Annotated in this window: 50 protein-coding genes (1 of these 50 running past the window's edge); 31 read left to right on the top strand and 19 right to left on the bottom strand. The window is 73.4% G+C overall.

Features of this window, described 5'->3' with window-relative positions; translation table 11 throughout:
* The 3 genes in view from JWP64_RS26530 to JWP64_RS26520 are tightly spaced (at most 16 nt apart) and all read right to left on the bottom strand, a layout consistent with a single transcriptional unit that may run on beyond the window.
* A protein-coding gene (locus JWP64_RS26530; protein ID WP_297502500.1) for a CaiB/BaiF CoA-transferase family protein crosses the window boundary here: on the bottom strand, positions 1-740 show its 5' portion. It extends 412 nt beyond the left edge of the window; only the first 740 of its 1,152 coding nucleotides appear in the window; the start codon lies at positions 738-740; the stop codon falls past the left edge of the window.
* A complete protein-coding gene (locus JWP64_RS26525; RefSeq protein WP_297502498.1) occupies positions 737-1,810 on the bottom strand; it encodes an acyl-CoA dehydrogenase family protein in 1,074 nt (357 codons plus the stop codon). The genes JWP64_RS26530 and JWP64_RS26525 overlap by 4 nt, the downstream gene beginning before the upstream one ends.
* 16 nt (positions 1,811-1,826) lie before the next feature.
* Entirely contained in the window at positions 1,827-2,945 is a 1,119-nt protein-coding gene (locus tag JWP64_RS26520) for an acyl-CoA dehydrogenase family protein (RefSeq protein WP_297502496.1), read from the bottom strand.
* Between the two features lie 320 nt (positions 2,946-3,265).
* On the opposite strand from JWP64_RS26520, the gene JWP64_RS26515 reads away from it, so the two are divergent.
* Positions 3,266-5,074 carry a helix-turn-helix domain-containing protein gene (locus JWP64_RS26515; RefSeq protein ID WP_297502495.1) on the top strand — a complete coding sequence of 603 codons (1,809 nt, stop codon included), beginning with the start codon at positions 3,266-3,268 and terminating at the stop codon, positions 5,072-5,074.
* 28 nt (positions 5,075-5,102) lie between these two features.
* Here the strand turns inward: JWP64_RS26515 and JWP64_RS26510 are convergent, their stop codons facing one another.
* Complete coding sequence (locus JWP64_RS26510; RefSeq protein ID WP_297502493.1) at positions 5,103-5,846, bottom strand: FCD domain-containing protein; 744 nt, start codon at positions 5,844-5,846, stop codon at positions 5,103-5,105.
* A gap of 430 nt (positions 5,847-6,276) precedes the next feature.
* Here JWP64_RS26510 and JWP64_RS26505 point away from each other — a divergent pair, with 430 nt between their 5' ends.
* From JWP64_RS26505 to JWP64_RS26490, 4 genes are all read left to right on the top strand, one after another.
* Positions 6,277-7,485, top strand: a complete 1,209-nt coding sequence (locus JWP64_RS26505; protein WP_297502491.1) for an LLM class flavin-dependent oxidoreductase — start codon at positions 6,277-6,279, stop codon at positions 7,483-7,485.
* 121 nt (positions 7,486-7,606) lie between these two features.
* Positions 7,607-7,888 carry a YciI family protein gene (locus tag JWP64_RS26500; protein ID WP_297502490.1) on the top strand — a complete coding sequence of 94 codons (282 nt, stop codon included), beginning with the start codon at positions 7,607-7,609 and terminating at the stop codon, positions 7,886-7,888.
* A 38-nt stretch (positions 7,889-7,926) separates the two neighbouring features.
* On the top strand, positions 7,927-8,781 hold the full coding sequence (locus JWP64_RS26495) for an MBL fold metallo-hydrolase (RefSeq protein ID WP_297502488.1): 855 nt from the start codon (positions 7,927-7,929) through the stop codon (positions 8,779-8,781).
* 35 nt (positions 8,782-8,816) lie between these two features.
* Positions 8,817-9,359 carry a cupin domain-containing protein gene (locus JWP64_RS26490; RefSeq protein ID WP_297502486.1) on the top strand — a complete coding sequence of 181 codons (543 nt, stop codon included), beginning with the start codon at positions 8,817-8,819 and terminating at the stop codon, positions 9,357-9,359.
* A gap of 167 nt (positions 9,360-9,526) precedes the next feature.
* Here JWP64_RS26490 and JWP64_RS26485 read toward each other — a convergent pair whose 3' ends face one another.
* A complete protein-coding gene (locus tag JWP64_RS26485; RefSeq protein WP_297502484.1) occupies positions 9,527-10,324 on the bottom strand; it encodes a hypothetical protein in 798 nt (265 codons plus the stop codon).
* Positions 10,325-10,532: 208 nt separating this feature from the next.
* Between JWP64_RS26485 and JWP64_RS26480 the strand changes: the two genes are divergently transcribed.
* The 3 genes from JWP64_RS26480 to JWP64_RS26470 all read left to right on the top strand — a co-directional run bounded on the left by JWP64_RS26480 (position 10,533) and on the right by JWP64_RS26470 (position 13,145).
* Positions 10,533-11,324: a DUF3097 domain-containing protein gene (locus JWP64_RS26480; RefSeq protein WP_297502531.1), complete on the top strand. Its 792-nt coding sequence runs from the start codon at positions 10,533-10,535 to the stop codon at positions 11,322-11,324.
* A gap of 94 nt (positions 11,325-11,418) precedes the next feature.
* Positions 11,419-11,850, top strand: coding sequence for an NfeD family protein (locus tag JWP64_RS26475; protein WP_297502482.1), 432 nt, complete (start codon positions 11,419-11,421; stop codon positions 11,848-11,850).
* A 56-nt stretch (positions 11,851-11,906) separates the two neighbouring features.
* Entirely contained in the window at positions 11,907-13,145 is a 1,239-nt protein-coding gene (locus JWP64_RS26470; RefSeq protein WP_297502480.1) for an SPFH domain-containing protein, read from the top strand.
* A gap of 33 nt (positions 13,146-13,178) precedes the next feature.
* Here the strand turns inward: JWP64_RS26470 and JWP64_RS26465 are convergent, their stop codons facing one another.
* From JWP64_RS26465 to JWP64_RS26445, 5 genes are all read right to left on the bottom strand, one after another.
* Complete coding sequence (locus tag JWP64_RS26465) at positions 13,179-13,955, bottom strand: ABC transporter ATP-binding protein (RefSeq protein ID WP_297502478.1); 777 nt, start codon at positions 13,953-13,955, stop codon at positions 13,179-13,181.
* Positions 13,952-14,719, bottom strand: a complete 768-nt coding sequence (gene cbiQ / locus JWP64_RS26460; RefSeq protein ID WP_297502476.1) for a cobalt ECF transporter T component CbiQ — start codon at positions 14,717-14,719, stop codon at positions 13,952-13,954. Before cbiQ ends, JWP64_RS26465 begins: the two co-directional genes overlap by 4 nt.
* A 16-nt stretch (positions 14,720-14,735) precedes the next feature.
* Positions 14,736-15,098 (bottom strand): PDGLE domain-containing protein, encoded by a 363-nt coding sequence (locus tag JWP64_RS26455; RefSeq protein WP_297502474.1) that lies wholly within the window; start codon positions 15,096-15,098, stop codon positions 14,736-14,738.
* Complete coding sequence (locus JWP64_RS26450) at positions 15,095-15,781, bottom strand: energy-coupling factor ABC transporter permease (protein WP_297502522.1); 687 nt, start codon at positions 15,779-15,781, stop codon at positions 15,095-15,097. Before JWP64_RS26450 ends, JWP64_RS26455 begins: the two co-directional genes overlap by 4 nt.
* 172 nt (positions 15,782-15,953) lie before the next feature.
* Positions 15,954-16,826, bottom strand: coding sequence for a glycosyltransferase family A protein (locus tag JWP64_RS26445; protein ID WP_297502472.1), 873 nt, complete (start codon positions 16,824-16,826; stop codon positions 15,954-15,956).
* A gap of 509 nt (positions 16,827-17,335) precedes the next feature.
* Between JWP64_RS26445 and JWP64_RS26440 the strand changes: the two genes are divergently transcribed.
* The 5 genes from JWP64_RS26440 (at position 17,336) to JWP64_RS26420 (ending at position 22,883) form a co-directional block, all read left to right on the top strand.
* Positions 17,336-18,379 carry a glycosyltransferase family 2 protein gene (locus tag JWP64_RS26440; protein ID WP_297502470.1) on the top strand — a complete coding sequence of 348 codons (1,044 nt, stop codon included), beginning with the start codon at positions 17,336-17,338 and terminating at the stop codon, positions 18,377-18,379.
* Positions 18,380-18,523: 144 nt separating this feature from the next.
* The gene (locus JWP64_RS26435) at positions 18,524-18,901 is read left to right on the top strand and encodes a hypothetical protein (protein ID WP_297502468.1); all 378 of its coding nucleotides are present in this window, start codon (positions 18,524-18,526) and stop codon (positions 18,899-18,901) included.
* Complete coding sequence (locus JWP64_RS26430) at positions 18,898-20,472, top strand: hypothetical protein (RefSeq protein ID WP_297502466.1); 1,575 nt, start codon at positions 18,898-18,900, stop codon at positions 20,470-20,472. Before JWP64_RS26435 ends, JWP64_RS26430 begins: the two co-directional genes overlap by 4 nt.
* Complete coding sequence (locus JWP64_RS26425) at positions 20,469-22,553, top strand: hypothetical protein (RefSeq protein WP_297502464.1); 2,085 nt, start codon at positions 20,469-20,471, stop codon at positions 22,551-22,553. Before JWP64_RS26430 ends, JWP64_RS26425 begins: the two co-directional genes overlap by 4 nt.
* Before the next feature lie 30 nt (positions 22,554-22,583).
* Complete coding sequence (locus JWP64_RS26420; protein WP_297502462.1) at positions 22,584-22,883, top strand: hypothetical protein; 300 nt, start codon at positions 22,584-22,586, stop codon at positions 22,881-22,883.
* A 66-nt stretch (positions 22,884-22,949) separates the two neighbouring features.
* Here JWP64_RS26420 and JWP64_RS26415 read toward each other — a convergent pair whose 3' ends face one another.
* A complete protein-coding gene (locus JWP64_RS26415; protein ID WP_297502460.1) occupies positions 22,950-24,440 on the bottom strand; it encodes an NAD-dependent succinate-semialdehyde dehydrogenase in 1,491 nt (496 codons plus the stop codon).
* An 82-nt stretch (positions 24,441-24,522) separates the two neighbouring features.
* On the opposite strand from JWP64_RS26415, the gene JWP64_RS26410 reads away from it, so the two are divergent.
* Complete coding sequence (locus JWP64_RS26410) at positions 24,523-25,689, top strand: acyl-CoA dehydrogenase family protein (protein ID WP_297502458.1); 1,167 nt, start codon at positions 24,523-24,525, stop codon at positions 25,687-25,689.
* On the top strand, positions 25,686-26,717 hold the full coding sequence (locus tag JWP64_RS26405; RefSeq protein ID WP_297502457.1) for an acyl-CoA dehydrogenase family protein: 1,032 nt from the start codon (positions 25,686-25,688) through the stop codon (positions 26,715-26,717). Before JWP64_RS26410 ends, JWP64_RS26405 begins: the two co-directional genes overlap by 4 nt.
* A gap of 67 nt (positions 26,718-26,784) precedes the next feature.
* Here JWP64_RS26405 and JWP64_RS26400 read toward each other — a convergent pair whose 3' ends face one another.
* Complete coding sequence (locus tag JWP64_RS26400; RefSeq protein ID WP_297502455.1) at positions 26,785-27,252, bottom strand: pyridoxamine 5'-phosphate oxidase family protein; 468 nt, start codon at positions 27,250-27,252, stop codon at positions 26,785-26,787.
* A 136-nt stretch (positions 27,253-27,388) separates the two neighbouring features.
* Positions 27,389-28,555: a cobalamin-independent methionine synthase II family protein gene (locus JWP64_RS26395; RefSeq protein WP_297502453.1), complete on the bottom strand. Its 1,167-nt coding sequence runs from the start codon at positions 28,553-28,555 to the stop codon at positions 27,389-27,391.
* 95 nt (positions 28,556-28,650) lie between these two features.
* Here JWP64_RS26395 and JWP64_RS26390 point away from each other — a divergent pair, with 95 nt between their 5' ends.
* From JWP64_RS26390 to JWP64_RS26370, 4 genes are all read left to right on the top strand, one after another.
* Positions 28,651-29,778 carry a type III PLP-dependent enzyme gene (locus tag JWP64_RS26390; RefSeq protein WP_297502451.1) on the top strand — a complete coding sequence of 376 codons (1,128 nt, stop codon included), beginning with the start codon at positions 28,651-28,653 and terminating at the stop codon, positions 29,776-29,778.
* A gap of 10 nt (positions 29,779-29,788) precedes the next feature.
* Positions 29,789-31,075 (top strand): adenosylmethionine decarboxylase, encoded by a 1,287-nt coding sequence (gene speD / locus JWP64_RS26380; RefSeq protein WP_366890633.1) that lies wholly within the window; start codon positions 29,789-29,791, stop codon positions 31,073-31,075.
* Positions 31,076-31,235: 160 nt separating this feature from the next.
* A complete protein-coding gene (locus JWP64_RS26375) occupies positions 31,236-33,533 on the top strand; it encodes a phosphotransferase (RefSeq protein WP_297502450.1) in 2,298 nt (765 codons plus the stop codon).
* 48 nt (positions 33,534-33,581) lie between these two features.
* The gene (locus JWP64_RS26370) at positions 33,582-34,508 is read left to right on the top strand and encodes an SGNH/GDSL hydrolase family protein (protein ID WP_297502448.1); all 927 of its coding nucleotides are present in this window, start codon (positions 33,582-33,584) and stop codon (positions 34,506-34,508) included.
* Between the two features lie 25 nt (positions 34,509-34,533).
* On the opposite strand, the gene JWP64_RS26365 is transcribed toward JWP64_RS26370, so the two are convergent.
* Positions 34,534-36,198, bottom strand: coding sequence for a bifunctional 3'-5' exonuclease/DNA polymerase (locus tag JWP64_RS26365; RefSeq protein WP_297502447.1), 1,665 nt, complete (start codon positions 36,196-36,198; stop codon positions 34,534-34,536).
* Positions 36,199-36,265: 67 nt separating this feature from the next.
* Positions 36,266-37,810, bottom strand: coding sequence for an FAD-dependent oxidoreductase (locus tag JWP64_RS26360; RefSeq protein ID WP_297502446.1), 1,545 nt, complete (start codon positions 37,808-37,810; stop codon positions 36,266-36,268).
* Positions 37,811-37,908: 98 nt separating this feature from the next.
* On the opposite strand from JWP64_RS26360, the gene JWP64_RS26355 reads away from it, so the two are divergent.
* Both JWP64_RS26355 and JWP64_RS26350 read left to right on the top strand, forming a co-directional pair.
* The gene (locus JWP64_RS26355) at positions 37,909-38,748 is read left to right on the top strand and encodes an LLM class F420-dependent oxidoreductase (RefSeq protein ID WP_297502444.1); all 840 of its coding nucleotides are present in this window, start codon (positions 37,909-37,911) and stop codon (positions 38,746-38,748) included.
* A 39-nt stretch (positions 38,749-38,787) separates the two neighbouring features.
* Positions 38,788-41,034, top strand: a complete 2,247-nt coding sequence (locus JWP64_RS26350) for an FUSC family protein (protein WP_297502443.1) — start codon at positions 38,788-38,790, stop codon at positions 41,032-41,034.
* On the opposite strand, the gene JWP64_RS26345 is transcribed toward JWP64_RS26350, so the two are convergent.
* Positions 41,003-42,493, bottom strand: a complete 1,491-nt coding sequence (locus tag JWP64_RS26345) for an MFS transporter (RefSeq protein WP_297502441.1) — start codon at positions 42,491-42,493, stop codon at positions 41,003-41,005. The two genes, JWP64_RS26350 and JWP64_RS26345, sit on opposite strands and share 32 nt — an antisense overlap.
* Before the next feature lie 142 nt (positions 42,494-42,635).
* On the opposite strand from JWP64_RS26345, the gene JWP64_RS26340 reads away from it, so the two are divergent.
* The 6 genes from JWP64_RS26340 (at position 42,636) to JWP64_RS26315 (ending at position 48,946) form a co-directional block, all read left to right on the top strand.
* Positions 42,636-43,370 (top strand): enoyl-CoA hydratase, encoded by a 735-nt coding sequence (locus tag JWP64_RS26340; protein WP_297502439.1) that lies wholly within the window; start codon positions 42,636-42,638, stop codon positions 43,368-43,370.
* A 203-nt stretch (positions 43,371-43,573) separates the two neighbouring features.
* Entirely contained in the window at positions 43,574-44,200 is a 627-nt protein-coding gene (locus JWP64_RS26335; RefSeq protein WP_297502438.1) for a L,D-transpeptidase, read from the top strand.
* Positions 44,201-44,253: 53 nt separating this feature from the next.
* The gene (locus tag JWP64_RS26330) at positions 44,254-44,595 is read left to right on the top strand and encodes a BlaI/MecI/CopY family transcriptional regulator (protein ID WP_297502436.1); all 342 of its coding nucleotides are present in this window, start codon (positions 44,254-44,256) and stop codon (positions 44,593-44,595) included.
* 29 nt (positions 44,596-44,624) lie between these two features.
* The gene (locus JWP64_RS26325; protein ID WP_297502435.1) at positions 44,625-45,530 is read left to right on the top strand and encodes a M56 family metallopeptidase; all 906 of its coding nucleotides are present in this window, start codon (positions 44,625-44,627) and stop codon (positions 45,528-45,530) included.
* Positions 45,531-45,582: 52 nt separating this feature from the next.
* On the top strand, positions 45,583-46,983 hold the full coding sequence (locus JWP64_RS26320) for an ATP-binding protein (RefSeq protein WP_297502434.1): 1,401 nt from the start codon (positions 45,583-45,585) through the stop codon (positions 46,981-46,983).
* A complete protein-coding gene (locus JWP64_RS26315; protein WP_297502432.1) occupies positions 46,976-48,946 on the top strand; it encodes a VWA domain-containing protein in 1,971 nt (656 codons plus the stop codon). The genes JWP64_RS26320 and JWP64_RS26315 overlap by 8 nt, the downstream gene beginning before the upstream one ends.
* Positions 48,947-49,029: 83 nt before the next feature.
* Here JWP64_RS26315 and JWP64_RS26310 read toward each other — a convergent pair whose 3' ends face one another.
* Positions 49,030-49,899, bottom strand: coding sequence for a LysR family transcriptional regulator (locus tag JWP64_RS26310; RefSeq protein ID WP_297502431.1), 870 nt, complete (start codon positions 49,897-49,899; stop codon positions 49,030-49,032).
* A 70-nt stretch (positions 49,900-49,969) separates the two neighbouring features.
* Between JWP64_RS26310 and JWP64_RS26305 the strand changes: the two genes are divergently transcribed.
* From JWP64_RS26305 to JWP64_RS26295, 3 genes are all read left to right on the top strand, one after another.
* Complete coding sequence (locus JWP64_RS26305; RefSeq protein ID WP_297502430.1) at positions 49,970-50,959, top strand: bile acid:sodium symporter family protein; 990 nt, start codon at positions 49,970-49,972, stop codon at positions 50,957-50,959.
* Positions 50,960-51,044: 85 nt separating this feature from the next.
* Positions 51,045-52,283, top strand: a complete 1,239-nt coding sequence (gene mshC, locus JWP64_RS26300) for a cysteine--1-D-myo-inosityl 2-amino-2-deoxy-alpha-D-glucopyranoside ligase (protein ID WP_297502428.1) — start codon at positions 51,045-51,047, stop codon at positions 52,281-52,283.
* A gap of 13 nt (positions 52,284-52,296) precedes the next feature.
* Complete coding sequence (locus JWP64_RS26295; RefSeq protein WP_297502427.1) at positions 52,297-52,659, top strand: DUF2237 domain-containing protein; 363 nt, start codon at positions 52,297-52,299, stop codon at positions 52,657-52,659.
* On the opposite strand, the gene JWP64_RS26290 is transcribed toward JWP64_RS26295, so the two are convergent.
* Positions 52,656-53,810 carry an MFS transporter gene (locus tag JWP64_RS26290; protein WP_297502425.1) on the bottom strand — a complete coding sequence of 385 codons (1,155 nt, stop codon included), beginning with the start codon at positions 53,808-53,810 and terminating at the stop codon, positions 52,656-52,658. The two genes, JWP64_RS26295 and JWP64_RS26290, sit on opposite strands and share 4 nt — an antisense overlap.
* The gene (locus tag JWP64_RS26285; protein WP_297502423.1) at positions 53,807-54,709 is read right to left on the bottom strand and encodes a PAC2 family protein; all 903 of its coding nucleotides are present in this window, start codon (positions 54,707-54,709) and stop codon (positions 53,807-53,809) included. Before JWP64_RS26285 ends, JWP64_RS26290 begins: the two co-directional genes overlap by 4 nt.
* A gap of 76 nt (positions 54,710-54,785) precedes the next feature.
* On the opposite strand from JWP64_RS26285, the gene metH reads away from it, so the two are divergent.
* Positions 54,786-57,140: methionine synthase (gene metH, locus JWP64_RS26280; RefSeq protein WP_297502519.1), on the top strand; the 2,355-nt coding region annotated here is incomplete at its 3' end.

The following is a 57,140-nucleotide window of genomic DNA, read 5'->3' as shown; positions in this document are numbered from 1 at the left end:
ACCGCGATCGTGGTGCCGTCCGCAGCCTCGAAGAGGTCGTTGGCCGGGTGCAGGTGCGGGTGGTCGCCGGTGCCCTCGTCGAGGCCCTCGGCGGCCCGGACGCTGGCGAAGGACAGGGCCGCGTCGGTGATCGCCAGGTCCAGGTGGGCGCCCTCGCCGGTGGCCCGCCGCCGGTAGAGGGCGGCGAGGATCGCGATGGACGCGTAGGTGGAGGCGGCCAGGTCGCTCACCGGGATCCCCGGACGCCGGACCTGCCGGTCTCCCCAGCTGCCGGGAAAGGACAGCACACCGCTCGCGGCGAGGTAGGTGACGTCGTGGCCGGGCACGTCCCGCAGGGGCCCGGTCTGCCCGAAACCGGAGACCGAGCAGTAGACGACGGACGGGTTGACCGCGTGCACCACGGCGTAGGACATGCCCAGCCGGTCGACGACGCCGGGCCGGAAGCCCTCGACGAGCACGTCCGCGCCCGCGGCCAGCCGGCGGCCGAGCGTCTGCCCTTCATCGGTCTTCAGGTCGAGGACGACGCTGCGCTTGTTGCGGTTCGCCGCCTCGTGCAGGGCACCGGGCAGTTGCCGTGCGGCGTCGCCGGCCGGGCTCTCGACCTTGATCACGACGGCGCCCAGGTCGGCGAGGATCTGCGTGCAGAAGGGGCCGGGCAGGTAGCTGCTCAGGTCGAGCACCCGCACCCCGGACAGGGGACCCGGGGGCGCCGGGACCGGGGCCGCCGGCGGGCCGCTCATCGGGTGGCGACCCGGGAGGGCCGGCCGGTCAGCAGGTCCCACAGCCCGCCGGGGCCGGACCCCGCGATCCGGGCACCCAGCTCGGCCGACCATTCGGACTCGGAGCCGTCCTCGTCGCGCCAGGACATCAGCCGGCGGGTGTGCAGGTGCAGCTCGTGCTCGGTGGTGAAGCCGATCGCACCGTGCACCTGGTGACCGACCGCGATCGCGACCGAGGCCGCGTGTCCGGCGCAGATCTTCGCCGCCATCACCACCTCGGCGGCGCGGTCGTCCTGCTGGAGAGTCTCCACGGCGAGATCGGTGATGGCTCGTGCCTGCTCGACGGCGCCGGCGAACGCGGCGATCTGCTGCTGCACGGCCTGGAAACGGCTGATCGGCCGGCCGAACTGCTCGCGTTCGCCCGCGTACCGGACGGTCAGGTCGAGCACCCGGCGCAGGGACCCGACCATGAGCAGCGCCCGGCCGAGGGCTCCCCGCAGGGCCATCCTCGACGGGGCCGGGCCGGAGCCGGCGGGCAGTGGCCGGCAGTCGACACCGCGGGACGGCAGCACCAGGGTGTCGCGGGGTTCGCCGGCGAGGTTCGTGCCCGGCTCGATCTCGCAGTCGCGCGGATCGATCACCGCGTGGACCGTCCGGCCCGGCTGCCCGGGGGCCGCGGCGAGGACCAGGATCCGCCGGGCGGCCCGGGCCCACGGAACGCCGCACACCCGGCCCACCAGGCGGTGGCCGGGTCCGTCCGGCACGAGCGTCGTGGACGCGGCGGCGGGGCGGGCGACGGTGAGCGGTCCGGACGGGACCGCGATCCCGGCCGACGCCAGCCCCCAGCCGGCCAGCAGGGCGGTCTCGACCAGCGGCACCGGCGCCGCACCGTAGCCGCAGGCCTGGACCACGGTGGCGAGGTCCCGCAGGTCGCCACCGGAGCCGCCCGCGGACTCGGGGACCGACACCAGGGTGAGCCCGGACTCCTCGAGCAGCCGCCACAGGCCCGCGCTCCAGCCCTGCCGGGCGGCCTCGTCACGAGCGGATCCGGCCTGCGCCTCCAGCATCGCGGACACAACGGAGCGGAGCATCTCGCGGTCGTCCATCTCAGGCCCCCAGCCCCCGCGCCACCACGCCGCGCAGGATCTCGTTGGTGCCGCCGCGCAGCGTGAACGACGGCGCTGCGAGCTGCGCCTCGCGCAGCAGCGTGGGCAGCGGGCCGCTGTCGGTGGGGGCGGGCCGACAGGCACGCCGGGCGATGTCGACGATCTCGCCCTCCAGCCGGGTGCCGAGGTCCTTCACGAGCGCGGCCGCGGTGTCGGTCGGGCTTCGGCGCTCGAGGAGGTCCTGCACCCGCAACGAGAGGGCGCGGAGCGCCCAGAGCCGCGCGGCGGCCGAGCCGATGTCGGCGAGCGCGGTGGCGCCGGGCGCGGTGGGCCCGGACACCAGCTCGGCGAACAGGGGGAAGGTGCTGAGATAGCGCTCCGGACCGCTGCGCTCGTGCGCCAGTTCGGACACCACCCCGCGCCACCCGTCCCCGACCGGCCCGACGACCATGTCCGCCGGCACGTCGACGTCGTCGAGGGTGACCTCGGTGAAGTGCGCCTCGCCGGTCATCACCTCGATCGGGCGCACGTGCACCCCCGGCGAGTCGAGCCCGATCAACATCTGGCTGAGCCCGGCATGCCGGTCGCCACCCCGCGGCGCGGTCCGGACGAGTGCGAGCAGGTAGTGGCTCTTGTGCGCGTGGCTGGTCCACACCTTGCGCCCGCTCACCCGCCAGCCCGTCGCGGTCCGCACGGCGCGGGTGCGGACCGACGCGAGATCGGAGCCGCTGTCGGGCTCGCTCATCCCGGCGGCGACGAACAGACGCCCACGCGCGACACCCGGCAGGAGGGTGCGCTTCTGCCGCTCGGTGCCCACGCGCAACAGCAGTGGGCCGGTCTGCCGGTCCGCGATCCAGTGCGCGGCGACCGGGGCGCCCGCGGCGAGCAGCTCCTCGATGACGGTGAACCGTTCGCGTGCGGAACGGGCGCCGCCTCCGTAGGCCCTCGGCCACGTCATGCCGAGCCAGCCGCGGTCGCCCAGCTTGCGGCTGAAGTCCGGCGAGTGGCCCCGGACCCAGCAGTCGCAGGACGGGCGGAACGAGCCGGCGGCCAGCTCCTCGGCCAGGAACCGGCGCACCTCCGCGCGAAGAGCGACGATCGTCGACTCCGCTGTCGTCATGTGACCGGACCTTCTGCTCGTCCGCCTCCGGTCGACCGCGTCGTCGATGACCGGGGCGCCGGATAACTGGTAATCATGCACATCATATGAGCAGCGTTCGGCCGGAAGTCAAGCGCTCCGACCGGGTGCGGACCACGACGCATCGCCCGGTCCGATTTGCGGAACGCCTGCTTGACAGGGTGCAGCACCTGCTGAACATTGCTGCACATCAATCGCAGACATACGACCATCCCGGCCTGAGGCAGCAGCGGGCCGCCACGCGCCGCGGAGAGGGCGCACGACGACGTCGGAGCAGGCCCGTCACAACGAGGTGACCGAACGTGACCCTGACGTTCCAGTCCGAAACCGACCCTGCCCTCGGTGGCAGCGTGCCGCCCCACCCCGACGGCGCCCCCGTCGACCGCAGGGGGCACCTGCGACCCGAGATCGGCCTGTCCTGGGAGCGGTCCGCCTGCAACGGCGTCAGTCGCGTTGCCGTGCACATCCCACGCCGCTGCGACGGCGAGCGCCCCGGTCGGCTCCTGCAGGCGGCGGAAGTGGTCACCGATCGGATGGCCGAGCGGCTGCGTGGGCTGCCCCTGGCGGTCCTGCTGGCCGACGCCGACGCACGGGTCGTGGCGCTCCGGGCGGGACGGGACGACGTGCGGGCCTGGCTCGACCGGCTCCTCATCCGTCCCGGCTCGCTGCTCGCGGAGGACGTCATCGGGACGAACGCCGTCGGGTGTGCGGTCGAGGAGGGGCGCCCCTTCGTGGTGGCCGGCGCGGAGCACTACCGGAGGAACCTGCGCCGGCTCAGCGCGGGCGCGGTGGCGATCCGGCACCCGGTCAGCCGGGTCGTCAAGGGAGCTCTCGCGCTCGTCTGCCCCGCCGAGGACGACAACGCGCTGATGCTGGCGCTGGTGGAGGAGGCCGGGGCGGGGATCGAGGCCCGGATGGCGGACGACATCGCCCGGCGGGAACGACTGCTGCTGGACCGCTTCCTGCAGGCCACCCGCCGGTCCTCCGGGGCGGTGGTGTGCCTGAACCGGGACCTGCTCATCAGCAACACCGTCGCCGGCCCGCTCGTGGGTCCCGCCGACCAGCCGCTGCTCTGGGACTGGGCCACGAAGGTCCTCACCTCCTGCGAGGAGTACTGCGGCGAGCTGCGTCTGGCCGAGGACGTCGTCGTGCAGGCCCGCTGCAGCACGGTGCGCGACGAGGAGGTCGAGGCCGGCATCTTCATCGAGATGCGGCCGCGTCCCGCCGCGGCGGTGCGCACCGATCCGGATGTCGCGCCCTCCCGTTCCGGACGGGGCGTGCACCCGGTGTCCGGGCGCAGCGCGGCGGCGGAGCGGCTCCGTCGCGAGCTCGCGACCCTGGCCGGTGACCGCCGACCGGTCCTGATCTCGGGCGAGCCCGGCACCGGGAAGAACTTCCTCGCCCGGCACCTGCACGAGCTCGACGGCACCGGCGGCGTCGTCACGCTCCTCGAGACCGGGACGTGCCCGGACGACCCGGTGGCCTGGTTCGACCGGCTGCGGATCGGACTGAGCACCCCCGGGACGCTGGTGCTGCGGCACATCGACGAGCTGCCCGCCGAGCTGGCCTCGCGCGCGGTGAGCCTCGTCGAGACGACCGAGGAGCATGTGGTGCGGGTGGTCGCCACCGCCCCCCGCCTGCTGGAGAAAGGCGACGCGGCCAGCCGGCTGCGGGACTGCTTCCCGGCGCGGTTGCAGCTTCCACCACTGCGGCAGCGCGTCGAGGACATCCCCGACCTCGCCCGGGTGTGCCTTCGCGATCTCGCCGGCCGGACGCCGACGCCGCGTCTCGAGCCGGCGACGTTGCAGAACCTGATGGCCCAGGTCTGGCCGGGCAACGTGCGCGAGCTGCGCACCGTGCTGAGCTGCGCGCTGATGCGCTCGGACGGGCGGGACCTCGCGATCAAACACCTGCCGCCGGAGTACCGCACGGCACCGATCAGGCACCGCCTGACGTCGATGCAGCGGGCCGAGCGGGAGGCGCTGCTGAACGCGCTGGACGACAGCGGGGGCAACAAGCAGGTCGCGGCCGAGATGCTCGGCATCGCGCGGTCCACGCTCTACCGCAAGATCAGATCCCTGGGTATCGACGGTCGCTGCCTGAGCGGGTGAGGCCGGGTGGCCCGGCGAGCCCGCAGGCTCAGCGCCGCCACACCACCGGACGGGTCACCAGGTCCTTGTGCTTCTTGTGCCAGTAGCTGACGGCCTCGTCGAGGTGCTCGCGCATGCTCTGCTCGGCACGGTCGCCGTCCCGGGCGCGGAGGGCCTCGATGATGCGCTCGTGTGCGCGGGCCGCGGCGACGTAGCGCCGCGCCGAGTACGTGACGCCGCCGGCGATGCCGTCCGCGACGCAGCCGAGGCTCTCGAGGAACACCTGCAGCACGACGCTGCGCGCGGCCCGGGCGAGTGTCGAGTGGAAGATCCGGTTCTGCTCCTGGAAGACCTCCGGGTTCGGGGCCTGGAGGGTCAGCCGGACGGTCTGGTCCATGAGATCCAGGTCCGCCTCGGTGATCCGACTGGTGGCCAACCGGGCGATCGTGGGCTCGAGGGCCCGGCGGGCCTCCATCACGTCGTCGAGGGACGCGGCCTCGAACTGCAGGATCAGCGTGAGGGCCTCGCCCAGGTCCTCGGGGCGGGGCCGCCGCACGACCGGGCCGCCGCCCGGCCCCGGGCGCAGGGTGATGACGTTGCGGGTCTCCAGCAGCCGCAGCGCCTCCCGGATGGTGGAACGGCCGACGTCGAAGCTCTCGATCATCTCCCGCTCGGTGGGCAGGACGCTCCCGGCCACGAGCCCGGCCTCCACGATGTGGTTCGCCAGTTCGCGCGCGATGACCTCCGAGATCTTCGGTCCCCGCCGGCCATTGCCCTGCATACCGGTTCTCATGGTGCTGCCCCTGCCGTGGAGAAAGGGAGGCCCGGTCCATGCGGGCCTCGCGGCGATGTGGAGACGCTGCGATGTGGAGCGCTGCGCCGGCCACCCGACCGGCTGTCGGTAAACCTGCGCATGATGATGATACGACCAGCACAGGGCGGATGACGCCGTCGAGGCCGTCCGGTGCGGCGTCCCTGCAGCGTGCATGCGGTTTCGGCGACGCGTTCGACCTGTTCTCCCTCGTCGTCCGGGGTGCCGGAGTTCGGTCGTGTCGCACTATCGGACACGTGCGTCCCTCGCCGCGGCGCTAGCGTTCCCGATCAGGAGATCTCCTGATCTTCCGGTCGAACCCGGTCATCCACGGCATTGGCACGAGCGGCCGGGAATTCCGTTGTCCGGACCCGTTCTGCAGTTCTGCATCTCTCCCCGTGAAGGAGTCCAGATGAAATTCGTCTACTTCATGCTCCCGGCCCTTCCGGCCACCGAACGCGAGCGGGAGGCGCTGCGCCCCATCGGCCACCGGACCGAGAAGTGGCAGCAGATGCTGACCGAGATCCGTGAACTGGCCAAGATGGCGGACGACTACGGCTTCGAGGCCATCTGCTTCCCGGAGCACCACCTGCACACCGAGGGCATGGAGATGGGCGGCCCGTCGTCGCTGTACCTGGACGTCGCCCACCACACCAAGAACATCAAGGTCGGCCCGGTCGGCTACGTCATGCCCAGCCACAACCCGGTCAAGCTGGCCATCGACACCGCCTGGCTCGATCAGATGACCCAGGGGCGGACGGTCGTCGGCATGGCCCGCGGGTACCAGGAGCGCTGGTTCAACGCCCTGACCCAGCTGCTCCCGGTGCAGACGGCGACCAGCGACGCGAGCGAGCGGGACAAGCTGAACCGCGAGCTCTTCGAGGAGTGTTACCAGATCCTCAAGCTGGCCTGGAAGGAAGAGGCGTTCAGCTACGACGGGAAGTTCTACCAGTTCCCGTATCCGCACCCCGCCTCCCCGTGGCCGGCAGGTGACTACACGCGCCGGTTCGGCGCCGACGGTGAAATGGGTGACGACGGCCTGCTGCACAAGATCTCCGTCGTTCCGAAGCCCTATCAGAAGCCGCATCCGAAGATGTTCCAGGCCTTCTCGATGAGCGAGAACACGATCCGCTGGACGGCCCGTGAGGGGATCACCCCCATCATCCTGACCTCGATTCCCGAGGATTACCACAAGATGGTCGAGGCCTACCAGGACGAGGCCCACCAGCACCTCGGCCACGAGCTGGCGCTCGGTGAGAACACCGGGGTGCTGAGGTCGGTCCACTTCGGTCGGAACAAGGACGAGGCGATGCGCCAGGCGGCGCGCGGGGTGTCGGGCGTGGGCTGGAAGCACTTCTGGGGCCACCACGGCTTCTACGAGGTCTTCCGCCGGGCCGGGGAGACCGGCGACGTACCCCGCACCATCGAGCGGATGGAGGAGTCGCACTACCTCTACGCCGGCGACCCGGGCGCGGTGGCCGAGAAGATGCACGAGCTGGCGGACAACGGCAACCCGGAGTACTTCGTCTGGTGGTCCGACCAGGGAATGCTTCCGTTCAACGAGGTCAGGCGGAACCTCCAGCTGTTCGGCGAGAAGATCATGCCCCAGTTCCCGGGCTGAACCCGGCACAGCCCGCGGTGGGGTGGCCCGGGCGGCCGGACCACCCCACCGCGGTCGTCACCGCGGGCCCGCCTCCGGGCCGCACGAGGTACGACGCAGTTCCCCGACCCGAGGAGATGAGATGGCGTTCTTCACCGTGGTGTGGAAGTACACCGACGATGCGGAGCTGATCGAGGCGGCACGCGGTCCGCACGGCGCGTACCTCAAGGAGCAGGTGGCCGACGGCGTGGTGCGCGTGGCGGGCCCCTTCGAGGACGGCACCGGCGGCATCCTCGTCGTCGAGGCCGGCGACCGGACCGAGTTGAAGTCGCTGCTCGACGGCGACCCCTACGTCGCGCAGGGCGTGGTCGTGGACAGCCAGATCTTCCCGTTCAAGCCGGTGCTCGGGGCCCTGGCCGGCTGACGGGTCTCCCGCCACATCTCTGATCAGAGAGGACGACCATGTCCGCACGACCCGCACCCCTCGAGTCGATCGACGTGGGTGACATCAAGGTGACCTACCTGCCCGACGGCGACGCGACCGTCGAGGCAGGCACCGTCTTCCCGGCCTCGAACGAGGCGCTCTGGGGAGCGCACCGCGAGCTGTTCGACGCCGACGGGAAGCTGTTGCTGACCCTCGGCGGGTTCCTGGTCGAGACCGGCGACCAGAAGATCGTCGTCGACCTGGGCTTCGGGGACATGACAGTCCCGTTCCCCCCGGTGGGCGGCGTGTTCCGCGGCGGCCAGCTGCTGTCGAGCCTGCGTAAGGCCGGCGTCGAACCGGCCGACGTCGACGTCGTGTTCTACACGCACCTGCACCTCGACCACGTCGGCTGGACCGCACAGAACGGCGAGCTGACCTTCCCCAACGCCCGGTACGTCGTCGGCGAGGGCGAGTTCGAGTTCTGGCAGGGCGTCACCGACGAGGGACTGGCCGTGGTCGGGCCGCACCCGGAAGCGGTCCAGGCGCCGCTGGTGAACCGGATCGAGTCCGTGGGTGACGGCGCGCTCATCGCCTCGGGGGTCAACGTGCTGGCGAGCCCGGGGCACACGCCCGGACACTGCTCCGCGGTGATCTCCTCGGGTGCGGACAGGGCGATCATCCTGGGCGACGTCGTGCACTGCCCGCTGCAGCTGGCCGACGGTGACCTGCGGATCATCTTCGACGTCGATCCGGAGACGGCCGCCCGCACCCGGGACAAGATCGCCGCGGAGCTCGAGGGCGACTCCGAGGTCCTCGCCGCCGACGGGCACTTCAGCGGCTCGGCCTTCGGCCGCATCGTCCGCGGAACCGGCAGGCAATGGGTGGGTCTGTAGGGCGCGCAGGTCACGACGTCAGGAGGAGGAACACGATGGCATTCGAGGTCAACAAGGTCGTGACGGACCGGGCCGCCGACGGAAAGTCGGTGTTCGCCGAGGAGAAGTCCGTCGAGCCGGGCCCCGTTCTCGGCCTGGACATCTTCAACATCTGGGGCACCGCCGACGGCGTCCCGTCCGTCGGCGCGGGGGACAACCCGGCGACGGTGCCGTTCCCGTTCTTCCCGGGGCCCGGTGGTTCGCGGTTCATCGTGGTGCGTTTCCCTCCCGACTCCGCCGCGGCGGAGCCGGGAGACGCGGACCCCGAGGAGGCCGCGGCGCAGGCAGAGCGGATCCAGCCCGGTCTGATCGGGGTGTTCGAGCCCGACACCCCCGGCATGCACACCACCGACAGCGTCGACTACGGAGTGTGCGTCGAGGGCGAGGTGTACCTCGAGCTCGACGACGGTGCCGAGGCGCACGTCACCCCGGGGACCTGCGTGGTGCAGCGGGGCACCCGGCACGCCTGGCGGAACCGTAGCGACTCACCCTGCACGATGGTGTTCGTCCTCGTCGGCGCGGAGCGTACGACCGGCTGACGGCGGCGGGCGCCCTCGCCCGGCTCCTACGCGGCCGCGACCGGGGCCCGCCTGCCGAGGCGGCGTCTCCGGTCGCGGCGTTCCGCCGCGGGAGTCCGCGGGCGTCTTCGGGTGCCCGCGAGCAGCTCGTGGGATTCCGGCGCGCGACCGGGGGGCCCGGGGCGCGGTCAGACCAGCGGGGCCGAGGCGAGGACGCGCACGGCCTCGGCGACCGCGGCGCGGCGGGCGATCCGGACCGCGGTCTCCAACGGCCGCAACGCCTCCCGACGGGCGGTGGCGGCCGAGGCCGAGAGGGCACCGCCCGGCTCGTCGACCGAGGCGGCGGCGAGGATCGCCTCCACCTCGTCCGCGTGCTGCAGCACCCGGAGGGCCTGCGGTGGCATGCCGGCCGGCCACAGCGACTGGGGGCGGGAGCGGAGCGCGGCCGCGATCTCCTCCCGCACCCCGGGCCGGTGCCGGGCCACGCCGAGGTCGGTGAGGATCGACGCGGACTGCCGCACCTGCTCGCGGAGGTCCCGTTCGGCCTGGTTCTGCGGGACGTGCTCGGCCGGCGCCCCGGGGTCCGGGACGGGGTAAACGGTCCAGCGCAGCACGCCGTCGGCGATCTGGCTCGGGACCAGACCCAGCCCGGCGTCCGGGAAGAACACCCCCTCGCCGGCGCGGATCACCGCGGTGCCGAACGAGCTTGGGCCGGGCAGGCCCCGGATGTCCCCGGGGGCGGTGAGCACGAGCCGCGCCGCACCCCGGGGGGCGAGTCGGCGCAGGGCGGCGAGCAGGAAGGTCAGCGAGGAGACCGGGGCGCCGGGGGCGGGGAGGCGGGTGGCGTCGGCGGTCGCGTCGTCGACGCACTGCACGTCGTGCGCATCGGCCCACGGGGCGAGGGCGTCGAGCACGTCGTCGGGTGCGGCGGAGCCGGCCAGCCAGGCCGAGGACCACACCGCGAAGGTGGCGGAGGGGCGGGGCACGGAAGCCAGGCTAGCTATCCGCGGCAGGCGGGTGGCGTCTGCCGTGCGGGTGACGCAGTGTGACGTTCGGTGAGCGGTTCGGAGGCACCGGCCCGATGCGGCGGCTGTCCGGGCGACGGGCGGCCGATCCTGGCGTGTCGCCGGGGCCCGAACCGTCACGATCGGCTAGAACCGTGCGATGGTCGCTCGCTCCCACGACTACCGGGGCATGTTCTCCTCCGACGGCACCCGCGTCACGACGAAGAAGACGATCCCCGAGATCGCCGCCGAGCCCGGCGTCGTCGTCGAGGACCCCGCGAGCGGATTCTGCGGCGCCGTCGTCCGGATCGACTCCCGCGAGGTGACGATCGAGGACCGGCACGGCCGGCACCGGGTCTTCCCGCTCCGCCCGGCCGCCTTCCTCTACGAGGGCGCCCCGGCCACGCTCGTGAAGCCGGCCCCGGTCGCCACCGGCCCGGCGGTCTCCGCGTCCGGCTCCGTCCGGGTCGCGAACCTCAAGGCGCGCACCGCCCGCGCGGCGCGGATCTGGGTGGAGGGCATCCACGACGCGGCCCTGTTGGAGACGGTCTGGGGGCACGACCTGCGGGTCGAGGGCGTCGTGGTGGAGCCGTTGCACGGCGTCGACGACCTCGCCGCCGCCGTCGCCGAGTTCGGCCCGGCGCCGCACCGGCGGCTCGGGATCCTCGTCGACCACCTCGTCGCCGGCAGCAAGGAGACGCGGCAGGCGCAGTCGGTCGCGGGACCGAACGTGCTGGTCACCGGCCACCCGTACGTCGACGTGTGGGAGGCGGTGAAGCCGACGTGCGTCGGCATCCGCGCCTGGCCGCAGATCCCACGAGGGACGGACTGGAAGACCGGGGTGTGCGCGGCGCTCCGCTGGGGCGAGCCCGCGGATGGCGCCCGGCGGGTCCTCGGGGCCGTCCGGTCCTACCGGGACCTGGAGACGCCGCTGATCGGCGCCGTCGAGCAGCTGATCGACTTCGTGACGCAGGAGGGCTGAGGCGGACCCGCCGCGGGACCTGACCAGGAACGGAACGGCAACGATCTTCACGAACCCGGCACGCCGGAGGTCGATCGGTGGCACCATCGGGGTCATGGTTCCCGTGATCTGGCTCATCGCCGGGATCGTGGTGATCGTCGGTGAGGTCCTGTCCGGCGAGTTCGTGCTGCTGATGCTGGGCGGCGGGGCGCTCGTCGCCGCGGGCGGGTCCGCACTGTTCGGGCTGGGCTGGATCCTCAGCACCGTCCTGTTCGCCGTGGCGTCGACGCTGCTGATCGCGGGGGTCCGGCCGGTGCTGCGCCGCCGGCTGGAGCGCGGGATCACGCCGTACCTGGGGCATACGGAGCGGATCGTGGGCGGCCCGGCGACCGTCGTCGAACGGGTCGACGGGCAGGGCGGCCGCGTGAAGATCGCCGGCAGCCTGTGGTCGGCCAAGGCCTACGACAACACACAGGTCATGGAGCCCGGCGACGAAGTGATGGTCATCGAGATCTCCGGCGCCACGGCGCTGGTGCTCGCGGAGTAGAGGTCCCGGCGGCCGCGGGGGGAACTGCGGCCCGCGGCGACGACAGGGGAGGAAACATGGACATTTCGGTACTGGTCACCGTCGTGGTGATCGTGCTGCTGGTCCTGGTGGTGATGGCGCGGGCGATCCAGATCGTCCCGCAGGCCACCGCCGCCGTGGTCGAGCGGCTCGGGCGGTACAAGACGACGCAGACGCCCGGGCTGGCGTTCCTGGTCCCGTTCGTGGACCGGATCCGGGAGCGGATCGACCTGCGCGAGCAGGTCGTGTCCTTCCCGCCGCAGCCCGTGATCACCAAGGACAACCTGACCGTCCGGATCGACACGGTCGTCTACTTCCGGGTCACGGACCCGAAGGCCGCGGTCTACGAGATCTCGGACTACATCACCGGCGTCGAGCAGATCACCACGACGACCCTGCGCAACGTGGTCGGCGGCATGACCCTGGAGGAGACGCTGACCTCCCGGGACCAGATCAACACCACCCTGCGCGGCGAGCTCGACGAGGCCACCGGGCGCTGGGGCATCAAGGTCGAGCGGGTGGAGATCAAGGCGATCGACCCGCCGCCGTCGATCCAGGAGTCCATGGAACGGCAGATGAAGGCGGACCGCGAGAAGCGGGCCACCATCCTCACCGCCGAGGGCCAGCGGGAGTCCGCGATCCGCAGCGCGGAGGGCAACAAGCAGGCGCAGATCCTCACCGCGGAGGGCGCGAAGCAGGCGGCGATCCTCAACGCCGAGGCGGAGCGGCAGAGCCGGATCCTGCGGGCGCAGGGTGAGCGCGCCGCGCAGTACCTCTACGCGCAGGGCGAGGCGAAGGCGATCGAGAAGCGCTTCGCGGCGATCAAGGCCGGCCGCCCGACACCCGAGCTGCTGGCCTACCAGTACCTGCAGACCCTGCCCGAGATGGCGAAGGGCGAGGCCAACAAGGTCTGGATGGTGCCGTCGGACTTCGGCAAGGCCCTCGAGGGCTTCACGAAGATGCTCGGCGCGCCGGGCGAGGACGGCGTCTTCAGGTACACCCCCTCGCCGGACGACGGCCAGCGCGTCCGGCCCGAGGACGACGAGGAGTCGGTGAAGGGCTGGTTCGACACCTCGGGGGACCCGGAGATCGCGGCCCAGGTCGCGGCGGCCACGGCCGCGGCCCGGCAGGAGGTCCCGGCGCTGGGCGAGGTCGCCCCGAAGGCGGTCGGCGCCGCGCCGGGAGGGGGCCCGCAGGGCCTGCCCGCGGGCGTCCCCGTCCCGGGCACGGACGACCTGACGCCGCCGAACGGGGTCGCGCGCACCGACGGGACCTGACGCCCGCACCATGGCTCCACAACGCGGCTGGCGTCAGGTGAGGGAGAAGCCGTAGGGGAGCTCCAGGCGGTGGGCCGCGAGGAGGTCGCGGTCCGCCAGGAGCTCCCTGGTCGGTCCGTCCGCGACCACGATCCCGTCGTCCAGGACGACGCTGCGCGGGCAGAGCTGCAGCGCGTACGGCAGGTCGTGGGTGACCATCAGCATCGTGCGGCCCAGCCCCAGCAGGACCTCGGCGAGCTCGCGGCGGGCCACCGGGTCCAGGTTCGACGACGGCTCGTCGAGCACGAGGATCTCCGGGTCGCAGGCGAGCACCGTGGCCAGCGCGACCCTCCGCCGCTGGCCGCCGGAGAGGTGCAGCGGCGAGCGGTCCGCGTGTTCCGCCATCCCGACGGCCTCGAGCGCCCGGTCCACCCGCCCGCCCAGCTCCTCGACGGGCACGCCGAAGTTCGCCGGGCCGAAGGCCACGTCCTCGCGGACGGTCGGCATGAACAGCTGGTCGTCGGGGTCCTGGAACACGATCCCGACCCGGCGGCGGATCTCCCTGAGGTGTGCCCGCTCCACCGGCAGGCCGCCGACCCGGACCGCGCCTTCGCCGGCGTCGAGGATGCCGTTCAGGTGCAGCACCAGCGTCGTCTTGCCCGCGCCGTTCGGGCCGAGCAGCGCGACCCGCTCGCCCCGTTCGATCCGCAGGTCCACCCCGAACAGCGCCTGGTGCCCGTCGGGGTAGGCGAAGGCCAGATCCCTGACCTCCAGCGACGGGGCGGTGACCGCGTCCGGGCCGGTGCCCGCCCGTGTCGAAGGCGCGCTCACACGATCACCCATCCCGAGAAGGCCAGCAGCGCCGCGGCGCCCACCGGCGCCAGCCCCACCGTCCAGTCCCGCCGCGTCGCGAGCCCGGCCGTCGACAGCACCGGCATCGCGCCCGACCAGCCCCGGGACAGCATCGCCAGGTGCACCCGCTCCCCGCGCTCGTAGGACCGGACGAACAACGCCCCGACGCCGCGGGCGGTGGCCCCGGCCTGCCAGAGGAAGCGCGGGTCGTGCCCCCGGGAGACGCGGGCGAGCCGCATCCGGCCGGCCTCGGCGACGATCACGTCCACGTAGCGCAGCATCAGCGTCGCGATCGTGGTCACCAGGGCCGGGACGTGCAGCCGCTGCAACCCGACGAGCAGATCCCGCATCGACGTCGTCGCGGCCAGGGTCAGCGACGTCAGGACGCCGAGCGTGCCCTTGATCAGGATGTTCCACGCCCCGAGCAGCCCCGGCTCCGACAGCGACATGCCCAGCCACTCGACCCGCGGGTCCGGACCGGTGAGCGGCAGCAGCACCGCCAGCACGACGAAGGGCAGCTCGATCACGGCGCGGCGCAGGATCCAGCCGGCGGGGATCCGGGCGGCCCACCACACCGCACCGAGCACCACCGGATACCCCGCGAACACGACGAACGCCTCGCGCGGGGTCGCGACCACGCAGACCACGCCCAGGAACGCCGCGACGATCTTGACCTGCGGCGGGAGCCTGTGGACCGGGGAGTCCCGGGCGAGGTGCAGCGGGTGCGCGTGGCCCGCGCCCATCAGCCCCGACCCCTCATCAGCCCCGGCCGTCATCGGTAGGGGCGACCCCGCGCCGGCGCAACACCCAGAACAGGCCGCCCGCCAGCAGGAGCGTGACGATCACGCCGAGGATCCCGGCCAGCCCGGTGGTGCCCGCGCCCCCGCCGACCGTGTAGTCCGCGAGCGGGGACGAGCTCAGGGCGTGGTTCGTGGCGTTCTGCGCGATGCACGTGCCGGCGAGCTGCTCGCCGGCGTCGGTCTCGGTGACCTGGCAGCCCTGCAGCGCGACGGTGTCCAGGCCGTCCGGGTCCGGGCTGGCAAGGTAGGAGAACCCGCCCGCGACGAGCAGGGCGACGGCGAGGAACCCCAGCAGGAAGCCGAGGGTGCGGCCCCGGGTCACGGCGCGGTCCCGGCGGCGCGGCGCAGCAGCGGGGTCTTCGCGCCGCGCAACAGGTGCACGAGGTCCGGGCGGACGGCCGCGACGGCCGTGACGGTCGCCGCGGTGATCACGCCCTCGCCGATGCCGATCAGCGCGTGCAGGCCCACCATCAGCCCGAACACGGTGCCGAGACTCGCCCCGCCGGAGCCGCCGATCGCGTACTCGACGACGAAACCCAGCGCCGCGACGACCGTGTTGAGGAACGCGGCGACGAACGCCGTCGCGGCGAGACCGCCCTTGCCGCGCCGGGCCAGCGGACGCAGCGCCACGGCCACCGCGTAGCCGACGACGACGCCGATCAGCGCCATGTTCGTGATGTTCGTGCCGAGCGCGGTGAGCCCGCCGTCGGCGAACAGCAGCGCCTGCACCACCAGCACGATCGCGATGCAGAGCGTGCCGACCCACGGCCCGACGAGGATCGCGACGAGGGCGCCCCCGAGCAGGTGTCCGCTGGCGCCGGGCAGGATCGGGAAGTTGATCATCTGCACGGCGAAGACGAACGCCGTGACGAGGCCCGCCATCGGGGCCGTGCGGTCGTCGAGGTCCGCACGGGCGCGCAGCGCGGCCAGCACCAGCCAGACGAGCGCGACCGCGCCGAACAGCAGGGACGTGGGGGCGTTCACGAGGCCGTCGCTCATGTGCATGGCGACGACCACCTCGTGCGGCGATCCGGACAACCCGTCCTCCAGGCGGCCGATGGGGACCGACCGGGGGACCGGCGGCAGTCCAGGCTAAACACCCGATCGGGGCTGTCGCAAACCCTGTGCGAGAGCCACCCGAATGCACCTGCCCGGAGGGACGGGCGGGAGGAGGACGTCAGGTGGTGACGCTCTCCCGCCGGGCGTCCCGCTTCGCCGCGAGGCCCGACATCGCGAACAGCAGGGAACGGCGCATCCGGCCGAACGGCGCGAGCGCGCGACCGATCGTCACGTCGAGGCCCCGCACGTCGTACTCGGGGGACTCGCCCAGCTCCTCGGTCAGCGCCCGCTGCGCCGCGTAGATCTCGTCCATCCGCTCGGCGCTGATCGAGCTGCCGCCGATCCGGAAGGCGGCGAGGGCTTCGGGCTGGCCGAGGAACTCGCCGAACTGGAGGAGACGCACGAAGCAGTCGACGTCCATGACGAGCGGGCGGTCCTCGCGCCAGCCCCCGATGGCCATGAAGTCCGCGCGCCGGAACATGACGTTGCCGACCTCGCCGATCGGGTTCGCCCCGTTCCGGACGACCTTCCGGGCGACCTCGGCGGCGTTGTGCACGCCGATCAGCCCGGAGAGGCCGCGGCGCGGCACGATGACCCGGCTCTGCTCGTCGATCATGTGCCGGCGGGAGGCGACGACGGCGAGGCCCGGGTCGTCCAGCAGCGGCTGGGTCTGCAGCTCGAGGCAGCGGGGGTGGAGGACGTCGTCCGCGCAAAGCACCTTGATCAGGGGCGCGCGCGTGTGGTCGACGCAGACCCGCCAGTTGCGGGGCTGGGGGAGCGTCTCGGCGTTGCGCTCGATGCGGATGCGCGGGTCCGAGAAGGAACGCATGATCTCGGGGCTGCGGTCGCTGCAGTTGTTGTCCAGCAGGACGAGCTCGAAGTCCCCGTAGGTCTGGTCGAGCACCGAGCGGATCGTCTCCGCGAGGTACGCCTCGCCGTTGTAGACCGGGATGCAGACGGAGACTGTCGGTTGGAAACTGCCGGGCAACATCGGCGCAGGGCCCCCTGGGTTCCGGGGCGGCCCGGCCCCGCTCGGCCGTCCGCGCCCGGGATGTCGGTCACGGGCCGTGCACCCGTGTTGCGGTACCGCAGGACGGTACCGTCAGCGGGGAGCCGCTCCGCCGGACCCCCGACCGGGAAGATCACGGCGCCGGTGCCGGGTCCGGCCGACGATCACGACGCCCGGGGCCGGTCCCTCGTGAAGGCTGTCCGACGTGCCGGAACGGCCCGATGATCGAGCCCGGTCGAACGCCGGACGTGCGGTTTCCGTAGAGTTCGCCCGGTGCCCGCGACAGTGGTGTCGGTTCTCGCACCGCCAGACGGTTGGACCATCGGCGTGTGCCCGGAAGGACGAGCGGTACGTCACGTAACGCAACGCCTGCCCGAGGAGATAGTCCGAGCGATGAGCACGTTTCCGGGTAGAAGTCTGGGCAGAGCAGGGATCGGACGCCACGGCGTCACCGCGACCGCACGACCGGTGCGATGAGGGGGAGATCGGCGATGCAACGCAGCGGAAGCCCGACGGTGTCCGTGGTGGTGCCGACCCGTAACGAGGCACGCAATCTCGAGGTGGTGCTGCCGGCGATCGCCGCCGTGCGGCCCGCCGTGCACGAGGTGATCGTGGTCGACGGGAACTCGATCGACGGGACCGTCGAGACGGCCCGACGGGTCCTGCCCTGGGCCAAGATCATCGCGCAGACACGCAAGGGCAAGGGCAACGCCATGGCCTGCGGGTTCGCCGCGGCCACCGGCGATGTGATCGTCATGTTCGACGCGGACGGCTCCGCGGACCCGAACGAGATCCCCGCGTTCGTCGCGGCCCTCGTCGCGGGCGCGGACTTCGCGAAGGGCAGCCGGTTCGTCCGGGGCGGGGGCAGCGACGACATCACGCTCCTGCGCAAGACCGGCAACTTCGGGCTCAACGGCGTGGCCAACGCGCTGTTCAAGACCCGGTACACGGACCTGTGCTACGGCTACAACGCCTTCTGGGCCGACCTTCTGCCCGTGCTGGAACTGCCGGCGGTGGACGCTCCCGCACCCACGGACGGGTCGATGCTCTGGGGCGACGGCTTCGAGATCGAGACCGTGCTGAACTGCCGCGTCGCGGCCGCCGGCCTCAAGATCACCGAGGTGCCCTCGCTCGAGCGCGAGCGGATGTTCGGCGAGACCAACCTGCGGACCTTCGCGGACGGCACCCGGGTGCTGCGCACGCTCGCCGCGGAGCGCCGGCGTGCGGTCCTGAAGAAGTCGAACGGTGCCACCGGCCCCTCGTTCCACGACGACCTGGAGGTCGACCTCGGCCCGGCGACGCCGGCCAACGGCTTCCCCGCGGTGAACGGTGGCTACTCGTCGACGGGCCTCCCGATGCACCCGTCGGAGCCGGCCGGCCCGGCGATGACGGTGCGTCCGCCCGTCCGCCCGTCGCCGACCCCGCGGAACGGGAACCGCCCGGCAGACCCGGCCAACCGCCCGTCGCCGCAGCGCGACGAGGCGGAGCGTCAGGAGCTCGAGATGCGTTACGCATTGGAGGAGGAGGCGTCCTGACGGGACGTCACACCTGTGTGGACCTCGGCGCCCGTCCGCGACGGGCGCCGGGTCATGCGTGGGCCGGCAGCCGGACGGGGTCGGAAGCCGTCCCGGCGAACGTGAGAAGCCCGGTGACGAACCGGCGAGGAACGGAGTGACGCGGTGAGCATGCCCTCCGCGGCCGAACTGACCCGAGCCCGCACGGCACGCCGCGCGGTCGCGCTGCTGCTGGCCGTGGCCGGTCTGGTGGCCTGTGGGCTGAACCTGCTGAACGTCTCGGGCGGGATCGCCGGCGACGTCCGGCTGTTCGTGACGATCGCCTTCCTGCTGCTGGGCCCCGGCTGGGCCGCGGCGGGTTTCCTGCGACGCGCACCCGCCGCCCACGTCTGGCTGCTGACCATCGGTGTCGGCGTCGCCACCACGCTGCTCGCCGCGCAGGTCATGGTGAGCACCGTCTGGTGGCATCCCAACTGGATGCTGTTCATCCTGACCGCTGTCAGCGTGCCGTTCCTGCTGCGGCACGCCGTGGTGGCGCAGTGACGGCACGGGACGTGGCCGGGGTCGAACCGCCGGCCCAGCGCGCCGGCCATCCGCGGCCGACCCCGCGGCCCCGGACCGGCCCGGTACCGGGCGCGGACGAACCGACGGTGGTCCTGCCGCCGCACGACGCGGACCGGCCGACGGTCGAGCTTCCCCCGGCGGTGGGCGGGAGCGAGGCCTCGGATGAGGTCCCCGGCGGCGGCGTGGCGGGCAGCGAGAGCCCGACCGTCGTCCTGGGCGTGGTCGCCCCGGCCATCACGCCCGACGAACCGGGGACGACCCCCGGCCGGAAGAAGAGCGGCGCCGGGGAAGGCCTCGCGCTGTCCATCAGCTCGGCCCTCGGTTCGCTGGCCGGCTTCCTCAGCTGGCTGCTCGCCGCGCGGATCATGCCGCAGGAGGAGGTCGGGCGGGCCTCGGCCGTCGTCTCGGCGTTCATCCTCATCGGCGGCTGCGCCCAGCTGAACATCAACGTCGGTCTGCTCCGCTGGCTCCCCGGATCCGGCCGCAAGGCGCCCCGGCTCGTGTGGGGCAGCCTCTTCCTGATCATGCCGCTGTCCGCCCTCGTCGGGCTGGTCTACGTGCTGATCGTGCCGGACCTCGGGGCGACGGCGTCCGGGCTGCTCTCACCCGACGACGGCTCGATCGGCGTCGGCGTCCTGCTGTTCGTGCTGGCCTGCGCCGGCTGGGCCGTGTTCGTCGTCCACGACTTCATCCTGGTCGCGATGCACCGGCCCTGGTGGACGGTGTGGCGCAACGGGCTGTTCGCGGTGGCCCGCATCGGGCTGCTGGTCGCGCTGGGGGCAGGACTCGGCGCCCAGGGCCTCGTGGTGTCCTGGGTCCTCCCGATCGTCGTGTGGACGGTCGGCGGGACGCTGGTCATCGCCTTGCTGGTGCGCCGCTTCGCCCGCCGGGCCGAGGGTTCGGTGCTGCCGAGCCGCCGGGAGGCCGTCTCCTTCCTCGGCCCGACGGCCGTCGCCCAGATCGGCAGCGCCCTGCTCTACAACCAGGTCACGCTGCTGGTGACCCTACGGTTCGGCCCGGGGCCGGGCGCCGCGTTCTTCATCGTCTGGCAGGCGGTGTCCGTCGTCGACATCGCGGCCACCTTCTACATGGACTCGCTCGCCGTCCAGACGGCGCGGGAGCCCCTGCGCGCGGCCGCGCTGGCCCGGGCGGCCCAGCGCCGGATGATGGTGCTCTTCCTGCCGGTGCTCGCGATCGCGATCATGCTGGCCCAGCCGGTGCTGCTGGTCTTCGGGCCGGGCTACGCCGAGGCCAGCCGGATCCTGCAGATCCTGATGATCGGGCTGGTGTTCCGGCTCGTCGTGGTGCACGAGCTCGGGGTGCGGCAGGCAGCCGGCGCGGCGCTGGCCTTCAGCCGGCTGCAGCTCGTCAACACGCTGCTGGTGCTGGCGGTCGTCGCGGTGCTGCCCACGCCCCCGGTCGGCTCGACCACGGACTCCGCCCTGCTCCCCATCGCGCTCGGCTACCTCGCCGTCCAGGTGCTCAGCGCGGCGGCCGTCCTCGTACCCCCGGCGCTGCGGCGCCGGCTCCGACCGGAGGTGAAGAGGTGACCTCGACCGACACCCGTCAGCCGGGTGACGGCCGTGACGGGCAGGACGTACCCGGGCGGGAGCGCGATCCGATCGATCCCCCCACGCAGGTGATCCCCGTCGTACCGCCGACCGGACACCCCGACGGCCACGACGACGGCGAGACGCAGTACTACTCGGTCCCGGACGCCCGGCACGGCGAGTCCGCCACCACCGCGGTGCGCGGCGTCGACCCGCCCACCCAGATGCTCCACGCCGAGGGCCGGCCACCGGTCCCCGCGCAGGCCTCGGGCCCGCGCGGGCCGTCGTCGCCCCGACCGGCGGACACCGAGCCGGTGTCGCGGCTGTGGATCTGGCTCTCGCCCGCGCTCGCGCTGCTGGCTGTTGCGCTGCTGCCGGTCGCCGCGGCCACGACGAACCTCGACGAGCTCGGCGGCTGGGGCCTCGCCCAGGTCCTGGGCATCGCCGGCTGGCTCGCGCTGGCCTGCGCCGTCGGCGCCTGCGTCGCCGAGCTCTGGTCCCCGCGGCCGCGCGTGCCGATGCTCGGCACCGCGACCGGCATCCTGATCCTCTGCAGCACCGGCATGCCGTCGGTGGTCATGCCGGAGGCTCGGTTCACCACGGCGTGGCTGATCTCCGGGTTCGTCGACGCGATCTCGAACGGCAACGGCGTCCCGCCGCAGGGTGTCGACGCGCGGTTCTACTGGCCCGCGTTCTTCGCCCAGTGGGCGTTCTTCCGCGACGCAGCCGGGGTCACCCAGCTCGACGTCGTGCTGCGCTGGTTCCCGCCCGCCGTCGTCGCGGTCTGGGCGATCGGCGTCTACGCGCTGGCCAAGTCGATGCTCGGCGGGCACCGCGCGCCGTGGGTCGCGGCGTGGCTGTTCGTCGGCCTGAACTGGATCGAGCAGGACTACTTCTCGCCGCAGGCGACCGGCATCGTGCTGCTGCTGACGGTGCTGACGTTCGCGCTCGGCCCGCTGGCGACCCGCCGGACGGACCCGCTCGGCGCCTCCCACTGGCCGAGCGGGACGGCCACGAAGCTCCCGCTCTGGCGACGCTGGACGGTCGCGGCGATGACCCCGCCGAACCGGCCGACGCTGCCTCCGCGGCAGCTGCTGCTGATCTACTTCTGCGCGTCGCTGTGCCTGCTGGCCATCGCGCCGGCCCACCAGCTCACCCCGTTCGCGATCATCGGCCAGCTCGCGGTGCTCGCGGTCGTGGGCCGGTTCCGCGGCCGTGGCCTCGTGCTCGTCGCGATCCTGGCCGTCGCGGTCTACGTGCTGATCGCGGGCCGGGACTTCTGGTTGACGCAGCTCAGCCTGATCACCGGGAGCGGTGAGGACGACGGGGCGCTGCAGTCCGGCGTCGCGGACCGGCTCGCGGGGGACACCGGGCAGATCGCGGTCAAGCTGATGCGGATCCTGGTGCCGGGCCTGACCTGGCTGCTCGCGATCGTCGGGGCGTGGGTCTACTGGAAGCGCCGCCGGGACCTCGTGCCGATCGCCCTGGCCGCGGTGCCGATGGCCTTTGCCGCGGTACAGAGCTACGGCGGCGAGCTGTTCCTGCGCATCGTGCTGTACGGCCTGCCGATCCTCACGATCCTCGGCGCGGACGCCCTCCGCAGCTTCGCCCGCAAGAACCGCGGTCGGGAGAAGATCCTGGCGGTCGGCATGCTGCTGACGTTCTGCTCCGTCATCGTCATCCGGGGCGGCAACGACGCCTACATGAACGTCACCGCCGAGGACATCGCGATCACCCGCGACGTCTACGCGACCACCCCGCCGGGCAGCAAGATCATGCCGATCTCCAGCGTGGGACCGTATGGGCTGACCGGGATCGGGAAGTACGACCGCGGCGGCAACATCGACGGGAAGAACTGTCCCGCGCTCGCGGCCGATCCGATCCCCTGCATCAACCTGGAGTACCCGGACGTCATCCTGGCGTACAAGTCGATGGAGCTGGAGGGCGTCGTGCTCAACGGCAAGCAGCCCGGCTGGACCCTCGACGTCATCCGGCAGGCCGTCGCGTCGGGCAAGTACACCCTGACCTACCAGAACGGGTTCGACGCCGTGCTGCGCAAGAACGCGGCGGGTCCCCAGTGATCGAGGAGGCCCAGTGATGGAGGAGGCACGGTGACCGGGGCGGCGTGGACCTGGACGGCGTTCTTCGCGCTGCTCCTGCTCATGGGCGCCCGGGCCTGGGTCGTCGAGACCTCGACCGGGCGTGCCGAGGGCCGGGGGACCGGCCGTCAGAAGGCGCTGACGGCCTCGGTCGCCGGGACGCTGGCCGTGCTGATCGTGCTGGCCGTGTTCAACGGCGGCGCGACGCTGGTCAGCATGCTGCTCAACGGGGGTCAGGTGCCGGCGGACACGACCGCGGTCACGGACGCCGGCGGCGCCGTCCCGGCGGCTCCCGCGGCGCCCGACAATTGATCGCCTGAGCACGGCCGCACCGGCCCCGGAGGAGTCCGGGGCCGGCGCGGCCGTCTCGTCGGGACGTCAGATCTGGATGCCGATCGCGACGTACTTGGTCTCGAGGAACTCGTCGATCCCGACCGAGCCGCCCTCGCGCCCCAGCCCGGACTCCTTGACTCCGCCGAACGGGGCGGCCGGGTTGGAGACCAGCCCGGTGTTGAGTCCGATCATGCCGCTCTCGAGCTTCTCCGCCACCCGCAGCGCCCGGTCCAGGCTCTCCGTGAACACGTAGTTGACCAGGCCGAACTCGGTGGCGTTGGCCGCGGCGAGGGCCTCGGCCTCGGTGTCGAACACGCTGATCGGCGCGACCGGCCCGAAGATCTCCTCGTGATTGAGGCGGGACTCCTTCGGCACGTCCGTCAGCACCGTCGGAGGGTAGAAGTACCCCGGCCCGTCGACGGGCGCGCCGCCGACCTTCACCGTCGCGCCGTGCGCCAGCGCGTCCCCGACGAGGTCGACGACCTTGTCCCGGCCCTTCGCGTCGACGAGCGGCCCGACCTGCACCCCGTCCTCGGTGCCGCGACCGACGACCAGCGAGCCCATCTTCTCGGCGAGGTTCTCCGCGAACGCACCGGAGATCGAGCGGTGCACGTAGAACCGATTGGCCGCGGTGCAGGCCTCGCCCATGTTCCGCATCTTGGCGACCATCGCGCCGGCCACGGCCTTCTCCAGGTCCGCGTCGTCGAACACGATGAAGGATGCGTTCCCCCCCAGCTCCATCGACGTCCGCAGCACCTTCTCCGACGCCTGTCGCAGGAGCGTCTTCCCGACCCCGGTGGAGCCGGTGAACGACAGCTTGCGCGCCCGGCCGTCGCGGATGATCGGCTCCATGACGCCGCCGGCGTCCGTCGCGTTGATGATGTTGAGCACGCCGGCGGGCAGGCCGGCGTCGAGCAGGATCTGGCCCAGGGCGAGCATGGACAGCGGTGTCTGGTGCGCGGGCTTGATGACCACGGTGCAGCCGGCGGCGATGGCCGGGCCGATCTTGCGGGTGCCCATGGCCAGCGGGAAGTTCCAGGGCGTGATGAACACGCACGGCCCGACCGGCTGCTTCATCACCAGGAACCGGCTCTGCCCGTTCGGCGCCGTCGCGTAGCCGCCGTCGATGCGCACGGCCTCCTCGGAGAACCAGCGGAAGAATTCGGCGGCGTAGGTGACCTCGCCCTTCGACTCCGCGAGGGGCTTGCCCATCTCCAGGGTCATGACCAGCGCGAGGTCGTCGACGTTGGCCATCATCGCCTCGTACGCCCGGCGCAGGATCTCCCCACGCTCTCGGGGGGCCATCGCGGCGAACCCGGCCTGCGCCTCGTGCGCCGCGGCCAGCGCGGCCATGCCGTCCTCCGGGCCGGCATCGGCCACCTCGGCGAGGACCTCGCCGGTGGCGGGGTCCTCCACCTCCGTCGTCGCTCCCGACGCTGCCGGCCGCCACTCGCCGCCGATCAGCAGCCCGGTGGGGACGGAGTCGAGGACCTTCCGCTCGAGATCGGACCCTGCTGTGCCTCTCGTGCCAGTCATGGGTCCTGATGGTGCCATCGGACACGGGGATGATGCAGGGTCACGGGCCGTCGGCTAGGAATGCAGGGTGACCGTGACGACGATGACGAGGTTGCCGAGCCTGGTACCCCCACCCGTGGATCTGCCGGAGCGCGTCGCGGCGCTGCGGGCCGACGTCCGCGCCTTCCTCGCCGAGGAACGCGCGGCCGGGGCCTGGCATCCGCGCGCGGACGTCTGGCTCACCGGCTGGGACGAGCGCTTCTCCAAGGAGCTGGCCCGCCGAGGCTGGCTGGGTATGACCATCCCCACCGAGTACGGCGGCCACGGGCGCGGCGCGCTCGACCGGTACGTCGTCACCGAGGAGCTGCTCGCCGCGGGCGCGCCGGTCGCGGCGCACTGGGTGGCGGACCGGCAGATCGGGCCGTCGCTCATGCGCTTCGGCACCGAGGAGCAGCGGCAGAAGTTCCTGCCGGGCATCGCGGCCGGCGAGGTGTACTTCGGCATCGGCATGTCCGAGCCGGACTCGGGCTCGGACCTCGCGTCCGTCCGGTCGAAGGCGGACAAGGTCGACGGCGGCTGGGAGCTCACCGGCCGCAAGGTCTGGACGTCCGGGGCGCACCACGCGCACGCGTTCTTCGCGCTGGTCCGGACCGCGCCGAAGGACGACACGAACCGGCACGCCGGGCTGTCCCAGCTGATCGTCGAGCTGAACTCGCCCGGCGTGGAGATCCGGCCGATCCCGCTGCTCACCGGCGCGCACCACTTCAACGAGGTGGTCTTCGACAAGGTCTTCATCCCGGACTCGATGGTCCTCGGCGAGGTCGGCCAGGGCTGGCACCAGGTCACCTCCGAGCTGGCGTTCGAGCGGTCCGGCCCGGAGCGGTTCCTGTCCACGTACCCGCTGCTCGCGGCGCTCGTCGGGGAGATCGGGCGGACGGAGCTCGACGCCGGGCGGCGCCGGGACCTGGGCGGGCTGGTGTCCCGGCTCTGGACCCTGCGGCGGATGTCGCTGGCGATCGCGGGGGCGCTGGAGTCCGGCGCCGCGCCGGAGCTGGCGGCGGCGGTCGTCAAGGACCTGGGGACGAGGTTCGAGAACGAGGTGATCGACGCGGCGCGGCTGCTGCTGTCGATCCCGCCGGACCCGGGGGCCGACCACGGGTACGCGCGGCTGCTGGCGGACGCGGTGCTGCAGTCCCCGGGCTTCACGCTCCGGGGTGGGACGAACGAGATCCTTCGCGGGATCGTGGCGCGAGGGCTGGGACTGCGATGAGTGAGCTTCAGGACCTGGCGGAGTCCGTCTTCTCGGACGCGTGGGACAACACCGCCACCGGTTTCGACTCCGAGCTGTGGAAGACCTGCGAGCAGACCGGGATCGCCCGGCTGACGCTGCCCGAGGCCGCCGGGGGCAGCGAGGGCTCCCTGACCGACGCGGCCGCCGTCCTCACGGCCGCGGGGACCTACGCGGCGCGCGTCCCGCTCGTCGAGACGGACCTCCTGGCCGGCTGGCTGCTGCACGCCGCCGGGATCGAGGTCCCGTCCGGCCCGCTGACCGCCGTCGTGGCCGCGGACCTGCGGGTGCAGCGGGCGGCGAGCGGCGCGACCGTCTCGGGAACGCTTCCGAAGGTGCCGTGGGCGCGGTCCGCCGCCGGGATCGTCGTGCTGGTGGGGGAGCAGGTGCTGCTGCTCGACCCCGCGTCGGTGGCGATCACCGAGGGCGCGAACCTGGCCGAGGAGCCGCGGGACGACGTCGTGCTGAACGACGTCACGGTGGCCGCCGGTTCGATCGCGGACGCGCCCGCGCAGGTGGCCGTCGAGTTCCCGCTCCGGGCGGCGCTCGGTCGGTCCCTGCTCCTGGCCGGGGCCGCGCGCGCGGCGCTCGCGATGGCCGTCAAGTACGCGGGGGAGCGGGTCCAGTTCGGCCGCCCCATCGGGAAGCTGCAGGCCATCCAGCAGCAGCTCGCCCTGGCCGGCGCGGAGGTGGCGGCTGCGGCCGCGGCGTCCGAGGCGGCGGCGCGGGCGGCGGAGGCGGACGGCTTCGACTCTCCGGCGACCGGGTTCGCGATCGCCGCGGCCAAGGCGCGGTGCAGCGAGGCGGCGGCGGTCGTCGCGCGGATCACGCACCAGGTGCACGGCGCGATCGGCTTCACCCGCGAGCACGACCTGAGGATGGCGACCACCCGGCTCTGGGCGTGGCGGGACGAGGACGGCTCGGACTCGTTCTGGAACGACCGGATCGGCGCGCGGGTGCTCGAGGCGGGCGCGGGCGGCCTCTGGCCGCTCGTGACGGGGACGCCGTAGCCCCCGTTGATCTTCACGAACGGCACTTTCGCTCGCTGAGTATGAGCGAGAGTGCCGTTCGTGCAGCTCAGGAGGTGGGGATCTTCCGGAAGTCCCAGCTGCTGATCTTCTCCGGGGTGAGGCGGAGCCAGGCGTGGCGGCCGTCGATCACGACGTGACCGCCGGTGTACTTGTCCGCGAACGCCTGCTCGACCGCCTCGAGCTCCGGATGCGGCTCGCCGGTGCGCGGCACCTCGCCGACGATCTCCACGCGGCCTCGCAGCTCCACGCCCCGCAGCTCGGTGTAGGCGTCCCCGTCGTCCACCACGGCCGCGATCCGCGGGTCCTTCTCGAGGTCCTTCCAGCGCTGGCTCCGCGACAGCGACGTGAGCCAGAGCGACGTCCCGTCCCAGTGGAACCAGAGCGGGGTGGCGTGCGGCCCGTTCGTGCCGTTCGTCGCGACGCGGCAGACGCGCTCCGCGGCGAGGTAGGCGTCGCGCTCCTCCGTGGTCATCGCGATGGCCCGGCCGCGGCGCTGGGTCTTCGGTGCGGTCATGTCTGCACGCTACCGGCCCGGAAATACCGCGACTCGGGCGTCCCGAGGCCCCGACTCGCGCGTCCCTGGACCCCGACTCGCGGGGCTTGGATCTCGCCCTCCGCGAGTCGTGGTCTGCGGACGCGCGAGTTCGCTCCTACGGGCGGTCCGTGGCGCGGCGGGCGCCTTCGGCGAGGGCGCGGAACTTCTCCCGGACGACCGTGGGGTGCACCTCGGGGGAGAACGTCGCGCGGGAGGAGAAGCCGCAGTCCGCACCCGCGATCACGTTCTCCCGGCCGACCAGGTCCACGTACCGGCGCAGCGTGTCCGCGATCAGGTCCGGGTGCTCGACGTAGTTGCTCGCATGGCCCAGCAGCCCCGGGATGAGGATCTTGCCGTCGGGCAGGGTGAGGTCCTCCCAGACGCGCCACTCGTGCTGGTGGCGGGGGTTCGCGACCTCGAACGAGTACGCCCCGGCGTTGATCTTCAGCATGATCGGTGCGATCTCGCGGAACTCCAGGTCGTGGATCCGCGGGCCGTGGTTGAGGCCGTAGCAGGTGTGCAGCCGGATCTTCTCCTCCGGGATCCCGCGCAGCGCGTGGTTCAGGATCTCGACGTGCTGCTCGGCGTCCCGCCGCCGCTGCTCAGGCGTGGTCGACGGGTTCTCGGAGAGGTACTCGATCAGCCACGGGTCGTCGATCTGGAGGAGGAACCCCGCGTCGACGATCCCCAGGTACTCCTCGCGAAGCGCCTCGGCGACCGCCGTCAGGTACTCGGCGTAGGAGCCGTAGTACTCGTTGCGGCCGAACCCGCTCGGGCTCGTCGAGGGCAGGAACGCCTCGGTCTCGCGGCGGCCCCCGATCCCTTCCTGGCTGAGCGCGGACCGCAGGTTCTCGACGTCGGTGCGGAGCTGCTCGTGCCCGGCGTAGGCGACGGGCCCGGTGCAGACCATCGTCGTCATCGGGCTGACGGTCTCCTTGTACTTGCCGAGGTAGCCGGCGTAGTACTCGGGGAACGCGTCGATCTCCACCTGCCAGGACGGCGGCATCAGCTTCTCCCCGCCGGCCGCGGAGAAGCCGGCGAGCCGGTCCTTCACGTAGGTCAGGAAGCTGACCTTGCTCATCTCGCCGTCGGTCACGACGTCCAGGCCGTCGTCGAGCTGTCCCCGCACGACGTCGGCGACGGCGGTGGTGACCCGCTTGGCGTATCCGTCGGCGTCGTAGGGCCGGCCGTGCTCCTTCTCCCGCATGATCTCGAGGAGGTCGTGCGGCCGGGCCAGGCTGCCGACGTGGGTGGTGAGGATCCGCTCCGTGCTGCGCCGCATGGTCCCGGGACGCTAGGAGCGGCCCGGTCCGGCGGGTAGGTCGCCGTTCCGCCCCGGCGAACGTCCTGTGCAGATCCGTCGGGATGATCGGTCCCATGACCGCAGCGCTCGAGGACTTCCTGGCGGACCGGGCTCGGCCCACGCCGTACCTCGTCCTGGACCTCGACGTCGTCGCGGACCGGTACGCCTGCCTCGCCGCGGCGTTCCCCGAGGCCCGCCTGCTCTACGCCGTGAAGGCCTGCCCGGAGCCCGCCGTGCTGCGGCTCCTCGCCCGCCTCGGCGCCGGCTTCGACGTCGCGGGCCCCGCGGAGATCGCCCTCTGCCTGGATGCGGGCGCCTCCCCGGCCACGCTCTGCCACGGCAACCCGGTCCGCGCCCCGGGCGACGTCGCGGCGGCCCACGAGGCCGGCGTGCGGCGGTTCGTCACGGACTCCGCCGAGGACCTGGCGGACCACCTTTCCGGGACGTCCGTGCTGGTCCGGATCCTGGTCGACGACCGGGGCTCGGCCACGCCGTTCTTCGGCAAGTTCGGCGCCGCGCCGGCTGAGGCCGGCCGGCTGCTCCGCGCCGCGGCCGCCCGTGGCCTCGACCCGGGCGTCACGTTCCACGCCGGGTCCCAGCAGTCCCGCCCGGAGGCTTACCGGGAGGCGGTGCGGGTCGCCCTGCGCGCGGCGGGCGGGGCGGGGCTCGCCCATCCGGACCTGGACGTCGGCGGCGGGATCCCCGTGCCCTACCGCGAGCCGGTCCCGGCGCCGGAGGAGTTCGCGGACGCCGTCCGGGCCGGGATCGCCGACGCCCGGGCCGCCGGCGACGTCGACGGCGCGGACCTGCTGCTCGAGCCCGGACGCGCGCTCGTCGCCGAGGCGGGTGTCCTCCGGACGACCGCGCTGCGGGTCTCCCGCCGCCCGGGGGTCGACCACCGGCGGTGGGTCTACCTCGACGCGGGCCGCTACCAGGGCCTCGCCGAGACCGAGGGCGAGTACATCGCGTACCCGCTGCGGGTCCCCGGCCGCGGGGGCGCAGCCGGCCCGGTCGTCCTCGCCGGCCCCAGCTGTGACGGCGACGACGTGCTCTACCGCCGCACCCCGTACGCCCTGCCCGACGACCTGCGCGCCGGGGACCACGTCGACCTGCTGCACGCGGGCGCCTACACCGCGAGCTACGCCTCCGTCGGTTTCAACGGCTTCCCGCCCCTGCCCGTCCATGTGGTGGGCACGCCGTAGCGTCCCCGCCGTGGCTTTCCAGACCCCGCGTCCCGCCGGCCGGCACGTCCTCGCCGAGCTGGGCGGGATCCCCGCTCACGTGCTCGACGACGCCGACGCGCTCGGCGCGACCCTGCGGACGGTCCTCACCGCCGCCGGTGCCCGGGTGCTGCAGGTCGTGGCCGAGCGGTTCGCACCGCAGGGCGTCACCGTCGTCGCGCTGCTGGCCGAGTCGCACGCGTCCCTGCACACCTGGCCGGAGCTCGGCACCGCGCACGTCGACGTGTTCACCTGCGGGGACTCGGCCGACCCGGTCGAGGCGGCGCGGGCGCTGGCCGCCGCGCTGAAGGCCGGGACGACCTCACTCGAGGTCGTCGAGCGCGGGGGTCCGCCCCGGTCCGTGGCCGAGCCGCTGTCGCCCGGCCTCACCCGGCGCTGGGAGCTCGGCCGGGTCCACGCCGACGCGCGGACCGCCTACCAGCACGTCCTCGTCGCGGACACGACGCACGGCGTCACCCTCTTCTGCGACGACGAGCGGCAGAGCGCCGAGAGCACGCAGCTGACCTACCACGAGGCCCTCTACCTGCCCGCCGCCCTGCTGGCCGCCCGCCGCGAGCGCGTGCTGGTCATCGGGTCGAGCGAAGGCGTCGTGTCCGAGATGGCGGTGGCGGTGGGCGCGACGCACGTGGACCACGTGGACATCGACGCCGAGTGCGTCCGGATCTGCGCCGAGCATCTGCCCTACGGCTACACCCCGGCCTCCCTCGCGACCGCCGAGCGCGGCGACGGCCCCGTCCGGCTGCACTACGCGGACGGCCACGCGTTCGTGCACGGGACGGACGAGCGCTGGGACGTGATCGTCGTCGACCTCCCGGACGAGCGCCCCGACGAGCCGGCCGCCCAGATCAACCGGCTCTACGCCGCGGACTTCCTCGCCGCCTGCGCCGCCCGGCTCTCGCGTGGCGGCGTCGTGGTGTGCCAGGCCGGCAGCCCGGCGCTCTGGCGGGACGCGACGCTGCGCGCCGCCTGGGCGCGGTTCCACGACGTCTTCGGCGCGGGGCGGGTCGCGTACTACGGCAGCGACGAGCACGAGTGGGCGTTCCTCGTCGGTGCCCACCGACCGCTCGACGACGCGGCGGCTACGGCTGCCGATGCGCTAGGGGGGTTGCGGACGCGCCCGGCGACCATCGACGGCCCGGCGCTGCGGGCCCGGATGACGCCGCCCGTGACACTTCGCCGCGGCGCGGACCCCGGACCAGCATCGTTAGGCCGTACGGGTGATTTTCAACTCGACCGGCGGCCCGTTCCGTCCGATTGATTCGGTTACCGTTCATCGACAGTTCGTCCCGAGGCCACCGACCAGGGGTTGCTAGATTCCGCTCGTGCAGGTGGGGGATCGGGCCCCGGGGGTGCCCACGGCATCGTCGGCGCGACCCGGATGGCTTCGTGGTTGGAGTGCGCCCGCGCACCGCGACGGGATGGCGCTGATCCTCAGCACCGTCCTCACGTCCGCGGTCGGGCTCGTCTACTGGGTGATCGGCGCGCGGTTGTTCCCGCCGGAGACCCTGGGCGTCAACCAGGCCGCGCTGTCCGCGGTGATGCTGCTCGGCGGTGTGGCGCACCTGAACATGACCTACGCGCTGCTGCGGTTCGTCCCGGTCGCGGGCCGGGCCGGGCGCCGCCTGGTGGTGGGCGGGTATCTCGTCGCCGGGGTCCTCGCGTCGCTCGTCGGCGGGGTGTTCGCCCTCGGCGCGCGGATCTGGGCGCCCGAGATGCTCGAGGCCGTCTCGCAGGAGGCGCTGCTCGCCTTCTTCATGATCGCGACGCCGGTCTGGTCGCTGTTCGTGGTCCAGGACTACGTCCTCACCGGCATCCGCAAGGCCAAGGTCGTCCCGCTCGAGAACGCGATCTTCGCGGTGCTGAAGGTCGGGCTGCTGCTCGCCTCGCTGGCCGCGACGGTCCAGGGCGGGATCGCGGTGTCCTGGATGGTCGGCACGGCGCTGATCGTGCTCGGCGTGAACGTCTGGCTGCTGTTCCGGGCGCTGCCCCGCTTCGGCCGCGAGCACGAGGACGCGGCCGTCCCGATCACCCTCGGCGCGATCGGCCGGTTCGTCCGGGCGGACTACGCGGGCTCGGTGTTCCAGCAGGCCGCGATGCTCGGCCTGCCGGTCCTGGTGCTCGCCCGGCTCGGCGCCGAGGCCAGCGCCGCCTACGGGATCGTCTGGCAGATCGGGCAGACGCTGTTCCTGATCTCGTCGAGCATGAACCAGTCCATGGTCGCGCACACCGCGTCGGACCCGGGGGGAGTCGAGAAGGCCCGCCGCGCGATGATCCGCAAGTCGCTCACGCTCGTCGTGCCCGCGGCGGTCGTGCTGGTGGTCGGCGGGGGCCTGATCCTCTCGGTGTTCGGCGAGCACTACTCGACCACCGGGACGGCGGCGCTCGCGCTCACCGCGCTGGCCGCGATCCCGAACGTCGTGAACTCCTCGACGATCAGCGCGGCCCGGGTGCGGCAGCGGATGGGCATCCTGTTCGCCGTCCCGGCGTCCATCGCGATGATCGTGCTCACCACGGCCTGGCTGCTCATGCCGATCCTCGGCATCACGGGCGTGGGGATCGGCTGGCTGCTCGGGCACTCGGTCGTCGCCGTCATCATCCTGATCGCCAAGGCGCCGTGGCTGCCGCCGCTGCTCGGCACCCGCGTGGACGCGATGCGCACCGCGGCCCTCCTGCGCCGCGTCGGAGGCCCGGCGGCGCAGCTGAGCCGGGAGAGCTCGGACCTCCCGTACGACGACGAGCCGTGGGTCGTGCACGGCACCCTCGCCGGCGGTTCGGAGTCCGTCGTGGCCGGCATCGGCCCGCAGGACGGCCCGGACGCCCTGCTCAAGGCGTGCGACACGGACCGCAGCCGGCGCGCCCTGCAGTGGCAGACGGAGGTCCTCGGCGAGCTGCACGACGACCCGCGGATCCGGCACTGGGCCGGGCTGCTCCCGTCGGTGCTCGGGGTCGGCGACATCGGCGGCAGCTACTGTGTGATCGAGACCCGGATGCCCGGCGGGAGTTCGGTCAAAGCCCTGCAGGACCCCGCCCGGGCCCGGGTGCTGGCGGCCAGCGCGATCAGCACCATCAGCGAGTTCCACCGCTGCACCGGCGAGCTGCGCACGGTCGGCGACGTGGAGCTGACGGCCTGGGTGCACGGCCCGATGGCCCACGTCGTCGACGCGGTGCCGCGCGCCTTCCACGCGGAAGCCCGCGCCCTGGCCGACGAGCTGGACGCCCGGCTCCGGGGCAAGGTCGTCGCGGTGGGCTGGGTCCACGGTGACTTCGGTCCGGTGAACATGCTCGCCGCGGACGACGGCCAGCTCTCCGCGATCATCGACTGGTGCGACGCCCAGCGCGAGGGCTTCCAGGTCCTCGACGCCGTCACGTTCATGGAACTCCGCGCGGTGCAGGGGGACGGCCAGGAGCTGGGCCCGCTGCTGCTGCGCTGGCTGGCCGAGACCCCGCCGCACGAGTTCGACCTGATGCGCCGGCTGCAGCGGGCGCTGGGCGGGGACGTCCTGGACCCGCGGATGCTGCTTGTCCTGGCCTGGTTGCAGCACGTCGCGCAGGTCGCCACGAAGAGCACGCAGAGCGTCGCGAACCCGGTGTGGAACCGGCGGAACCTGCGGATCCCGCTGCGCGGCCTGCTGTCCCTGCTGGGCGAGCGCGAAACCCCTGACGGCCATGTTTCACCCGGTCGGTGGGCGCACCCTCTGCCCGACCCGGCTCGTTGAGCTGAACGGCCGAGCTGGTCGGCCCGTTCGTCCCCCCGGAGGGTGCTCGTGAGCCGTTCCGCCCGCGCCATGGTTCGTCGCGTCGCGGCCCGTGTCGGGATCGTCGGGACGACCGCGCTCGCCGCGCTCGTCACCGCCGCCGTGGCACCGGCGAGCGCGACCACGGAGATCACCGGGCCCGATCGCTACGTCGCCCTCGGGGACTCCTACACCGCGGGGCCGCTCATCCCGGTGCAGTCCGGACAGCCCGCCGGCTGCCTCCGCTCCACGGCCAACTACCCGTCGCTGGTGGCGCGGTCGCTGCAGGCCGGAACGTTCGTCGACGTCAGCTGCAGCGGCGCCACGACCACGGACCTCACGGCCCCGCAGAACGTCTCGCTGGGCCCGAACCCGCCGCAGCTCGACGCCCTGACCGGCGCCGAGGACCTGGTGACGCTGGGGATCGGCGGCAACGACATCGGCTTCGCGGCGATCATCGGCGACTGTGCCGCCCGCTCCCCGCTGGCGCCGTTCGGGTCCGCCTGCAAGGACTACTACACCGCGGGCGGCACGGACCAGCTCGCCGCCCGCATCGACGGGGTGAGCGCGAAGATCGCGGACGCCCTCGACGAGATCGCGGACCGCTCCCCGAAGGCGCGCGTCGCGCTCGTCGGCTACCCGGCGATCCTCCCGGACCAGGGCCCCGGCTGCTTCCCGATCGTGCCGTTCAGCGCCGGGGACGTCGCGTACCTGCGGGGCGTGGAGAAGGCCCTCAACGCCATGCTCGAGGGCGAGGCCGGTGACGCCGGCGTCACCTACGTGGACACCTACACGCCCACGATCGGCCACGACATCTGCCAGCTCCCCGGCACGAAGTGGGTCGAGGGCCTGGTGCCGACCGCCCCCGCCGCGCCGGTGCACCCGAATGCGCAGGGCATGAAGGCGATCGCCGCGACCGTGCTTGCGGACCTGACGGGTCGCGCGGCCGCGGCCTGACCCACACGGACCCCGGGGAGGCAGCTCAGACCGGGAGCTCCGCGGCGTCGACCGGTGCCGGGCCCTCCTTCTCGTCGTAGCCGTCGACCACCCGCGCGTCCATCGGGAACCGCACAGGGGAGTCCCCGAACAGCCGGCGCCCGGCCGTCGCGGCGGCGGTGCGGACGGCTACCGCGGTCTCCTCGGCGACCTCGTCCGGGCAGTGCAGCAGCACCTCGTCGTGCTGGAAGAGCACCAGCGCGGCCGGGCTCCCGGCCCGGTGCAACGCGCTGCGCAGCTCCGCGAGGAGGACCAGCGCCCACTCGGCCGCCGTCGCCTGGACGACGAAGTTCCGGGTGAACCGGCCGCGAGCCCGCGCGGCGGCAGGCTGCTCGTCCCCGGGGCGCGCCGCCGGCGAGGTGCGCCCCAGCCAGGAGCGGACCAGCCTGCCCTCCTCCCCGGCCCGCGCGGCGTCCTCGACGAATGCCACCGCGGCGGGGAAGCGGCGCCGCAGCGTCCCGAGGAGCACCCCGGCCCCGCCGGACGTCTGGCCGTAGATCGCGGACAGCAGGGCGAGCTTCGCGCGGGCCCGGTCGCCGTCGAAGAGGTCCCGGGCCAGGCCGGCGTAGAGATCGGTGTCGTGGCCGCCGGCCCGGGCCAGACCGGTATCCCCGGCCATCGCGGCCAGGATCCGCGGTTCGAGCTGGCTGGCGTCCGCGACGACGAGCCGGTGCCCCGGATCGGCGCGCACGGCCGCCCGCACGGCCCGCGGGATCTGCAGCGCTCCGCCGCCGCGGGTGGCCCAGCGGCCGGACACGACCCCGCCGACGACGTACTCGGGCCGGAACCGGCCGTCGCGCACCCAGGTCCGCAGCCACGTCCAGCCGTTCGCGGTGTGGAGCCGGGAGAGCTCCTTGTAGGCGAGCAGCGGCTCGACGGCGGGATGGTCGATGCGCTTGATCAGCCAGGACCGGGTGGACTCCAGCTCGTGCCCGGCCCGGCCGAAGGCGCGCAGCACCTCCGCGGGGGAGTCCGGGTTGACCTCGCGGCCGAACGCCAGGGAGATCTCCTCGTTCAGCTCGACCAGCCGGGCCGGGCGGCCGAACCCGGTGGGGCGGGGGCCGAGCTGGTCGGTGAGCAACCGGTCGTGCACGTCCTCGCGCCAGGGCAGGCCGGCGGCGCGCATCTCCTCCGCGACGATCCCGCCCGCGGACTCCGCGGCGGCCAGCAGCCGGAACCGGGCGTCGCGCGCGGCGAGCCTGCGCTGCTGCTCGGCGTGCACGGCGACGAGCGTGCCCAGCGGATCGGGGTCGATCTCCCGCGGGGCGGGGGCGAAGAGCGCGGGCCGCTCGTCGGCGCCCTCCGGGGCGGGGTCCGGCTCCGGTTCCCGCCCGGCGAGCCGGGCGGCCGCGGCGGCGATCCCGCGCGGCGCCCCGAACCGGCCGTCCGCGGCGACGAGCAACCCCTCGGCGAGCTCGACGTCGTGGCAGCGCGCCACCCGGGCGCCCGCTCCGAGCAGCCGCCGGTAGGTCCTCGTGTTGCGCCAGACCCACCGCGGAGGCGTGGCGCCCTCCTCGACCAGCCGGACCGCGGCGGCGGCGTCGACGAGCCGCTGCGGTTCCCCCAGCGGCGCCCCGCAGGCGTCGAGCCGGCGCAGCACACCGCCCGGGCCCTCGGCGTCGAGCACGAGGGCCACCCGCGCCGCGCTCACGCACACCTCCGGGTGCCCACACACATGCCGGAATGTGTGCGTGGGCCCGCGAACGTGGGCGCGGGCCTCATACGCGGGGCCGGCCCAGGCGACCCAGGCGGTGGACCGGGAGGCCGGCGAGGAGGCCGCGCTGCGGGATGCCGAGGATCTCCTCCGGCCCCGCGCCCACCGCGGCCAGGACGTCGTTGGCGGCGAGCACCCCGGACATCGACGCCCGCTCCATCAGCCCGGACACGTACGGCACCTCGACGAAGTCCCCGGCCACCCGGATCCCCGGCGTGTCCGTCCGCACCGCGGGCCGGGTCCCGGCGCTGCCCGGCGGGAACGCGGGCGCGCCCGCCCCGAACTGCGTGTACTCGTGCACCACCCCGGCCCCGGCGACCTCGGGCCAGAGGGCCTCGAGCTCGGCGCGCATCCGGGCGCTCGCGGTGGCGGCGTCCGGGGCCCGCGACGCGTAGGAGTGCAGTTCGAGCACCGCGCCGCCGGTGCGCGCGGCCCACTCCGCCGAGGGCCGTTCCAGCCGCGAGTACAGCGTCACCGAGTCCAGCGTCGGCTCCCCGCTGACCGCGCTGAACACCGCCCGGTCCGGCCGGACGTCCCGCTCCAGCCACAGCCGGGTGACGGCGAACGGCGGCGCCACCCGCAGGCTCGCGCACTGCTCCGCGAGCCGCGGGTAGACGTCCGGCGAGGCGCCGACCAGCGAACGCAGGCCTCCCGGGTCCAGGGCGAGGACCACGTGCTCGGCTTCGGCCCCGGCCACCCGCCAGCCGCCGTCGACCCGCTCGAGGCCCTCCGCGCGGACACCGGTCCGGATCTGCCCGCCGTGGGCCTCGAGGTGGGCCGCCAGGGGCTCCCAGATGCAGGTCAGGTGGTCCTCCGACGGCGAGTCGAAGCCGATCCCCTCGGGGTTGCCGAGGAAGTAGAAGTGGAACATCGCCACCAGCTCACCGGCGGAGAGCTCCTCCTCGGCGCAGAAGAACGAGCGGGCGAACGCCTGGAAGAGCATCTGCCGGGCCCGCTCCGAGACGCCGAGCCGCTCCAGGAAGTCCGCGGCGCTCACGTCGTCGAACATCTCCCGGGTGCGGTCCGCCTCGTGCGCGAGCAGCGCGAACCCGGCGCCCGCGTCCGCCCCGGCGATCTCGCGCAGGCGGAGGCTGGGGGAGCGGGCGAAGAGCGCGAGCAGGTTGAGCGGGGGCGCCTTGGGCAGGTTCCCGAGGTCCTCCGCGGGCCAGCGCCGGGAGATCACGGGATAACCGTCGACGGGCCGAAGGAACCCGAGCAGCGGATCTGCGCGGCGCAGGATCGCCCGCCAGGTGTAGTAGTGCCGGAAGAACGCGTGGAACCCGTGCTCGACGTTCTGCGTCGTGCCGTCCGGCAGGGTGTGCGGCCACGACCCGAGCCGCCCGCCCAGCGTGTCCGCCGCCTCCAGCAGCGTCACGGCGACCCCGCGCTCGGCCAGCACCACCGCCGCGCTGATCCCGGCCACCCCGCCCCCGACGACGATCGCTCGCGTCCCCGCCGGCACCGATCGGGTCTGCGGCGGTCCGGCCGGGACGAGCACCTGTGGGCGCCGCCGCAGCGGATGGGCGCGCGCGGCGAGGGCATCGGTCACGGGAGCGAGCCTAGGGAAGGGGTACGACAGTAATCGGAAGGCGGGTCCCGGCGGCCGGGTTGCCCGAACCAGGACGACGAACGAGAAGGAGTGCGGACATGGCGGTTGCACCGGGGCGGTACGGGATCTGGGCGGTGGGGGACCAGCTGACCCCCGAGCTGGCGGCACGGATCGAGCAGCTGGGGTACGGGGCGATCTGGATCGGGAGCGCACCGCCGGACCTGCGGCTCGCCGAATCCCTGCTCGACGCGACCGAGCGCGTCGCGGTCGCCACCGGCATCGTCAACATGTGGAGCTCGTCCCCCTCGGAGGTCGCGGCGTCCTACGCGCGGGTCGCCGGGCGCTACCCGGACCGGTTCCTGCTGGGCGTCGGCATCGGGCACCCGGAGGCCACGGGGGAGTACCGCAACCCCTACGCGACGATCGTCTCCTACCTCGACGAGCTCGACGCCGGTGGCGTCCCGGTCGAGGGCCGGGCGCTCGCGGCCCTCGGGCCGAAGGTCCTCGCCCTCGCCCGGGACCGGACGGCCGGGGCACACCCCTACCTGACGACCCCGCAGCACACCCGTGAGGCGCGGGGGATCCTCGGCGCGGGCAAGCTGCTCGCGCCCGAGCAGAAGGTCGTGCTGGACACGGACGTCGAGCGGGCCCGCGCCCTCGGCCGCGAGAAGGTGCGCAACCCGTACCTGAAGCTCTCGAACTACCGCAGGAACCTGCTGCGCATCGGCTTCACCGAGGAGGACCTGGACACCGCGTCCGACGCGCTGGTGGACGCGCTGGTGGTGCACGGGGACGCGGCCACCGTGGTCGCCGGGCTCACCGCGCACCTCGACGCGGGCGCGGACCACGTCTGCGCGCAGATCCTGGTGCGGGAGGAGGCGGAGTACGTCCCCGCCCTGACCGCCCTCGCGGCGTCCCTCGAGCTCCGACGGGTGTGATCCGCTGAAGGTCCGCGCGCGCCGTGGGAGACTCCGGGCGTGCGCGTGCGGGCGTGGGCGGAGGAGCTCCGCACCCGGGTGACCGGGGTGGACCCCGGCCTGACCCGGTTGGAGCTGGCCGGCGTCGCGACCGCCTCGATGGTGCTCGCCGCCGGCGTGATGTCCGTGGTCCGGCTGCTCACCGGGCAGGCCGTCACGGTCGTGCTGTTCGCCGCGGTGCTGGCGATGATCAGCAACCTGGCGGTCAACGAGCCGGACCTCGGACGCCGGCGGGTCACCACCGCGCTCATGCTGCTGCCCGCGGCCGGGTCGATCGCGCTGGGCACGCTGCTGGCCTCGAACCGGATCGTCGGGGACGTCGTGTTCGTCGCCGTCATGATCCTGGCGGTGTGGATCCGCCGCTACGGGCCGCGGGGGTTCGCCCTGGGCATGGCGATGTTCATGCCGTACTTCTTCACCCAGTTCCTGCAGGCCAAGGTGGCCCAGCTGCCGTGGCTGATGCTCGCGGCCGCGGTCGGGATCGGTTCGACTCTGCTGTTGCGGTGCTGGCTGCTCGCGGAGGACCCGGACAAGGTCCTCCAGCGGCTGCTGCGGGCCTTCCGGGCGCACGTGCACGCCGTGACCACCGAGGTGATCGACGTGCTGGAGGCGCCGGCGGACGACCGGAAGGCCATCGACGACGCGCTGCGGGACCTCCACGACCGCCGGGTACGGCTCAACGACACGGCGTTGCTGCTGGTCGACCGTCTGGAGCGGCGCCGGGACGCCCGTGACGGCGACGAGGACACCCGCGACGACCCCGAGACCGAGCGCCTCGACGTCGACGTGCTGGACGTGGAGCTCGCCGCCGAACGCCTGGCCGTCTCGACCCGCCGCCTCGCCGACGACCCCGAACGCGAGGGCCCGCTCGACCCGGAGGTCCGCCGCCGGCTGGTGGCGGGTGTCCGCGCCATCGGCGCCGCGACGGCCACCGGCACTCCCCCCGCGCTCCGCGAGTCCCTGCTCGCCGGGGCGCGGCGCAGCGTCGCCCCGCTCACCGCCGAGAGCAGCGGCGAGCAGCGGGACCGCGCCCAGCGCGTCGCGTTCGCGGTGGCCCGCCTCGCGGACGCCCTGGACGCCGCGCGGGTCGCGGCCGACGTCGAGGTGCAGGCCGGGCACCGTGGGGCACCCGCCGAGGAGCCCGAGGAGGCGACGAAGGACCAGGACGACGACACGGACGACACGGACGACCGGGGCCTCGCGCTCAGCACGCGCCAGGCGATCCAGGTGGGCGTCGCGACCAGCCTGGCCATCGTCTTCGGCGAGCTCGTGTCCCCGGCCCGCTGGTACTGGGCCGTCGTCGCCGCCTTCGTCATGTTCGCCGGTACGGCGAGCCGTGGCGACGTCCTCACCCGCGGCTGGCAGCGCCTGGTCGGCACCGTCGGCGGCGTCGTCGCCGGGATGCTGCTGGCCTTCCTGGTCGGCGGGCATTTCGTCGTCACCCTCGTGCTGCTGTTCGTCTGCGTGTTCCTCGCGCTGTACCTGCTGCGGATCTCGCAGGGACTGATGGCGTTCTGGATCACCGCGGTGCTCGCGCTGCTCTACGGCCTGATCGGCCAGTTCAGCGTCGAGACCCTCGTCCTGCGGGTGGAGGAGACCGCCGTCGGCGGGGCGCTCGGCGCCCTGGCCGGGTTCCTTGTCCTGCCCAAGAAGACGCGTACGGCGTTCGTCGAGGCGTTCGACGACACGGTCGACGCGATCGACGACGTGCTGTGCGCGGCGGCGGACGCGATCACCGGCCGGCCCACCGCGGCCCCACCCGTCGAGCTCGCCCGGGAGATGGACGACCGGCTCGGCACCCTACGGCAACGCGCGAAGCCGCTGGACAGCCCGCTGCCGTGGCGGCGCGGGAGGGGCGGCTACCAGCGCGCGGTCCGGGTGCTGACCGCCGTCGACCACTACGCCCGCGCGCTGGCCCGGCTCTCCGACCGCATCGTCGCACCGGGCTGGGCGGTGACCCTGGACCCCGCGATGGACCGGGTGCGCGCGAACATCGACGGCCTCCGTGAGCTCCTCGACGGCGCCGAGGACCCGGCCGAGGTGAGGTCCGCCGAGCAGCTGGTCGACGCGGCCGAGGCCTGGGCTGCGCGGACGGACGATCCGTCCCTGCGGCCGGCCCTGCTCGCCGCTGTGCGGGCCCTGCGGCGGATCGACCAGATCGTCGTCCGGCTCGACCGGGACCTGCGCGGGACCAGGGGCGAGGACGAGCTCGCGGTCAGTCCCGGGGGTGGGTCTGAGGCGCGGTGATCCCGCAGTGGGAGCAGCGCTCCAGCGGCACCCGCGACGGTGTGTCCGGTGCCGTGTCGCCGGGTGCCGTGTGGCCCGGTGAGGGGGCGCCGCCGAGCGAGGTCCGCACCGCCACCGCCGAGACGATCGCGGCCAGCGCCAGCAGCCCCGCGCCGATCACGGTGGCCGTCCGGAAGCCCGCGCCGAACGTCGCCGGGTCCGTGTAGTCCGCGTTCCCGATCCCCGCGATCCCCGGGATGACGGCGACGGCCAGCAGCCCGGCTGCCCGGGCGACCGCGTTGTTCACCCCGGACGCGGCGCCGGCGAAGCGGTCCGGCGCGGCATCCAGGACGGTCGCGGTGAGCGGCGCGACCGTAAGCGACAGCCCGGTGGCGAACACCAGGACCGCGGGCAGGACGTCGAGCAGCCAGGACGCGTCCGGCCCGATGCGGCGCATCAGCAGCAGTCCGCAGGCGCTGATCAGCGGTCCGACCGTCAGCGGGATCCGCGGGCCGATCCGCTGCGCGAGCGCGCCGGCCCGGGAGGAGAACAGCAGCATCACGAGGGTGATCGGCAGCAACCCGGCGCCGGCGAGCGCGGGCGGGAACCCGGCCACGATCTGCAGCTGCAGCACCAGGAGCAGGAACACGGCCCCGAGCGCCGCGTACACCAGCAGGGTGACGACGTTCGCCGCCGTGAACACGCGGTTCGAGAAGAGTGTGGGCGGGACGAGCGGGTGCGCCGACCGCCGCTCCACCAGCACGAACGCCGCCAGCGCGGCGATCCCGACAGCGAGCAGGGCATAACTGGCCGCGGTGCCGTCGCCCCCGCCGATCTCGGTGAGCGACCACGTCAGCGCGCCCAGGCCCAGCACCGCCAGCACGGTCCCGGAGACGTCCAGGCCGGGCGCGGCCGCCGGGTCCTTGGACTCCGGGACGTGCTTGACCGCCACCACGATCACCAGCACCGCCAGCGGCAGGTTCAGCAGGAACACCGCCCGCCACGTCCACTCGACGAGCCAGCCGCCGAGGAACGGGCCGATCGCGCCGGCGATCCCACCCAGCCCGGACCACGCCCCGACGGCCGCTGCCCGGTCCGGCCCGTGGAAGGAGGCCGAGATGAGCGCCAGGCTGCCCGGCGTCAGCAGCGCACCGCCGACGCCCTGCAGCATCCGCGCCGCGATCAGCAGCTCGATGTTCGGCGCCAGCCCGCAGGCCAGCGACGCGAGGGCGAACCAGACGACCCCGATCAGGAAGACCCGGCGCCGGCCGAAGCGGTCGCCCAGCGAGCCACCGAGCAGGATGAGCGAGGCGAGCGTGAGGGTGTAGCCGTTGACCGTCCACTGCAGGCCGGTGAACCCGGCGTGGAGCTCGGCGCCGATGTGCGCGAGCGCGACGTTGACGACCGTGCCGTCCAGCATCGCCATGCTGGAACCGAGAACCGTCGTCAGCAGGACCCACCGCCCGGCGGGTGTGCCCATCCGGACACCTTCCCGGATGTCCGCCATGCCGCCTCCCGACCCGCGACCGGCCCGGTCGCGTGACTCGCGGGGAGCGTACGTCTCGTAGCCTGCCCCCAGGTGATCACGCCGTCGCGGGACGGTGAGAGGGAGGTCTACGAGCGTGACGAACGTGGTGGTCGGTGTCTCCGCGAGCGGGGTCGGGACGATCGAGCTGGACCGGCCGGACCAGCGCAACGCGCTGAACGTCGCGACCTGCCGGGAGCTCGTCGATGCCGTCGAGGAGCTCCGCAAGGCCGAGGTCCGGGCGATCCTGGTGACCGGGCGGGGGAGCGCCTTCTGCTCGGGCGCGGACTTCGGCGAGGTGTACGGCGAGGGCTTCCGCGACGCCCTCTACGCCGCCCTGGGTGCCGTACACACCGCGCCCGTGCCCGTCGTCGCCGCGGTGAACGGGCCCGCGATCGGCGCCGGGACGCAGCTCGCGATCGCCTGCGACATCCGGGTCGCCGCCCCCGGCGCGGTGTTCGGGCTGCCGACCGCGCGGCTCGGGCTCGCGGTGGACCCGTGGACGATCCGTCGCCTCGAACAGGTCGGCGGCGGCGGGACGGCGCGCGCCCTGCTGCTGGCCTGCGAGCAGATGGGCGCGGAGCTCGCGCACGCCCGCGGGCTGGCGGACCGGATCGGCGAGCGCGCGGACGCCGAGGCGCTCGTCGCGGACCTCGCGACGATGGCGCCGCTGACCCTGGCCTACAACAAGCTCGTGCTGGACCGGGTGGATCTGCCCGAGGACGACGCCGAGCTGGCCGCTGCGTTCGAGGGCTGCTGGGCCAGCGAGGACATCGCGGAGGGGCGGCGGGCGCGGCTGGAGAAGCGTCCGCCGTCGTTCACCGGCCGCTGACACCGCGAACGGAGCAGGCGGCGTCGAACCGTCACTCCCGGTGATCGATTCGACGCGGTATTCCTGAGGGTGACCGCGGCAACCACGCCTTCGGCTGATGGTCGACCGATGGCCACAGACGCCGTCACTCGATCGGCGCGCGGTCGTTGACGTGCGTAGGAGCACCGATCCGGGGTGCACCGACGGCGATCGAGGAGCAGGCAGTGGGCGGGCACGCGCGGCAGAAGCCGGTTCGCCCCGGCGGGGGGCGGCGCCGGGCGGTCGCCCTCGCCGGTCTGGCCGCGGGACTCGCCGTGGTGGCGGGAACGGTCCTCACCGGCGTCGGCACGGCCGCGCCCGGCGGCGACCCGGCCCCCACGACCTCCGCGGACGGCTCCGGCCTGCTGCCCCTGACGAAGGCGCGGGCCGCCGGGTCGGCGCAGGCCGAGCCGCGGGGCTCCACGCCGAGCGGTACCGCCGCGCCCGCGCCCGCCCGCGTCCTCGGGACCCCGTGCACGGCCACCGCACGGGCCTGCGTGGACCGGGACGGACGCCGCGCCTGGCTGCTCGACGCCGGGGAGGTCGTCCGCGGCCCCGTCCTGGTGCAGACCGGGGACGACGAGGATCCGACGCCGCTCGGCACCTTCGGGGTCCAGTGGAAGGCCGAGCAGTACACGAGCCGGGAGTACCTGACCCAGATGCCGTACTCGGTCTTCTTCGCCGACGGCGGCATCGCCTTCCACGAGGGACGCCAGGACACCCCGTCCGCGGGCTGCGTGAAGCTCCTGCACGACGACGCCGTCGCGTGGTTCGACCACCTGGCCGTCGGCGACGAGGTTCAGATCACGTGACGGTCCCCCGAGTTCTGGCGCTCGGCCCTTTCTACGCGGGGTAGAATCGCGACGTGCCGAGTCTGGGTGAGTTGGAACGCGCCGTGATGGAGGTGCTGTGGGCCGCCGATCACGAGTTGACGGCCCGCGACGTCCAGGAGGCGCTCTCCGCGCGTGATCTGGCCACCACCACGGTACTCACCGTCCTCGGCCGGCTGGAGCGCAAGCAGCTGGTGAAGCGGACCCGCGACGGGCGTGCCCACCACTACCGCCCCACCGCCAGCCGCGAGGACCACGTCGCGGAGCTGATGAACGACGCGCTCGACGGCGCGCCGGACCGCGGGGCGGCCCTCGCGCGCTTCCTCGGGTCGATCCCGCAGGAGGAGCGCGCCCGTCTGCGCGACCTGCTGGACTAGCCCGCGGGCCGTACGGCGAGAATGTGCCGATGCCGTTCACCGCGCTCGGCCTGCTGGTGCTCGGCGTCGTTCTCGCCGAGCCGGTCAGCCGCGCGTTCTCCCGGGCGGACTGGCCCCGCCGCGATCCCGTCGGCGCGTTGCTGGTGTGGCAGGCGATCGGGCTGGCCGGCGGGCTGTCGCTGATCGGGTCCGGCGTGGTCTTCGGGCTGTCACCGCTGGGCGCGAACCTGGCCGAGGCGGTTCCGGTGCTGGTCCGGGAATGGTCCGTGGCCCGCTGGCCGGCGGGGCTGGACGTGGTGCACTTCGCGGCGCTCGCCGCGGCGGTGATCGTCGGGGGGCGGCTCCTGTGGGTGCTGACCACGGTGTCGATCCGGACCCTGCGGGCGCGCCGCCGCCACCGTGACCTCCTCGACGTGCTGGCCACACCCTGGCCGGACTCGCCGGGTACCCGCGTGCTGGACCACCCGCTGCCCGTCGCCTACTGCCTGCCCGGGCGCAGCTCGCGGCTCGTCGTGTCGGCCGGGGTGCTGGAGGCGCTGGAGCCCGAGGGCGTCTGGGCCGTTCTCGCGCACGAGCGCGCCCACCTGCGGGAACGGCACGACCTCGTCGTCCTGCCCTTCGTCGCGTGGGGTGCCACGGCGCCGTTCGTGCGGGGGATGGTGTGCGCGCAGCTCGCCGTCGCGGCGCTGATCGAGATGCGGGCGGACGACGTCGCGGCCTGCCGCTCCGAACCGAACCAGCTCGTGGGCGCGCTGCGCACGGTCGGCGGGTCCGCGCCGGCCGCGGCGCTCACCTCGTTCACCGACGCCCTGGACGCGCGGATCGAGCGGATCAGCAGCCATCCCGTGGCGCTGTCCCGACCCCGGCGGGTGCTGGTCCGGCTGGGGGCGATCGCGCTGGTCGCGGTGCCGACTGTGCTGCTGCTCGGCCCGTGAAGCCTGGGTAACGCCGCGCGAACCGCCGGGATGCGGGCGTAGCGTCGTCCCCGTGCCAGTCACACCACCTTCCGACCTCCCCCGCACCCTCGGCGCGCTGCGCGCGTCCGGCCACGAGCTGCGGGGCGTCAAGACCGAGATCCGGGACAACCTCCTGGCCGCCCTGCGCGCGGGCCGCGACCCCTGGCCGGGGATCGTCGGCTTCGAGTCCACCGTGCTCCCGCAGCTCGAACGGGCGCTCCTCGCCGGCCACGACCTGGTGCTCCTCGGCGAGCGCGGCCAGGGCAAGACCCGGCTACTCCGCTCGATCGTCGGCCTGCTCGACGAGTGGACGCCGGTGATCGAGGGCTCGGAGCTGGGGGAGCACCCCTACGAGCCGATCGCGCCGGCCACGATCCGCCGCGCCGCCGAGCTCGGGGACGACCTGCCCGTCATCTGGAAGCACCGCTCGGCGCGGTACACCGAGAAGCTCGCCACCCCGGACACCGCCGTCGCGGACCTGATCGGCGACGTGGACCCGGTGAAGGTCGCCGAGGGGCGTTCCCTGGGCGACCCCGAGACGATCCACTTCGGCCTCGTCCCGCGGGCGCACCGCGGCGTCGTCGCCGTCAACGAGCTGCCGGACCTGGCCGAACGCATCCAGGTCTCGCTGCTCAACGTCATGGAGGAGCGTGACATCCAGGTGCGCGGCTACACGCTGCGGCTGCCCCTGGACATCCTGCTCGTCGCCTCCGCCAACCCGGAGGACTACACGAACCGCGGCCGGATCATCACCCCGCTGAAGGACCGCTTCGGCGCGGAGGTCCGCACGCACTACCCCCTGGAGGTGGCGGACGAGGTCGCCCTCGTCCTCCAGGAGGCCGAGCTCAGCGCCGAGGTCCCGCGGCACCTGATCGAGGTCGTCGCGCGGTTCGCCCGGCACCTGCGCGAGTCCAGCGCCGTCGACCAGGCGTCCGGCGTGTCCGCGCGGTTCGCCGTGGCCGCCGCCGAGACCGTCGCCGCCGCCGCGCTGCGCCGGGCCGCGATCACCGGGGAGGCCAGGGCGTTCGCGCGCCCGGTGGACCTGGAGGCCGTCCCCGCGGTTCTGCGCGGCAAGCTGGAGTTCGAGTCCGGCGAGGAGGGCCGCGAGGAGGAGATCCTCGAGCACCTGCTGCGCCGGGCCGTCGCGGACACCGCGCGGTTCGCGCTCCGCGGCGTCGACCTCTCGGAGCTGGCGGCCGAGGTCGCCACCCGGCCGGTCCGGACCGGCGAGCGGGTTCCGGCGGTCGAGGTCGTCGCGAAGCTGCCGCAGGTCGAGGCGCTGACCGAGGTCGCCAAGCGGCTGGGCGCGGCCGGCACCGAGGACCCGGGCCCGATGGCCTCGGCCGCCGAGCTCGCGCTGGAGTACCTGTTCCTCACCCGCAAGCTGGCCAAGGACTCGGCCGACGACGGAGACACGGTGGAGTATGGCTGATCCCCGGCGCCGCAGGTTCCGGTACGCGTACGGCCCGTACACCGGCGGGCCCGATCCGCTCGCCCCGCCGTTCGACATCCGCGTGGCGATGGACGAGATCGGCCGGGACGTCATGGAAGGCTCCTCGCCGCGGCAGGCGATGCAGGAGCTCATGCGCCGGGGCATGGAGAACCCCCGGAATCGGACACGGGGCCTCGACGACCTGACCCGCGAGGTCTGGCAGCGCCGCCGGGACCTGCAGCGGGACAACCGGCTCGACGGCACGTTGCAGGAGGTCCGCGAGCTCCTGCAACGTGCCCTCTCCTCGGAGCGTGAGGCCCTCGGCAACGAGGACAGCGACGACGCCCGCTTCCGTGAGATGCAGCTCGACGCGCTGCCCAACGACCCGGGCGGCGCCGTGCGCGAGCTGGGCGAGTACGACTGGCGCTCCGCCGACGCCCGCGAGGCCTACGAGGAGATCCGGGACCTGCTCGGCCGCGAGATGCTCGACCAGCGCTTCGAGGGCATGAAGCAGGCGATGCAGAACGCGACGCCCGAGGACGTCGAGCGCATCCGCGCGATGCTCGACGACCTCAACGCGCTGCTCGCGAACCACGCGCAGGGCCAGGACACCACCGAGCAGTTCTCCGAGTTCATGCAGAAGCACGGCGAGTTCTTCCCGGAGAACCCGCAGAACACCGACGAGCTGGCGGATCTCCTCGCCGCCCGCGCGGCGGCCGCCCAGCGGATGCTGAACTCGATGTCCGCCGAGCAGCGCGCCGAGCTGGCGGAGCTGTCCCAGCAGGCGTTCGGGGACCCGCGGCTCGCGCAGTCCCTGGCCCAGCTCGACGCGCAGCTGCAGGGTCTGCGGCCGGGGGAGGACTGGGAGGGCTCCGGCCGGTTCCGAGGGGACAACCCGATGGGCATGGGCGAGGCCACCCGAGCCATGGAACAGCTCGGGCAGCTCGACGCCCTGGCCGAGCAGCTGGCCCAGAGCTACCCGGGCGCGAGGATCGAGGACATCGACCTGGACGCCCTGACGGAGCTCCTCGGCGAGCAGGCCGCCGTCGACGCCCGGACGCTGGCCCAGCTGGAGCGCGAGCTGCAGCGGCAGGGCCTCTTCGAGCGGGCCGCCGACGGGACGTTGCAGCTCTCCCCGAAGGCGCTGCGCCGGCTGGGGCAGTCCGTGCTGTCGGACGTGGTCAACCAGATCTCGTCCCGGCGCGGGGAGCGGGAGACCCGGCGGTCCGGGGCGGCCGGCGAGGCGACCGGCGCGACCCGGCCGTGGGCGTTCGGGGACACCGAGGCCTGGTCCGTGCCGCGGACGCTGCTCAACGCGCAGCTCCGCAAGGCGGGCGGGGACCCGCGGAACCTCGACGTCACGGACGTCGAGGTGGTCGAGACCGAGCAGCGCACCCGCGCGGCGGTGGCCCTGCTCGTCGACACCTCCTGGTCGATGGTGGCGGAGGGACGGTGGGTGCCGATGAAGCGCACCGCGCTGGCCCTGCACCAGCTGATCTCCACGAGGTTCCGCGGGGACGACCTGGCGCTGATCACCTTCGGCCGGCACGCACAGTCCGTCGAGCTGGGGGAGCTGGTCGGGCTGGAGGGGGCGTACGCGCAGGGCACCAACCTGCACCATGCCCTGCTGCTGGCGGGCCGGCACCTGCGCCGCAACCCGGACGCGTTGCCGGTGGTCCTCGTTGTCACGGACGGGGAGCCGACCGCGCACCTCGAGCCGGACGGGGAGGCCTACTTCGACTACCCGCCCAGCCCGTACACCCTGCGGGCGACGGTCGGGGAGCTGGACAAGCTGGCCGGCATGAAGGCGAACTTCACCTTCTTCGTCCTGGGCGAGGACCCGAGGCTCGCGGCGTTCATGGACGACGTCGCGAAACGCTGCGGGGGCAGGATCGTCACCCCGACCCTCGACGGCCTAGGCGCGGAGGTGGTGGCGGACTACCTCAAGACCCGCCGCACCTGACCCGCCACCCGCAAAGCGCGTTGTGGCTCCACAACGCGATATCGGGCGCCTGAAGAACGCGTTGTGGCTCCACAACGCGCTCTTCATCGCTCTCGGAGGCGGGTGCTCGCGGCCTGGATCGTGTCGGCGAGGGCCTTCGCCGGGTCGGTCGGTACGCGGCGCCCGGTCGTGAGCACGAAGACGAACGAGCCCAGCGCCGGCAGCCGGCTGCTCGGCGGGATCGGCACCAGGCCGGCGGGGATCAGCGTCTCCGCGTGCGCGACGACGCCCAGCCCCGCGAGAGCGGCGGCGCGCAGGCCGCTGAGGCTCCCGCTCGTGCAGGCCATCCGCCACGGCCGGCCGTGCTCCTCCAGCGCGGCGATCGCCGCGGCCCGGGAGAGGCTCGGCGGGGGATAGCTGACCAGCGGGACGGCGTCCTCCGGCCCGAGGTGGGCGAGGTCCGGGCCGCCCACCCAGACGAAGCGGTCCCGCCACACCGGGGTCCCGCCCGTCCGGCCGGGGGAGCGCTTGGCGAACAGCAGGTCGATCTCGCCGTGATCGACCATCTGCTCCAGGTTCTCGCTCAGCCCGACCGTCAGCTCCAGGTCCACCTGCGGATGCCGGCGGCGGAACTCGGCGAGGATCGTCGGCAGCCGGGTCAGGACGAGGTCCTCGGAGACTCCGAACCGCAGCCGCCCGCGGACCTGCGCCCCGCCGAAGTGCGCCAGCGCCCGCTCCCCGGTGTCCAGGATCGTGCGCGCGAACTCCAGCATCGCCTCGCCTTCCGTGGTCAGGGCGACGGTGTGGGTGTCCCGCACCAGCAGCGGCCGCCCGGCGACGGCCTCCAGCTTGCGCACGTGCTGGCTCACGGTCGACTGCCGGACGCCCAGCTCGGCCGCGGCCCGGGTGAAGCTCAGCGCCCGCGCGACCGCGACGAACGAGCGCAGCTGTACCGGATCGAGCACGACGCTCATCATAGATCGCGCTGACACTGATCGTGGTGCGCGCGTTTCCGAATCACCGTGGCGCGTCGAGACTGGTGGGGTGCTCGTCCGCCTGAAGAACATCCGAGTCGACCCGTTCCTGCTGATGATCCTGGTGACGGTGGGCGTCGCCGCCCTGATCCCGGCCCGCGGCAGCTGGGCGACCGGCGTCGGCTGGGCCAGCAGCGTCGCGATCGGCCTGTTGTTCTTCCTCTACGGCGTGCGGCTCGCCCCCCGCGAGGCCATCGACGGCCTCAGACACTGGCGGCTGCACGGGACGGTCGTGCTCGCGACCTTCGTGCTGTTCCCGCTGGTCGGGCTCACGGTGCAGTTCCTCCCGGCGTCCGTCCTGCCCCGCGAGCTCGCCCTCGGCGTGCTGTTCCTGTGTTGCCTGCCGTCGACCGTCCAGTCGTCGATCGCGTTCACCTCGGTGGCCCGCGGCAACGTCCCGGCCGCGATCTGCGCGGCGTCGCTCTCCAACCTCGCCGGCATCGTGATCACCCCGGTGCTCACCGCCGTCCTGCTGTCCTCGCACGGCGGGTTCTCCGGCCGGGCGGTGCTCGAGGTCGCGCTACAGCTCCTCGCACCGTTCGTCCTCGGGCAGCTGGTCCGGCGCTGGATCGCGGGCTGGGTGACCGCACACGCGAAGGTCCTCAAGATCGTCGACCGGGGGTCGATCCTGCTGGTCGTCTACGTGGCGTTCAGCGAGGGCATGGTCGCCGGGATCTGGAATAGCCTGTCCCTCGGCGCGCTGGGCGTCCTGCTGGCGGTCGACGTGGCGCTGCTCGGCGTCGTCCTGGCCGTCGCGGCCGTCGTCCCGCGCTGGCTCGGCTTCTCCCGCGAGGACCGGATCACGATCCTGTTCTGCGGGTCGAAGAAGAGCCTGGCCAGCGGGCTGCCGATGGCCGGGGTGCTGTTCGCCGGGACGGGCGTCGGGCTCCTGGTGCTGCCGCTGATGCTCTTCCACCAGATCCAGCTGATGGTGTGCGCCTGGCTAGCGGGCCGGTTCGCCCGGACCGCGCCGGCCGAACCGGTGCCCGCCGCCGCATGAACGACGAGGCATCCAGGACGCCCCCGCCGCGGTGACGTGCGCCCGAACGACCGGAGCACCCCTCCCGAGCATTTAGGGTGGACGTATGCAGACTTGGGCCCCCGTCGACCTCCCCGCGCTGGACGGCAGCGGACCGCCGCTCCGCCTGTACGACACCTCCACCGGCCGGGTCCGCCCCACCGCCCCGGGGGCGACGGCGACGATGTACGTCTGCGGCATCACCCCCTACGACGCCACGCACCTCGGCCACGCCGCCACCTACCTGGCGTTCGACCTGGTCAACCGCCTGTGGCGGGACCTCGGGCACGACGTCGCCTACGTCCAGAACGTCACCGACATCGACGACCCGCTGCTCGAGCGGGCGGCCCGGGACCAGGACGACTGGGTGGTTCTCGGCATGCGGGAGACCGCGTTGTTCCGCGAGGACATGGAGGCGCTGCGCGTCCTGCCGCCGCGGTACTACATCGGTGCCGTGGAGGCGATGGACGAGATCTCCGAGCTCGTCGGCAAGCTCCTCGCGTCCGGCGCCGCCTACCGCGTCGACGATCCGGAGTTCCCGGACGTCTACTTCGACTCGTCGGTGACCGGGCGCTTCGGCTACGAGTCGAACTACGACGAGGCCACCATGCTGAAGCTCTCCGCCGAGCGCGGCGGGGACCCGGAGCGCCCCGGCAAGCGCAGCCCGCTGGACCCGCTGCTCTGGCGGATGGTCCGCGAGGGCGAGCCGAGCTGGGCGTCGGACCTCGGCGACGGCCGCCCGGGCTGGCACGTCGAGTGCGCCGCGATCGCGCTCAACCGGCTGGGCAAGCAGATCGACCTCAACGGCGGCGGCTCGGACCTGATCTTCCCGCACCACGAGTGCGGCGCCGCGCACGCCGAGGCCTTCACCGGCGAGCACCCCTTCGCCCGGCACTACACGCACACCGGGATGATCGGCCTCGACGGCGAGAAGATGTCCAAGTCCCGGGGCAACCTGGTGTTCGTCTCCAAGCTGCGCGCCGCCGGGGTGGACCCGAACGCCGTCCGCGCCGCGCTGCTGTCCGGGCACTACCGCACGGACCGCGCCTGGACCGACGACCTGCTCACGACCGCCGAGCAGCGGCTGGCGCGCTGGCGCGAGGCCGTCTCGCTGGAGGCCGGCCCGGACGCGGCGGAGCTGGTCGCGAACCTGCGCACGCACCTCGCGGACGACCTGGACACCCCGCGCGCGCTGGCCGCCGTCGACGCGTGGGTGGACGAGGCGCTCACCCGCCGCGGCACGGACGCCGGCGCCCCGGCGCTCGCCCGGACCGCGATCGACGCCCTCCTGGGCATCGCACTCTGACGGGAGGGCTCTGATGGCCCGCAACGTGCTCGGTGGCGAGCTCGCGACGTGCGGCACGGACCCGATGACCGGGTTCTACCGCACCGGCTGCTGCGACACCGGCGGCGAGGACCAGGGCGTGCACACGGTGTGCGCGCAGGTCACCGCGGAGTTCCTGGAATTCAGCCGCGAGCAGGGCAACGACCTCTCGACGCCGAAGCCGGAGTACGGGTTCGCCGGGCTCAGCCCGGGGGACCGCTGGTGCCTGTGCGCGGACCGCTGGGCCGAGGCGCTGCGCGCGGGGGTCGCGCCCCCGGTGGTGCTGGAGGCGACGCACGCCCGGACGCTGGAGTGGGTGGACCTGAGCGACCTCAGAGCGCACACGAGCCAGGGCTAGGGCCTGTCCTGGTCCGCAGCTCCGGGACAGGGTCGGGGCAGTGCGACGGGCACGACGGCGGCCAGCAGCGCCGCCGGCACCAGGAACCCGGTCAGCGGGTCCGCGTGGTAGATCGGCGGGATCGCGGCCGGCGTCGCCGAGCTCCCCACGAACCGCAGGGCCTGCACGACGGAGACCGCGCCCCCCGCGTTACCCCCGCCCGAGCCCAGGACCAGCGTGTTCACCCCGACCAGGATCAGCTGGCTGGGCACCCCGGCCAGCGTCCAGCACACCACGACCAGCCACACCGCGGGTGCGAGCCCGACGCCGACGAGCAGCACCGCCCCCGTCAGCGCGCCGATCACCACGCACCGCCGCGGGCCGAGCCGGTCCACGCCGCCACCGATCAGCCGGGCGGTGAGGATGCCGGCGACGCCGAGCCCGGTCAGCGCGAGCCCGCGCGGCCCGGCGTCGAGGGCGAACGCGTCCTGCAGGCGCAGCGCGACGAGGAAACCGAGCCCGCCGAGACAGCCGAATCCGATCGCGGCGACCACCCCGGCGCGCACGACGTCGGGCCGCCAGGCGCTGCGCAGGGTGGGCCGCGGGCGCGCCTCGGCCGTGCTCCCCACCGTGGGCACCCCGATCGCCGCCAGCGCCAGGGCCACGACGCCGAGTACCACGAAGGCCAGCCGCCAGTCCACCTCGGCGGCGAGGCCGCCGATCAGCGGTGCGGACGTCTGCCCGGCGGACTGCAGGGACCCGAACCAGCCCAGCGCGCGACCGAGCCGGCTGGGCTCGACGGCCCCGGCCAGCGCCGCGAGCAGCAGGGGAGTGGTGAACGCGTTGGCGACGCCCTGCCCGGCGCGGGCCACCAGGAAGGTCTCCCAGGTGGGCGCGAGCAGGCAGCCCACCGTGGCCGCGGCGTACACGAGATAGCCGACGACGACGGTACGGCTGCGCCCCCAGCGCTCGCCGAGCGTCCCCGACGCGAGCATGACCAGCGCGAACGGCAGCATGTAGGCGGTCAGCGATGCGGAAGCCGCGCCCGGGGAGACCCCGAACGTCGCGCCCAGCTCCGGCAGCATGGCGACGGCGATCCCACCGCCGAAGGGACCCAGGTAGGCGCCCGCGTACAGACCCGCCCGGCGCATCGCGCCAGGGGAATCGCTCATGCGTCCCCGGGACCGCCGGTCCCGCGCCGGCGCAGGTAGCGCTCGAAGTCCGCGGCGATCTCGTCCCCGCTCGCCTCGGGCAGCTCCGTGGCCTGTTCCTCTTCCTCGGCCTGCTCCTCGAGCTGGCGCACGTACTCGCGCACCTCGTCGTCCGCCTCGGCCATCTCGCTGACCGTGCGCTCCCACTCCTCGGCCTGCTCGGGCAGGGCCCCGAGGGGGACCTCGACGTCCAGGGCCTCCTCGACCCGGTGCAGCAGCGCCACCGCCGCCTTCGGCACCCGGGCCTGGGACACGTAGTGCGGCACCTCGGCCCAGTACGACAGCGCGGGCACCCCCGCCTCGACGCAGGCGTTCTGGAAGACCCCGACGATGCCCGTCGGTCCCTGGTAGGTCGACGGCTCGACACCCATCCGGCGGGCGGATTCCTTGTCGTAGGACGTGCCCCGCACCGGCGTCGGCCGGGTGTGCGGGACGTCGGTCAGCATGGCGCCGAGGGTGATGACCTTCGTCACGCCCAGCTGCTCGACGAAGCCCAGCAGCTCCTCGCAGAACGACTTCCAGCGCAGGTTCGGCTCGATCCCGTTCACCAGCACGACGTGCTTGCCGCTGCCCGGCAGCTTGGCCATGGACAGCCGCGTCGTCTGCCACTCGATCCTGCGCGTGACCCCGTCCGCCATCCGGACCAGTGGGCGTGTGACCTGGAAGTCGTAGTAGTTCTCGGGATCGATCGAGGCCAGCGGCTCGGCGTCCCAGCTCAGCTCGAGATGCTCCAGCGCGGTGCTCGCCGCCTCACCGGCGTCGTTCCAGCCCTCGAAGGCCGCGATGAGCACCGGGTCCACGAGGTCAGGAAGCTCGGAGGGCGTGCCCGCCACCCCCGGTCTCGGCTCTCGATCGTTCATCTGTCCACCCTACGGCCACGGGCGGCGCGGCGACGTACGCAGTCCCCGGGCGGCTACCCTGCATTCCGTGTCAGCCGTGAACGCAGCCGCGTCAGATCACGCCTTCGACACCACGCTCCTCGAGACGCTCGAGCAGCGCGTGGTGGTCGCCGACGGTGCCATGGGCACCATGCTCCAGGGGGTCGACCTCTCCCTCGACGACTTCGCGGGGCTCGAGGGGTGCAACGAGATCCTCAACGACACCCGCCCGGACGTCGTGCGGGACATCCACCGCGCCTACTTCGAGGCCGGCGCGGACGCCGTCGAGACCAACACCTTCGGGGCGAACCTGCCCAACCTCGCGGACTACGACATCCCCGAGCGGATCCGTGAGCTGGCCGCGAAGGGCGCCACGCTGGCCCGCGAGGTCGCGGACGACATGGCCACCGCGGAGCGGCCGCGCTACGTGCTGGGCTCGATCGGCCCCGGCACCAAGCTGCCGACGCTCGGCCACGAGACCTTCGTCAAGCTCCGGGACGCCTACGTCGAGACCGGGCGCGGCCTGCTGAGCGGCGGCGCGGACGCGTTCATCATCGAGACCTGCCAGGACCTGCTCCAGGTCAAGGCCGCCGTGCTGGGCGTGCAGCAGGCGATGAGGCTCGAGGGCCGCCGCATCCCGATCATCACCCAGGTCGCGATGGAGACCACCGGCACGATGCTGCTGGGCTCCGAGATCGGCGCCGCGCTCGTCGCGCTGGAACCCCTGGGGATCGACCTGATCGGCCTGAACTGCTCCACCGGCCCCGCCGAGATGAGCGAGCACCTGCGCACGCTGTCGAAGCAGTCGCGCATCCCGCTGTCGGTGATGCCCAACGCCGGCCTGCCGATCCTGGGCCCGAACGGCGCGGAGTACCCGCTCGACCCCGACGGGCTCGCCGAGGCGCTGGCGACGTTCGTCCGGGACTACGGCCTGCGGCTCGTCGGCGGCTGCTGCGGCACCACGCCCGCGCACGTCACCGCCGTGGCCGAGGCGATCCCGCAGATCACCCCCGCGGCGCGGAACCCGCGCCCGGAGCCCGGCCTGTCATCGCTCTACGCCCCGGTCCCGTTCCGCCAGGACACCTCGGTGCTGATGATCGGGGAGCGCACCAACGCGAACGGCTCCAAGGCCTTCCGCGAGGCGATGCTCGACGAGCGCTGGGAGGACTGCGTCGGGATCGCCCGGGAGCAGACCCGCGAGGGCGCGCACATGATCGACCTGTGCATCGACTACGTCGGCCGGGACGGCGCCCGAGACATGACCGAGCTGGCCTCGCGGCTGGCCACGGCGTCGACGCTGCCGGTGATGCTGGACTCCACCGAGCCCGAGGTGCTGCGGGCCGGGCTGGAGCGGCTCGGCGGCCGCTCGATCGTCAACTCGGTGAACTACGAGGACGGCGACGGCGAGGGCTCCCGGTTCCAGCGCACGATGGCGCTGGTCCGCGAGCACGGCGCCGCGGTCGTCGCGCTCTGCATCGACGAGGAGGGCCAGGCCCGCACCCGGGAATGGAAGGTGCGCGTCGCGGACCGCCTCATCCGGGACCTGACGACGAACCACGGCATGCACGTCGAGGACATCGTCGTGGACACCCTGACCTTCCCGATCACCACCGGGCAGGAGGAGGTCCGCCGCGACGCCCTCGAGACGATCGAGGCGATCCGCGAGCTCAAGCGCCGCTACCCGGACGTCCAGACCACGCTCGGCGTCTCCAACGTGTCCTTCGGCCTCAACGCCGCCGCCCGCCAGGTGCTGAACTCGGTGTTCCTGCACGAGTGCGTGAACGCCGGCCTCGACACCGCGATCGTGTCCGCGGCGAAGATCCTGCCGATGTCCAAGATCCCGGACGAGCATCGCTCGGTCGCGCTCGACCTGGTCTACGACCGCCGCCGCCCGGCGACGGCGACGGCCGGGGCCTACGACCCGCTCAACCGGTTCATGGAGCTGTTCGAGGGCATGACCGCCTCGTCGGCCCGCGCGGGGCGGGCCGAGGAGCTCGCCGGGCTGCCGCTGTTCGAGCGGCTCGAGCGGCGGATCGTCGACGGCGAGCGCAACGGCCTCGAGGCGGACCTGGACGAGGCCATGGAGTCCCGCCCGCCGCTGGAGATCATCAACGACACGCTGCTCGCCGGGATGAAGACCGTGGGCGAGCTGTTCGGCTCCGGGCAGATGCAGCTGCCGTTCGTGCTGGCCTCGGCCGAGGTCATGAAGACGGCGGTCGCGTACCTCGAGCCGCACATGGAGAAGGCCGACGACGACCAGGGCAAGGGCACCATCGTGCTGGCCACGGTCAAGGGCGACGTCCACGACATCGGCAAGAACCTCGTGGACATCATCCTGAGCAACAACGGCTACACGGTCGTCAACCTGGGCATCAAGCAGCCGATCGCGACCATCCTGAGCGCCGCGCAGGAG

It is taken from the genome of Pseudonocardia sp. (assembly GCF_025465255.1).
GTDB lineage: Bacteria > Actinomycetota > Actinomycetes > Mycobacteriales > Pseudonocardiaceae > Pseudonocardia.
The sequence above is the reverse complement of the archived record's forward strand: the minus strand, read 5'-3'. Positions and strand labels throughout refer to the sequence as shown.

Excerpts from the sequence above, each read along its gene's own strand:
- JWP64_RS26520 (WP_297502496.1), bottom strand. The coding sequence starts at position 2,945 with ATGACGACAGCGGAGTCGACGATCGTCGCTCTTCGCGCGGAGGTGCGC.
- JWP64_RS26295 (WP_297502427.1), top strand. The coding sequence starts at position 52,297 with ATGGCCCGCAACGTGCTCGGTGGCGAGCTCGCGACGTGCGGCACGGAC.
- JWP64_RS26525 (WP_297502498.1), bottom strand. The coding sequence starts at position 1,810 with ATGCTCCGCTCCGTTGTGTCCGCGATGCTGGAGGCGCAGGCCGGATCC.
- JWP64_RS26310 (WP_297502431.1), bottom strand. The coding sequence starts at position 49,899 with ATGAGCGTCGTGCTCGATCCGGTACAGCTGCGCTCGTTCGTCGCGGTC.
- JWP64_RS26500 (WP_297502490.1), top strand. The coding sequence starts at position 7,607 with ATGGCGTTCTTCACCGTGGTGTGGAAGTACACCGACGATGCGGAGCTG.
- JWP64_RS26440 (WP_297502470.1), top strand. The coding sequence starts at position 17,336 with ATGCAACGCAGCGGAAGCCCGACGGTGTCCGTGGTGGTGCCGACCCGT.
- JWP64_RS26445 (WP_297502472.1), bottom strand. The coding sequence starts at position 16,826 with ATGTTGCCCGGCAGTTTCCAACCGACAGTCTCCGTCTGCATCCCGGTC.
- JWP64_RS26315 (WP_297502432.1), top strand. The coding sequence starts at position 46,976 with ATGGCTGATCCCCGGCGCCGCAGGTTCCGGTACGCGTACGGCCCGTAC.
- JWP64_RS26355 (WP_297502444.1), top strand. The coding sequence starts at position 37,909 with ATGGCGGTTGCACCGGGGCGGTACGGGATCTGGGCGGTGGGGGACCAG.
- JWP64_RS26375 (WP_297502450.1), top strand. The coding sequence starts at position 31,236 with ATGGCGCTGATCCTCAGCACCGTCCTCACGTCCGCGGTCGGGCTCGTC.
- JWP64_RS26415 (WP_297502460.1), bottom strand. The coding sequence starts at position 24,440 with ATGACTGGCACGAGAGGCACAGCAGGGTCCGATCTCGAGCGGAAGGTC.
- JWP64_RS26475 (WP_297502482.1), top strand. The coding sequence starts at position 11,419 with ATGGTTCCCGTGATCTGGCTCATCGCCGGGATCGTGGTGATCGTCGGT.
- JWP64_RS26285 (WP_297502423.1), bottom strand. The coding sequence starts at position 54,709 with ATGAACGATCGAGAGCCGAGACCGGGGGTGGCGGGCACGCCCTCCGAG.
- JWP64_RS26395 (WP_297502453.1), bottom strand. The coding sequence starts at position 28,555 with ATGCGGCGCAGCACGGAGCGGATCCTCACCACCCACGTCGGCAGCCTG.
- JWP64_RS26510 (WP_297502493.1), bottom strand. The coding sequence starts at position 5,846 with ATGAGAACCGGTATGCAGGGCAATGGCCGGCGGGGACCGAAGATCTCG.
- JWP64_RS26345 (WP_297502441.1), bottom strand. The coding sequence starts at position 42,493 with ATGGGCACACCCGCCGGGCGGTGGGTCCTGCTGACGACGGTTCTCGGT.
- JWP64_RS26470 (WP_297502480.1), top strand. The coding sequence starts at position 11,907 with ATGGACATTTCGGTACTGGTCACCGTCGTGGTGATCGTGCTGCTGGTC.
- JWP64_RS26505 (WP_297502491.1), top strand. The coding sequence starts at position 6,277 with ATGAAATTCGTCTACTTCATGCTCCCGGCCCTTCCGGCCACCGAACGC.
- cbiQ (WP_297502476.1), bottom strand. The coding sequence starts at position 14,719 with ATGGGCGCGGGCCACGCGCACCCGCTGCACCTCGCCCGGGACTCCCCG.
- JWP64_RS26490 (WP_297502486.1), top strand. The coding sequence starts at position 8,817 with ATGGCATTCGAGGTCAACAAGGTCGTGACGGACCGGGCCGCCGACGGA.
- JWP64_RS26450 (WP_297502522.1), bottom strand. The coding sequence starts at position 15,781 with ATGCACATGAGCGACGGCCTCGTGAACGCCCCCACGTCCCTGCTGTTC.
- JWP64_RS26325 (WP_297502435.1), top strand. The coding sequence starts at position 44,625 with ATGCCGTTCACCGCGCTCGGCCTGCTGGTGCTCGGCGTCGTTCTCGCC.
- JWP64_RS26390 (WP_297502451.1), top strand. The coding sequence starts at position 28,651 with ATGACCGCAGCGCTCGAGGACTTCCTGGCGGACCGGGCTCGGCCCACG.
- JWP64_RS26290 (WP_297502425.1), bottom strand. The coding sequence starts at position 53,810 with ATGAGCGATTCCCCTGGCGCGATGCGCCGGGCGGGTCTGTACGCGGGC.
- mshC (WP_297502428.1), top strand. The coding sequence starts at position 51,045 with ATGCAGACTTGGGCCCCCGTCGACCTCCCCGCGCTGGACGGCAGCGGA.
- JWP64_RS26495 (WP_297502488.1), top strand. The coding sequence starts at position 7,927 with ATGTCCGCACGACCCGCACCCCTCGAGTCGATCGACGTGGGTGACATC.
- JWP64_RS26480 (WP_297502531.1), top strand. The coding sequence starts at position 10,533 with ATGTTCTCCTCCGACGGCACCCGCGTCACGACGAAGAAGACGATCCCC.
- JWP64_RS26410 (WP_297502458.1), top strand. The coding sequence starts at position 24,523 with ATGACGAGGTTGCCGAGCCTGGTACCCCCACCCGTGGATCTGCCGGAG.
- JWP64_RS26400 (WP_297502455.1), bottom strand. The coding sequence starts at position 27,252 with ATGACCGCACCGAAGACCCAGCGCCGCGGCCGGGCCATCGCGATGACC.
- JWP64_RS26405 (WP_297502457.1), top strand. The coding sequence starts at position 25,686 with ATGAGTGAGCTTCAGGACCTGGCGGAGTCCGTCTTCTCGGACGCGTGG.